The sequence below is a fragment of the Paraburkholderia sp. Tr-20389 genome (assembly GCF_017104565.1).
Taxonomy (GTDB): domain Bacteria; phylum Pseudomonadota; class Gammaproteobacteria; order Burkholderiales; family Burkholderiaceae; genus Paraburkholderia.
Window position 1 is genome coordinate 114,374 of the sequence record NZ_JAAGPD010000020.1, and the last position, 44,598, is coordinate 158,971.

The window sequence follows — 44,598 nt, forward strand, 5'->3', positions numbered from 1 at the left end:
TCGCTCGAATTGCTGGAGAGGGTCGGGCTCGCCAACAAGGCGTCGCAGTATCCCGCGCGGTGCTCAGGCGGTCAGCAGCAACGCATTGCCATCGCGCGTGCGTTGGCGCTCGAGCCGGAAATCATGCTGTTCGACGAGCCTACGTCTGCACTCGACCCGGAACTCGGGCTCGAAGTACTGACCGTGATGAAAGAACTCGCGACGTCTGGCATGACGATGATCGTCGTGACTCACGAAATGCACTTTGCAGAAAGCGTGTCCGACCGGGTCATCATCATGGCCGACGGCCGCATTCTCGAACAGGGCGACAGTGAAGAGGTGATGCGACGTCCCAAGACCGAGCGAGCCGCCAAATTCCTCAGTGCAGTGAGGGACAGGTAAATGATGATCGACCTCTCCGCAATTCTGAAAGGCGTCCCCTGGACCGTTGCGTTGACCATCGCAACTTTTACGCTCGGGTCGATTCTCGGCCTGCCGCTGTGCGCAATGCGCCTTTCGAGAAATTTCATCCTTCGTGGCGTCGCAACGGGGATCGTGGTGGTGTGCCGCTCGATCCCGCCCATCGTGTGGCTGTTCTTCGTGTTCTTCGGCATCGGCAACGACCTGCTTGCGATGAGCCCGTTCGTCGCTGCGGCTGTCGGACTTGGCATCGTGACGGCGGCCAATATGTCGGAGATCTATCGCGGCGCGCTCACGGCAATTCATCCCGGGCAATACGAGGCAGCGAAGGTGCTCAACCTGACTCGTGTCCAGCAATTCCGCGACGTCGTGTTTCCGCAGTTGGTCCGGATCGCGTTACCGACAGCTGCGACGTATCTGATCGGGCTTCTTAAGGACTCGGCGGTCGCGTCGACGATCGGTGTCACCGAACTGGCATTCCAGGCTTATCACGTTTCCCAGGCGACCTTCCGTGGGCTGAGCGTCTATGGTTCCGCGGCCTTGCTTTACATCGCGTTGAGTATTCCCGTCGCGTGGGCTTCGCGGTGGGCCGACGTTCACCTTCGTTCGCGGGTGTCACGATGAACAATCTGCTCGAACAATGGAAAGGCTGGTTACCCGATCTTCTGGACGGTTATCGGATTTCACTGGAGGTGACGGCAGTCACGCTGGCGGTCGGCATTCCGTTGGGGCTGGCACTCGCATTGATGGTGTCAGCACGATCGCGTCCGATCCGTACCTTCGCGCTGATCTTCGTTGAAATAGGGCGCGGTGCGCCTGCGCTGATCCTGCTGCAGTTCTGCTATTTCGGGCTGCCCGCGGCGGGCTTGACACTGTCTTCGTTTGCGTCCGCCTGCGTCGCGCTGGCATGCTGCACGGGTGCCTATACAAGCGAGATGATTCGCGCGGGCTTCGAGGCGGTGCCGTATGGCCAGAAAGAGGCGGCGCTCGTTATCGGCCTGAACGGCGTGGACGCGTTGCGCTTCGTCATCATTCCGCAAGGCATGCGCGTTGCCCTGCCATCGCTGCTTGGCTTCTCCATCATGATGCTTCAGGCGACCTCGCTGTGCTTCACGATTGCGCTGCCGGAACTGGTGAGCCGCGCTTCGAATATCGGCTCGTCGACATTCGAGTACATGCCCGTATTGATACTGGCCGGTTTGCTGTTTGCCGTCATTTGCGTTCCATCGACGTTCGCTGTGTCGGCGCTGGAACGCAGGTTGGGACGCCACGCGGTTCGATAGTGCGTCGATATTTCCACGCTCCAAAGCGCCACCCTGTGTATGTCACGTGAGGATAGACCATGAATGCTTTGTTGAAACGTCTTGCCGTGCTTGGCTGTTCCGTTTCCCTGCTCGGCTTTGGCGCCGCTGCACATGCTGCGGGAAGTTGCACGCCCGCGCACAAGTTCTCGACGATCAAACCGGGCACACTTTCCGTCGCAACATGGGACTTCCCGCCGTATTCCATTCCTGTGAGTGGGAGCGAAGTCAACGGGGTCGACGGTGCGATCCTCAGGCTGATTGCGGCCAAAGAGTGTCTGACGCTCTCTTTCGCGAACGTCGATGCAGCGGCGGTGATTCAATCGGTGGTGTCCGGGAAAGCCGACATCGCGATGGGTGACTGGTATCGCACCGCCGACCGGGCGAAGGTACTCGGATTGAGTGCGCCGATGTACCTAGATCAGATGGGTGTCATTTCGGGTCAGGGAAGCGACACGATCAACGGTATGCAGGGAAAGCGGGTCGGTGCCGTCGCGGGATACCTGTGGACGGGCGATTTGCAGAAGGTCTTCGGAACCAGTCTGACCATCTATCCGAATCCGGTTGCAATGGCACAAGATCTGTCAGCGGGGCGCATCGACGTCGGCACGGATAGCTATGCCGTCGCCGTCTACGATCAAAAGAAGGGCGGTTACAAGGCAATGAAAATCGATGTCGTCAAACCTGACAAGCGAGTGCCTGCGACGATTCAGCCTGGGCAGACGGCCTTCCCGTACACCAAGTCGAATCAGGCGCTTGGAGATGCGCTTTCGGCCGATATCGAGGCACTGCATCAGTCCGGCGATATTGCGCGCATCCTTAAAGAACACGGGCTGGATCCGAACGCCGAAAAGGTCGGCACACCGCGACTGGTGCAGTGAGAGTCCCGCTAAAGACGATGACCGATAGCGGGCGGTTGCTTGGCAAGCCACTGTCTTCGCGAGGGCCGATCGGTTCGATGATCGGCGCGACCGGTCTTTGGGCGATCTCGTTGATTGCGCCTCTGATACTGGCCGCATTTTCTCCGACCGAGATCACGGCGGCCCGGTACTTGTGGTACGGCATCGTCTCCGCTGCGATTCTTCTCGTGCGATATCGCCATCGTCGACTCGGTGTCCGACGTTGGATACGTGCTGCGTTCTATGGCTTGTCAGGAAACGTTGCCGTCTCTATTCTCGTCAGCTTTGCGGTCCAGAATACGGGCGCAGAGGTCGTCATACCGATCATCGGGCTATTGCCGATCAGCATCTCCGTAGCAGGCAGCAGACATCTGCCTGTTGCAACATGGCGCCGGTTGTTGATTCCGTTCGCGTTGGTCACGGTGGGGCTGATCGTCGTGCTGACGGTGCAGTCTGGCGCGCTTGGCGGGAATGCGAAGCTAACGTGGGCGGGTACGGCGGCAGCGCTATTAACGGTGGCGCTATGGACGTGGTACGCGCTATCGAATGCGCGCTTTCTGCAGAACAATCCATCCATCACGAGCACACATTGGTCGTGTGCAGTCGGCGTTGCGACCTTGTTGTTCTGTCTGGTGATGGCTGCCGTACAGCTCTACGGTGACAATGGTGTCGTGCTCGTTAAGAACATCCGGCAGGAATGGCCGATCTTCGCGCTGGTCACGATCAGCCTTGGCGCAGGAACCTCATGGCTCGCAACGGCGCTTTTTAATCGTGCGTCACACGAGTTGCCAATGGGACTGGTGGGTCAACTGGTCGTTCTTGAAACGCTCTTTGGAATTCTTTACATCTGCCTGTACAAACACACGATACCGCCGTTGACGCAGACAGTGGGCATGTTGCTCGCGATCGCCGGGATCTGGCTTTCCGCCAGAGTGCTATTGCGTGATGTCGAGCAGGCGAACTGCCATTAGCGATCTTCGAACAAAGGCTCTTGAACGCAGTGGATAAGGATTTTCCGGCAGGAACGAGACGCGTGATTTAACGCGAAATGATCGACAAAATATGTTTATCTGGACATCGACTTGACGATATCTTGCACCGCCGCGTGAGCTTTCTGAACGGCTTGGCGGGGTAAGCGCACGGGTCGGATACACCGTGCGGAAGCGGGAAGGGTAACGGGGGCAATTGATCGGCCATTGCGGACGTTGGAGTTCGGCCACTGCGAGGCTGCAGAGAGGCGCTTTGCCGCCGTTCGCGCCGTAGTAGCCTCGCATGTCAGGTGCTGATGCGAGTGAACGAGTACTTGCGGCCCTGCGCAGCCATACACACCCCAAACGTCCGGATGCCCGCTTTTAGAGGTACAGCGGTCATACTTACTGTCGGGTCGATTGATGACTCGAAGCCACTGCGGTCGTTGTCCCCCGATGTTGCTCCACACTTGACAAACGTCCCTTACGAGCGCCCCTGGGAAGAATGGAGGCGCCGGGAATCATTGCCAGTCGCAGCTGCCTGTGTCAGTCGCCGCGCCGGACTTCAATCCAAACGCAGTTTTCTTGCCGCTTTTCCTGTTGATATAAACCATCGACGGGACCATCGTTCCCTGACTCACCATCTGATATTCACCCGTGACCTGCTTTCCGTAGACCTCGATCCACGTCGTTGTAATTTCATCAGGCGCATTCTTGTCAAGTGTTTCCGATGTTGATTCGGCCAGTATCAACGGAATGGTTTGCCGGGAGTTTTGATACTTGACGAACCCCCACGACAACCTACTCGACGAATCAGAATACGTCTGCAGTTCGAAATTGGTTGATTTCGCCCCGCCTGAACCAAAGCAAAACGTGTCGTGACTGATTTCCGCATGAGCGATCAAAGGAACGAAAAGCAAAGAGGCCGTAAAAATTAGTGCCTTCATAGGTGTCATGGAATCAAGGTTTTTGCAGTGTCAAAAAGGCATCGATTGTGTGCTGGGTAGCATAGAACTTTGTCTTGATCTTCGGGTGCGGCGGATTACCCGTCATGACGACATGCGGTGGAGTGCCGGCCGTTACCGCTACCGGTTGCCCTTGCGCATCAAGAACAGGTTCCTTCGCACTATTGCGCCGCCACACGAACGTAAGTGGAGTCGTACTGCCTGAGAATACATCGTCGAGCAATGCATTTCGCAAATAGAGAACGGCCTGCAGCCTGACATCATAGCCATTCAGATTCTCAATGCTTACGTTGCCGTTGACATCCCTGCTGACTGCGGCGGCGTCATCCTGAGTGACACCCGCGTCCATGTGATGGAGCATGCCAGACCGATTCGCCACATAGAAGCAGGAACTGTCGACACAGTTTTCCTTGTTGCTATCGCCATCGTTATTGCGAGCAATCAGCGCATTCGGGTCCCAGCCAAGCTGGGAAAACGTAGCGGGAACAGTACCCGTCGGAAATTTTCGAAACTCACCGTAAGGCTTGTAGTTCTCCAAGTGCGTCAACTGAATCAGGCCGCGGCCATAGTAAGGGTTGTACGAGGCGTGCTCTCCGCCGAGTTCCTTGACGTAGTGAAGACTGTCCGTTTCTGGAACGACGTGCGCAAAAAAATGGGCTAAACGCTGTCGGCTGGCCGATACGCCGTACTTCCTGGTACCCTTGTTGAACGCCAAAACCCACTCGCCGGCACGGCTTCTCGCTGTGCTCCATCGCGTCGTCGATTGCGCGAACTGGGTTCCTTGCAGATAAAGCCATTTTGGCGGAAAGCATCTCGCCATTTCATCCGCGCTCAACCAGCCGCATCGCCTGAAATAGCGGATAAACTGCAATGGATGAAAGAACCAGAGCTTGTCTTCACTCAAGCCCGTCTTGTCCCAGAACTGGAATTTCTTCAGCAATTCCAGGAAGTCGTGATATCCGTCGGGATTCGTGCTCTTCTGCTTCCCATAAAAGCCATCCGGCTCGTTGAGCTTCGCATATCGGACGTCGTTGTGCGCGCTGTTCCATTCGGTCGGCGCTTCACAAATGAATCCGCGCAACTTCTCGCGAATGGCAGCATGTCCCCTGACGTAGCTGCTCAATGCATCTTCATCGACAGACTCGTTCGCATTGGATGCCTGCGGCGCCACGTCGTCGACGATCTTCTTTAGTTGATCGACATCGCACAGTCCGTCGTCGCTGAAGGGCGTGTTGCCTTCGCTGATCTTCTGCCAGCCGGTGAAGAATGGAAAATCGGCATCCGATAGCTTGATGATGCTATCCGCGTTGATGTCGATATATCCCTCCTGCCCTTGCGCGAAAGTCACGCGCATCCACGTCGTACGCGGGCCAGGCGCGCTGATGGGATGCGGATTGCCCGCCACGCCAGGCGCAACGCCAGCGGGTGTATCGGTTGTGCCGCTGGCCAGCACCGGCTGGTCTGCGAGAATGCGCCCGAACCGCAGCAACTCGTAGCCGTCGTTCGGGCCATCCTTATAAAGTTGTGTCGCGCGCGCAATCATGCTGTATTCGTAGCCAGACTCGCTGACCGGTTGCGGCGTCAGCAGCGTACGCACCCCGTCGCTTCCCACCTGCCATGTCGACGTATATTTCGTGCCCTTGTGAAAATACGATTCGACATGAAGCGCGCCACCCTGGTTAGTACCACCTTGAAGCGGCTGGAATAGCACACCATGCAGCTTGTTGTGACTGTCCGTGCCTGGCGGCTTCGCGAGGAAGGTCTGATCCGCTGGAATGATGTAGTAGGTATGCCCCCAGCAATCCTTGCTGGTCGGTGTTGCGGGCCCCTTGTTGTCCAACTGGGTGCTGCCGAAATATGCGTTGAAGTCGGCAGGCAGCATGAACACTTCGAAGTGGACATGCATTTGCCCGTGACAGCGCCCGGGCAGCCCCAATACGTCCTTCCGGTAGATCTTCTTTCCGCCGCCCACCTGGCCATCCTCAGGTGTGGGTGTGCGCAGGTACTCGGGCAATGTATTCAGCTGCACGCCTAGCCCCGTGTATCCATCGAGTTCGAGCAGATGCATGTAGAGCGAATAGAACGTGATCGAACGCCCGTCGCCCGTTTCGGTCGAGTGCTTGATAAGAACGAAGCCGGCATTGCTGTCAGGTGTGCCGCTCCCGCCGTCGATTGCTTTCTGACACACGCGATACGCAACGATCTCGCCGTCCGCGATCGCCCTGACGCGTTCGTTCTGCGTCGCGGGCATCAAATGGACGCCCGTGTGCCACCGCCGGTCAAAGGCAACAGGATAGATGCCGTGCGCTAACTGGAACTGGTCAACCGCATCCATCATCGGATCCAGCGCATTGGCATCGTTTGATGTCATGCCTGTTGCGGGCAAAAAAGGGGGGCTGATAATCATTGTTGCTATCGCGATATGGGATATGCGTTGCTGATCTTCACATCGCCTTGCGGAAGAACGGGGAGCGGGGTCTCGAGACTGGCCGGCCCGGCAAAGGAATGCTGCGCGCCCTTAATGTCGATTTTTCCGGGGGCGTGAATTTCGATCCCACCATCCTTAATGCGGATATAGGCACCGCCCGACGTGAGCAAAACCTCCTGCTTCGCCACCGCTTCGATACTTTCCGTGGCGGAAAGCAGCGTGATGCTTTTCTGCGCTGTCATTTCGATGTTGTCCGAATGCGCCCGAATCTCGACTTTGCCCTTGGCAGCGAAGAGCTTCATGCCTGCGTTCTGCACGAACAGGCTCAACTTTTCAGCAACGCTCACAATGAGCGACTTGCCAGATGCAATGTGCGTGCTTTGTCCGCTCACCAGGTTGGTGTGCGCGCTACTGGCGATATGCAGGGAATTCTGTGTCGACAGCGCGATGCCCGACGGGCTGCCGAACAGCATGACAGGTTGCTTGAACGCATTGGCAGCGCCGGTGCCGCCGCCCGCCGTGTTTCCGCAAGACGAAGAACCCGTTACGCTACTTTCAGTCGCATCGGTGAGCGACTTCAGTGCGTCGTGGCCCTCTTTGAGGTTTTCTCCCTGATGCGCGGTGCTCGCATCCGACATCGCGTCAAGCACGCTCTGCGCATTCACCAGTTGCGTGCGTGATGCGCCTGCATCGAGCGGCTGGCTGACGGCAGGATGGGTCGTAATATACAAACCTTGCGCCGCGCGCACCGCGCCATATGCATCCGACTTCAGATCGAAGCCGCTGCCCAGATAACTGCCTCTCTCATTGCCATTCTGTGCGATCAGGTAGCCCAGATGCAGATACGAGTTCGCGCTGCTGCTATAAAGCTGCAGACGGTTCTGCCCGGTCGCATCATCCATCACGAACTGGTTGTATCCGCTGCCGCCATACTCTTTCGACCGGTAGCCGGACAGCAAGCCATTCGAATGCCACTGCGGTTTGGTAGCGCCGTTGTAGACTCGGGCAACCACGATCGGCCGGTCACAGTCTCCATCGACATAGTCGACGAGGACTTCCTCGCCAACGCGCGGAAGATGCACCCCGCCATAACCACCGCCCGTGTCCGACTGCACGACGCGCAGCCAGCACGAAGCGCGTTCGCCGCCGCTATTGAGCCGGTCCCAGATGAAGCGGACCTTGACGCGATTCAGTTCGTCGGTATAGACCTCTTCGTTCTGCGGGCCGACGATGATGGCCGATTCGAGTTGCACATCCGGTTTCTCATGTTCGAACGGACTCCGATAGGGCACCGTCGAACGCTGAGCCTCGATATCAACCCGGTAGAAGCCTTCAGACGCATTGCCTGACGCCACGCCGGACCCTGCATCGGCCTGATGCCGTGCCCGCACAGCCGCCACCGTCTCCTGAAGACTATGAGGGAACACCGGCGCATCGCTGCTCACAGGCAGATTGTTCTCAATCGTCCATATGGCCTCAATCACGGCAAACTCCCGTTGATCGGCTGCGTCGCTATCGTGATCGGGATGGCCGGTCAACGTGAAGCGCCGTCCAGCATCGACGCCACGCGCACCGCCCGCGCCGTGGAACCGCTTTGCTCGTGACTCCCACTCCTCCATGCGGATGCGCGAGAGCGCGTCACCCCGATCCTGCGCGCCGTACGTGTAAGCACCCGTGTATTCGTAGACTTCAGCTTGTGCCGGCAACGCGCCTTGCGCGGGCATGGTCGGGATGCTGGTGCCTTTCGGGTTATACACGCCGGACGGGCTTTTATAGTCGAACGTGCGCGTGGTTAATAGCGCGCTTTGCAAGGTACGCGTGCCAGACCATAGAGTGAGCGCGTCAGCTTCGCTGCGGGTTCCCGCGCGATAGAACGGTAACGTCCCAGGTGACATCGCCGCGAGCGCCGAGAGATTGTCGGTAATCGTCAGCGTGTGCGATTTACCGTCCTCTGCCTGCTGCCAGAAACCATAAAGGCCTTCCGATTCCAGCAAGCGATGCACGAAGTTCCAGTCATACTCGTCCTGTCGGCAATACGAACGAGTCGGCAGCGGCGTGGACAATTGAAACTGGAATCGCCCTTGCGCTTGAGGATGCGAATTGAACACGTCGCTGACGATGTCCTCAACGCTGGCATCCTGCCAGATACGCTGATCGCGCCTGAACCTGAGAAAATGCATCCACGACGCAAAGCCGACCTGATAGCTGGTTAGCGTGCCATCCGAGCCAAGCCGCCGCGCGGTATGGACGAAGCCGTTATGCGGCAGATAAGACTTGTCGGATTGCTGGACCCAGAGCGTGACGGGCTGTGCGATCAGTTTCTTGAGTTCGATACTGGACGACGTCGAAACGACATCAACGGTGAATTCGAAGTGCCGTCCAAGGCGCGAACTGCCCACCGCGCGCTGCGGAATCACCACGTCGCTGCCCAGCGGAGTGTCCAGCTTCAACAGCCGGTCGCCTTGCGCAAGCCCACCCGTGACGGCCGCGATGAAATCCTGCGCCCCCATAACGCCTCTTTTTGTTCGTTACTGTTTAACCCGCGCGATTCTACAATATTGAAACGAAAAATAATCGTTGATCTTTAAAATGGCTTCGAGGGTATAGATTGAAATGTAAAATATGCCATTCGCATTTTCATTGAATGGCAATAACTACGTTGCATTTATAAAGAGTGGCAATTGTGACCGGAATTCACATGAACCGACGGCGCACTCAAAATCAACTACATAGAATGCCCCCAAGCTGAGAACACTGGAACGCGAAACATCATCTTCCGTGCAACCAGTGGTGTCCTTATTCAAGCATCAGGAACCCAATTAACATATATATCGACGCCCTGCCACTCAGACACTCAAGCGGCACGCTAATTGGGATTTTCAGAAGGCCCGCATCCGTATTTCGCATACAGACAGTTTTCCCGATTGCTGCCTACACCGTCGCCATGACCCTCCGCAACGGATGCGCCGATGCGGGGAGGTGGCAATTTCGAGCGGCGCGGGGCCTGTATTAACGGCGACGGTTATCTTGGGCTGAGCGCAGAGGCCTCTGATCTCACTGCAACGATTTGCAGCGCGAACGTCCGCTCTTCCGGGACAAGCCAACATTCGGAGCATCATCAGGCCGAGCCGGCGTATGGCTGAAACTGGCCGACTGTACTCATTCACTGCAGCCACCCTGAGCAGCTGTTGAAGATTCCAATAACTGCAGTTCTTCGGATCTTCCATTGAACTGCTGCTCTCGGCCAGAGAGACATTCGCGAATACTTGCACCCGGCCGCTCGAAAGTCTGATCGTTCTCCAGGACTGGACATTCCAGCTGATATTTCGGATGCCAATGCGTGCGCGGATTCGGCCCGCATCGGCATCCGGGCTTTCCTGTCAGATCGCGGCGATCAGCCAGTCGCGGAAAATTGAGGCTTTGCTATTGAGTGGACGATGGTTGGCATCCACGAGGTGATCTGCGCGCTCCGTTTCATATTCGAACTCTCCAAGCATTTTCAGCGTTCCAGCTTCTATCGCCTGGCGCGCCATCGAATCTCATATGGACTGCGCCCGAGTCCTTCAAGCGCGGCATTAAACGTGAGCGTCACCTGAGTAAAGGTGATTGCGTCGTGGGGAATCTGGTAGTCCAGTCGAAGAAGTGCCATTGACGCGCGTCGAGCCAAATCAATTGCAGTGCGCGCAGTTCAGAGGGCGAAGCGGGGGGCGGGACGTGCTCTGCGTAAGCTGTCAATGCTCGGCGCGCATCCTCCAGATTCTGGCGCGCCCTCTCGCGATATATGCCTGTCAACCCCTCCACGGTATGGGAATGTGAGGCATGCCAGGCTTAAGGTCAACGCCGCCCGAAATGGTTCGGAACAGCTTATCGGCCTGTAGCGCGTACTGCCATCGTCGCAAGGATTCGACCCGAGCGCCGGTGGTCTGATGAGATTCATTCAGGCGGATTGCGAAGTTTTTCGCGCCGCTCCTGTCGTTGGGCACGAGCGAGAAGGGCTGAACAGTTGTTACACTGATGCTGCTGCGAGGTGGACGCAGAAGCATTTCTGATGCTCGCCACGATCCGCCCCGTCGCTGGACTGTAAATGGTCTGTGCATCGGCCACGCCGGGCACGGCATCCACATCGCCGTTCGCCATTACTGCCGGATCTCAACGAAGGAAAAAATTGACTACCGTAATTCTGAAACCCGATGAGCCCGTGGAAGTCGCTTTGCGCCGTTTTCGTCGCGCGATCGAGCGCACCGGCTTGATACCGGAGCTTCGTGCCCGGACAGCCTATGAAAAACCCACCACTGAACGCAAACGCAAAAAGGCTGCTGCAGTGGCACGCCTGCGCAAGCAGATCAAGCGGTCGTTACCGCCGAAAAAGAGGTACTGACCGGGAGCGGGCCGGGCGGCGTTGCTGGAGCGGCCGTCCGGCGCCGAGCCCGGTTTCTCGCGTGGATCCTTGGCAAGCAGCCATTAGGCCAGCCGATACTTGGCGGCGGCGAGTGAAGATTCGCTGTTGTCGGAGCGAGAGCCGCCAAATCAATGGCAGCGCGATGGTTCCTCAAGGAGCGGCGGTGTGCGTTCGCAATGCAAGGTCTGCCGTCAACGCACCCTGTGCGCCATGCCAGGTAGGGCCACATCGCTTCGGTCGCAAAACGAACCGCTCGGTGAATCGGTTACAAGATAAGTGTTGACACAAGTGGTGCCGGACAGTTAGTGTTCGCTTCGAAGTTCAAGAAGTTCGATTGCTGTTCATCAATTGCTCGCTCCTCAGCGGTATTCGTTGTCCTCTCCCTCCTTGACGCTTCACGCGCTCTTTAACAGAGCATCTCTTCGTATTTTTCCTCAAGGATTCTTCATGGATACCGGTATCGTTAAGTGGTTCAACGACAGCAAAGGCTTTGGCTTCATCACCCCGGACAAGGGCGGCGACGATCTGTTCGCTCATTTCTCCGAAATCAGGGCCGACGGCTTCAAGACGCTGGCTGAAAATCAGAAGGTGAGCTTCGAAACGAAGCAAGGCCCGAAGGGTCTGCAAGCGGCTAACATCAAGCCGCTGTAAAGTTTGAAGGGCCCGGCCTCCGGCGACGGACACCGGGCTGCAGCGACACCCTCGCGGAGCGTTGTCTCCCAAAGTTGGCGCGATCGTTCTTAGCTGCATCTGTTTATTCAGCAGCTTGCCATCCGTCATACGCCTCGTTGCACCTCATTCTCCCCTCTGGCTTCAACGCCCTTTTATTGCTTTTGATCGCGTGAGATTCGGCTTGCAATGGCTTTGAATCGGCTCGCCCGTGGACATTTCGCACGGCACAAGCGCACTCGAACATTATTAAAACTAAAATGCAGAACAAACACATTCAGCTGTACAACGGCTATGCCGTCCAACCTTCCGCTCATCGGTTGCCCGATGGAAGTTTTTCATCCAACCTGCTGCTCGAACGCACCGATAGCGCGCGCGCCGAAAGCCGCTACCAGTTCTATTCGCTCGATTACTTCACGAGTGAAGAACAGGCGCTGCAGCACTCGACACGCTGGGCACGCAACTGGGTCGACACTCGCGGTTGAAGGCGACGCCCGGGCTCGAAACACGCGACGCGTCTGAGGCACCAGGGCGCGCGCAACAGGGCGCGTCCCAGCACGTTGCCGGCAGCCGCGCACACAACGCAACCGTGGTCGGCGTATGCAACGTTCCGTCGCGCGACCTTCCTTGAATCGGGTCAAGGGTAGACCAACAGCTTCACGCGATGAAGGTGCCTACATCAGCGAAAAAACAATCGCGCCGCGGTCCTCGAAATGTGTGGCGCGCCGGACAAAGCGATATTTCTGTCCGTCGATTTCAATCCGATTGGAACCGGAACGGGTCATTTTGAGAATGTCGCACGCAATGAGCGCCGCGATCGTGCCACTGTATTCCCAATGCCCCTGATCCTCCATGGCATTTCCGATGTAAATTGCGCAAAGGTCATCGCACCTCTGCATCATGATGACGCTGCCGGTTGTGCCGAGCGAAAGATCAAGATACCCGGCTAGCGTCGAGAGCGGCTCGGACGTCATCACAAACCTTCTCCATTTGCCATCGACACCATGCGTGTCATTGACGGTGATCGCCGGATAGCAACTGACGCGAACCGCAGTGAGTCTCGAGCCATTCGGTCGCCCACTCGGCGGCAAACCGTACGGCATCTTCGCGTGCATCAAAGCCACACAAGTCGCCACTCAGATGCACATCGTATTCATGCCCATCGGTGCCGCTGCGACTGATCCTCGCATGGGCGATATATTCGCCGTCGGCCCGACGCGGGGTAGTATCGATGTGGAAAGCTTCAGCATAGTCGTACATGTGTTTCTCCTCGCGGCATGCAACGGACATGCCCCTGCGCCCTGGGCAGCGGTTCCGCGGCTTGATTCGATGCGCCCCCGATGCGTTCACCATCAGTCCGGTCGCGCATCGTCCGATCGCAAGACGCAATCGCTCGCGTTTGAGTTTCCACTGACGCAGTTGCGCTTCCAGAAATGTGAGCGTGTTGAGGCGCGGGATTGCCGACGTACCTGTCGCCACCAACTCATCGATCGAGAGTCGGCAAGTGTTCAGTTCCACTTCACGGAGTGCTATTTCTGCCTCCACACTGCGATGCTGCATGATCAGATCGGCGAGTTGAGACATAACACCTCATTAGACAAGTAGTTCGATCTGTCGGAAGTTATGCTTCACGAGGCGGTGCATGCGTGATGTGCATTCGACCGGACGCATGCCGGGAAGCATCGGCAAATACCGTTCTGCTTCTCTTGCGGATCATGCAGATAACGCGGACAGTAACCGGGCTTGGAAAGGACGCGCGTTGCTACTCACCATCCCAGATGGTGTTGCCTTGCGCGCTTCGGTCGATTAGCAGCTTGCCGTAAGCGGTTGAGGCGCGCCTTGCGTCACCGGCACTCGGAAACGGGATATCGACCTGGAGCCGAAAAACGCGGCTTCTCCCCTCGAGGCCGTCGGCACCGCGTTCTCTGATCCGCACAGCCGCATCGAAGCCCGCATCGTAGTCGTGGGCAAAGCCTGCCCGCGTTGGCGTGTGCGGAAAAACAAGCGGACAAACCTCCAGCCCCTTATACACGTAGATACCGTCTGCCATGGACACCTCTGCTTCGCCGCGGAAACGCGGCAGGATTTCAGGAGGCTGATGGCAACCGGCCTTTGTCATCCAACCATATTGACGCACAAACCCTGGAGGCGCCCTCGGACGGCATCATCGCCGACTGACCTGGCATTCGCCGACGAGGCGAATGCCAGTCAACGAACTCATACTACGCGCAATGCGGATACGTGTCGCGAAATATTCTGGAAAGGAAACCTTCGTTCATCGGCTGCGTAAGTCTTGCTGATCGATGTCTGGCGCCGGGCGGTTTGACCGCATCTGCATTGATGTTTCATTCTTCCGGTTGGCGTTCGAGTTCGCAATGCAAATACATCGACAACCCGGACGCCGTTGCCGCTATCATCGTGCGCATTCCTGCGCAGGCAGATGGCGCCAGGCTAGTACCGCTAGAATCAACAGTGGATATTAGTTCGACATCGGTCCTTCGTGACGAGGCGTCGATTCACCAGGCGACAGATGAACACCAGTGACCAGGACCCGACGTCTGCCGAGCAATTCCGCTCGCTTATTAAATAAGGCATCCTGACGATTTGGTGCCTATAAAAACCCACTGCCTTATCGTGACAGAGCCGTCCTGCGCGCGTCATTTCCGCGACACGCCAAGGAAGAGCGTCGGCCCGAACGGATCGATCCTGAAGCCTCTGACGTCGCGAGCAAGCGGCTGATAAACGGTCGCATGCGCAATCGGCGTAAATGGCACCTGCTCCTTGAAGATCTGTTGCGCACGCTGATAGAGTGTCGCGCGCGAGTTAGTGTCGATGGTGGCGCGAGCCTGCGTGATGAGGTCATCGAATGGCTTGTAGCACCACTTCGAGAAGTTGCTGCTCTTCAACGCGTCGCAGCCAAGCAGCATGCCGAGCCAGTCGTCGGGATCGGCGAAATCACCGGTCCAACCGACCAGCAGTGTGTCAAACGCGCCCCTGCGCGCGCGTTGGAGGAATTCTCCAACCTCATAGGTGACGACGTTCACGCGTACGCCGATCTTTGCCCAGTCCTGCTGGATCAGTTGGGCCATGAGCGCCGCATTGGGGTTATAAGGTCGTTGGTTCGTCATCGCCAACAGATCGAGGGTCAAGCCATCGGGATGGCCCGCTTCGGCCAGCAGCGCCTTCGCAAGCACGGGGTCGTAGGGGGCATCCTTGATGCTTTTATCGTAAGACCATTGCGCTGGCGGCATGGGGTTCGTCGCCACCTGGGCCTCACCCTGATAGACGGCATTGAGAATCGCGCGTTTGTCGATCGCCATGTCGAGCGCGCGGCGGACCAGCAGCGAATCGAATGGTTGTTTCGCGGTGTTGTACGCGAGAAAGGCGAGGTTGAATCCGACCACGCTCGGCAACTGCAGTTTCGGATCGGCGCGGATCGCGGCGATGTCGGCGGGACGCGGATAGCTCATCACCTGACAATCGCCCGTGCGCATTTTTTGCAGACGCACCGCCGCATCGACAGTGATATCGAACACGAGTTTGTCGACCTTCACTATGCCGGGTCTCCAGTAATCCGGATTACCGTCGAGATAAATCGACGCGTCCTTCGTATATTCACTGAATATGAAGGGTCCTGTTCCCACGGGAAACCGATTGATGTCGCTCGCTCTTTGCTTGTCGAGCAGGATGTTGGCGTATTCAAGCGACAGGATCGACGCGAACGCCATCGCGACTTTATGCAGAAACGGCGCATCGATGTTCGCGAGCATGAAGCGCACGGTGTAGGGATCGATGGCCTCGATGCGCGTGATGTTCTTCGCCAACCCGAGTCCCTGAAAGTAGGGAAACGTAGTCGGATATGCCTTTCGAAACGGATGCTCGGGATTGAGCATGCGCTCGAAAGTGAACACGACGTCGTCAGCGTTGAACTCGCGCGTGGGCTTGAACACCTCGATTGCCGGGGCGTTGTCCCTGGCCATCCCGGGCATCCGCTTGAACTTGACGGTCTGGAACTTCACGCCGTGGCGCAGATGAAATGTGTACTCGCGGCCATCAGCCGAGATCTCCCAGCTTTCTGCGAGACCAGGACTAACCCCGGAGCCGTCGAGGTTCAGTTCGACGAGGCGGTCATATAGGGTGAAAGCGACGGTGGCATCATAGCTGGTTGCGTACTGCGCATCGTCGAAGCCCTGGGGATTGGCTTCCGAGCAATAGACGAGCGTGGCGTCGGGCAGTTTCGCCGGCTGTCCGTGGCCGGGCCATAACAGACACAGCCATGCGAAGGCGTGAAGTAGCATCTTCATGGGGCCGCCGCGCAAGCATGTCGCGAAAGAGCCTTTCATGTTGATCGCCTGTGACGGATGACCGTGCGGGCGCCGAGGTGACGTACATCGCCGGATGCCGGCGGAGGCGTCACGTGCATCCGTCGGCGGAAACGAGTATAGGTAACAAAAGGCGAGGTGACAAAGACCTTGCGTCGAACACACGTGCGTCAGTTCGGTGCCGGAGAATCGGGAAATTCAATATTTTGTATGCCTAAGATTGAACGTTAGTTTAGCGTGTGTACGCATCGGACTCGCGAATGTGCAAGCCTGCGAATTTTTGCGCGGTATAAGCTTACGCGGGAGCACAGCGCTGACCTCAGGGATGGCATATGCATATGCTGTTCATCGCACCGGCCCGGCTGTACCGCGACGGAATCGCGAGGCTGCTGCGCGACTTTGCGCCCGATTGGGTCGTGGTCGACGAAGCCGTGGTGCAGCGGGATGACGCCGGTTTCGATGTGTTGCGTGACTGCGCACGCTTGCCGCCGGTTGTGGTGCTGGTCGATCAGTCGTAGCTGATCCGGCTGCTCGCGAGCCGTCAGCATGCCGATCAGGCGAGGCACGCCTGAGGCGCGGCGTTGCGCAGAACATGTGAGGTCCAAACGCTGCTTGATATTCCTGGATTCAATGTATGCGGTAAATGACGCGGCCTGTAAGACAAACTATTCAATTCGCCTTCCCAAGGCATTGTCAGGCGGCCCATAAGAAGTCCGGTGAGTTCAACAATTATCATAAATCCCGGGCACTTCGTCCGTTCTATAACAACAGCGCTTCGGTGGAACGACATGGACCTGGAAATCGCCGCGCCGGCCTATGAACTTCAGAGGGTGGTTCGCACTATTCTCTTTGCCGACCTCGTCGAGTCGTGCCAGCTCGCCGAAGCCGATGAGGAAGGCACTGCGGCGCGCTGGCGCAGCCTGCGCATGACGATAGAAACGCGTATCGTGCCGGGGCATCGTGGCAGGCTTGTTCGCACGGAAGGCGACGGTCTCATGATCGTCTTCGAGGAAGCGCTGACGGCGGCGCGCTGCGCGCTCGACATCCAGCGCATCTGTCGGCTCGGTTCGGCGACGCAGGGCGGCGGCGAGCCGCTGATGCTGCGCGAGAGCCTGCACGAAACGGATCTGCTCGCCGATGAGCGCGACGTGTACGGACGCGGCGTGAATCTGGCGGCACGACTTTACAATTTGGCGGGTCCCGGCGAAATCGTGATAAGCGAGCGCATGCGAGACCGGCTTTCGGGCTCCTATGACGAGCAGATTGAAGACCTCGGCGAATGCCATCTTCGGCATCTCGCCAATCCGGTGCATGCGTACCGGCTCGGTGGTCCCGGCCCGCGTCCGCTGATCGAGCCTGGCTGTGCCTGCGCACCGCATCTGCGGCCCTCCATCGCGGTGATTCCGTTTGCGGCGCGCGTGATCCAGCCGGGGCATGAGGCGCTCGGCGAAATTCTGGCCGATGAAGTGATCGGCACGCTGTCGCGCTCCGACGAGATCAAGGTGATTTCGCGGCTCTCGACCACGGCGCTGCGCGGACGCGGCACCAGCGCGCGCGAGACCGCCGCGCTGCTTGGCACACGCTACATCCTGTCGGGCGCGTATCGCACGACCTCGGACAGGCTGCTGCTCGCGGCCGAGCTTGCGGATGCGGTCGAGGATCGCGTTCTGTGGGCGCAGACGCTTGACGACCGCATCGGCTCCATCGTGCTCGGTGAAAGCGATCTCTCTACCCGGCTACTGCAGGAGATCGGCGCGGTGATCATTTCTCATGAACTCGATCGCGCGCGCTCGCATTCCTTGCAGACGCTAGAAAGCTCGACCCTGCTACTGAGCGCGATCGCGCTCATGCATCGCGACGTCTACGACGAGTTCACACGCGCAGGCCAGATGCTCGAGGTGCTGTCCGAGCGCGCGCGCCGCCAGTCGGCGCCGCACGCGTGGCTTGCCAAGTGGCACGTGCTGGGATTCAAGAACGGATGGACGGCCGACCGGAAGGCCGCGGCGCTCGCGGGGCTCGACTGTGCGAGGCGTGCGCTCGACGCGGATTCGCAATCGTCCCTCGCGCTCGCTGTCGAAGGCTTCGTGCAGACTCATCTGCTCAAGCAGCTCGATGTCGGCGAAGACTGCTATGCACGCGCACTCGAGGTCAATCCCAACGATTCGCTCGCATGGCTGCTCAAGGGCACACTGCATGCCTTCAAGGGTGAAGGCGACGAGGCCGTGGCGGCGACCGGTCACGCGCTGTCGCTTTCGCCGCTCGATCCGATGCGCAACTTCTACGAATCGCTCAGAGCGACAGCTGCGCTTTCCGCGGGTGATTACGCGCACGCGATCCAGCTGGCGCAGCACGCGCTCAGGGGTGGCCCGAACAACACGTCCACCTTGCGCGCGATGGCGATCGCACAATCCGAGCTCGGCCTGCTCGACGACGCCCGCGCCACGGTCGCCCGCGTGCTGGCTATCGACCCGACGCTCACCGTCAGGTCTTATCTGGAGCGCCAGCCGAGCGAGGGCTTCGAGACTGGCCGGATCTGGTCGGCCGCGCTCGCGCGAGCGGGTCTGCCGCTCAAGTGAGCGACGTGCATTGCGCGGCTCTGTCGCGATAACGCGTCGCCCGCGCATCAAAAGCGTTTCAATCGACGGGAATATTTACTTATCGGATGCGTGTGTAAGTCATTTTTTCCGAAAAGAACTTTCTGTTGTCCGTTTTCATGGGGAGAAAGCAGGTCTACTAGAGCACGGCAGTACTGGCAACTCAGCAGTGATCTCGCCTTAAACCTGCGCAAGCGAATGCGCGAGTAGTCCGGACGAATCCATCGCGGAGTCTGTTATGAAACGTGCGCTACTCACGCTTGCACGCGTAGGCGGCTTGCTAGCCGGAACCGCACACGCGCAAAGCTCGTTGACGATCAACGGAACGACTTACGCCTACTGCGCAGCGGAGAATCAATACTGCTCGTTCAGCGGTAGCGCACGGGTCGTATACGGCACGACTACGCCGGCGCTTCAATACGATATCAACGGGCCATTCACGAATGGCGTGCAATGTTCGACGGGGGCCGTTTCGCAAACCGATCCTGCGTTCGGCCATGCGAAGAGCTGCTGGTACGCGAGCACCTCCGCGGCGCCTGCACCGACACCGACTCCGACTCCGACTCCGACTCCGACACCTTCGCCTTCGGGCTGGACGCAATGCGCCGTCGAAAACAGGTACTGCTCGTTCTCGGGTACCAAGACAGTCCTGTATGGCGGAAGTACGACCGCAAATAATGTCTCGAAGGTCTTTACGAATGGCACCGCTTGCACAAATGCGGCATTCGGTACAGATCCTGATTTTGGGAGTGGGAAGTTCTGTTGGATTCCTTCGGGGGCAACGCCAACGCCAACGCCAACGCCAACGCCAACGCCAACGCCAACGCCAACGCCGACACCAACGCCGACACCAACGCCGACGCCAACGCCAACACCAACACCAACGCCGACGCCAACGCCAACGCCAACGCCAACGCCGACACCAACGCCGACACCAACGCCGACGCCAACGCCAACGCCAACGCCAACACCAACACCAACGCCAACACCAACACCAACACCAACACCAACACCGACGCCAACACCAACACCAACACCAACACCGACGCCAACACCAACGCCAACACCAACAGGCTCAATCGCTTGCAGCAATCCGACTTCCGCATCGGGCGGAACCGCGAACGGCCTGATCACCGTCGATACGCCGAGCAGCGACGGCACGCGCCTTTTCAATCAAGGGACCGCGTTCAAGGTGTCGTTCGTCACGGCAGCGACATCCACCGATACGGTCGTCTGGTCGATGCAGGATCAGTTGGGCAACGTCAAAGGCAGTGGCTCGTTCACGGTTTCGAGCGGCAAACTCACGAGTACGCTTTCATGCACGGCATCCATTGGGGGCTACTTCGCGATCACGGCGACGCTTTCACACGCGGGTGGCACGCTGCCCCAAGCGGGGACGCGACCCATGGGCATCGCGACGTTCGGCGTTCTACCTAACCTGTCCAGTACGATTCCGGCCGTCAGTTTTGCGCATCAGGAACAACACCGTTTCGGCATGCAGGGCTTTAACGACAACGGCCCGATGCTGGCCGCAATCGGCATTTCGCAGACCATCGACGATCGCGAGCTGTCCGCAATGGAGCCGAACGCCGCGAATACATGGACACCGTCTTTATCCGATCTCGACTCGTTCTATACGAATGGAAAGATCATGCGTCTTATCCGGCTCGACGGCGTTCCGGCGTGGGCGAGCCCAACAGGCGGCTTCCAGGATGACACTAACGCGCCAACGAATCTGACCTACTACCAGAATTACATGGGGCGCGTTGGTAGCGATAGCGACGCAATCAGAAAGGCGTATTTCCCCAATCAGCAGAACAACTATTACCAGGTGACGTGGGAACCGCAATGGGCGGATTCCAATGCCAACTTCATCGCAATGTACTCAGCGGTGTACAAGGGCCTGCATTCGACCGATGCGAATGCCGTCGTCATGGGCACGACGAATGTCTTTCCGGCGAATTGCACGACGCAATGCACGCAAGGCTTTCTCGCGACCTATGGACCGCTTGGAATCGGCAACTACCTGGACGGCGTCACGACGCACGGCTATTACAACGCGGGCACCTACGCAGGTCATCCGCCCGAGCAATACGACACCGATCCAAATCCCGCGAACGTAGCCAATGCGCTCGATCAGCAGATGCGTTCGTTGCGCGCGCAAATGCAGACGATCAAGCCGAACATGCGGCTGTGGATGACGGAACTCGGCATCAGCTACGATGCGGGTGCTGCATACGGCGCGTCATATCCGTCCGCAAATCAGCTATACGGGCAAGCTGCCGTGGCGCTGCGCGCGCATCTGATCATTCTCGGCGAGGGTGCTCAAGTCACGTACTTCTTCTACGGCGCGGACTATCCAGTCGATATCGGTGAGGGCACATTCTTCGATATCGTCAACCCGCAAGGTCAGTATGGCGCCACGAACGTGAGCCCGAAACCCGAAGCACTTGCGTTCGCCGCGCTGACGCGCGTACTCGACGGCACGCAGACACTGGGACGCCTGAACGGACTGCCGTCGATGGTGTATGGCTATGCATTCCAGCAGTTGAACAATGGTCCTGTCATTACCGCGCTATGGACGCACAACAATGCGTACTGGCCGACCGCGTCGGGCGCTTACAGTCCAACCTATAGCACCAGCTACGCGCTGACAGTCGATTCGCCCGGCACCAGCGGCCATGTGACGGTGATCGATATGATGGGCAACCCGGTATCTGTGGCATACACGAATGGAGTTGTGAATTTGACACTCACAGAATCGCCGATTTACGTCGTGTCGACGAATGCGAATGCATTTGCCGGACAGTACACGGCGCCCGTCGGCTATACGGGGCAATAGGTGGGTCGATGCAGATGCAGCAACGCTGCATCGCGCGGATGCTCACAATAATCGTGTGATTCCCGACCCTTGCGTGCTCGCTCTCTGCCGGTTTCCACGTTCGCTGTACAAAACGGTCGATGCTATTGGTTTACCCGCCCTTATCGGACGCCCGGATTGAAATGACAACAGTGTTGGCAAGACGGTCATGCAAAGCTTGCTTCCTCGGGTTAAACAGGACCCACAGAAAGCCGGCGCCGAATGTAGCGAACGTGAGCAAGTACCCGATTGTCCTCAGCGCGGCTTGTGTGACGGTTATCGCCTGTCCAGAGTCCGCATCCACGATTCGAAGATGAACCGCCCGCTTTCCTGGAGACGTTCCCCACACTGCCCACATCATGCCAGTGGCCAGTATCGGGATGCATTGACCGACCAGGAGCCAGAGAACGATGGACGTAGTGAAGGTCTCCGGTGCAGCGAGGATGTCGTCGGTTGACGGGCCAAGAGGGATGAACAGTACGATGACCGTCCACCATATTGAGTCAATGCACAGGGCTCGGGCACGCTGCGAATAGGTCGCGTAGGGCATCGGGAGTGTTGCTTCTCAGGATGAAGGGGTACCGTCTGAAATACGACTCCGTTCCAGGCAGCGTCAGCTTCGAACGATGACGGGGGCTATGTCGCCGCGCCTTCGCATTTCGCTGTTTCGCCATTCAGAACGAGGTCGCGCAGAAACCATTGCGCGACGCGTTCGGGTTCGGTACGTGCCATACGCTCCGAATCTCACCTCGCCGCGCCAATAGACGATAACCGAACCGGACATCATCCGATACGTTCCCGAATGCCTGACGCCATCGATTTCGACCTCGAGCGGTCGACGGCTTTCAAATCCGGTAGTCACGACGTCCATCTTTCGGGGCCTTCGATCTGCGCGATGCACTCAGCACGGTAACCGCTAGAATTGCGGCTTTAGCCCGGAATACGCCAATGTCTTTTGCCTCGCTTGGCCTGATCGATCCCTTGCTGCGTAACGTGCAGGCCCTCAATTACCAGACACCTACGCCGGTGCAGACCAAGGCGATCCCCGCTGTGCTCAGTGGCAAGGACGTCATGGCCGGGGCACAGACCGGCACTGGCAAAACGGCGGGCTTTGCGCTGCCTTTGTTGCAACGGCTCGTGCAACACGGCCCGGCAGTCTCCAGCAACCGCGCGCGTGTTCTGGTGCTGGTGCCCACGCGTGAATTGGCCGAACAGGTGCTGCAAAGCTTTATCGCTTATGGCAAAGGCCTCGACTTACGATTTTTGGCCGCCTACGGCGGCGTGAGTATCAACCCGCAGATGATGAAGTTGCGCAAAGGCGTGGATGTGCTCGTTGCCACGCCGGGCCGTTTGCTGGATCTCAATCGCCAGAACGCAGTGCAGTTTGATCAGGTACAAACGCTGGTGCTGGATGAAGCGGACCGCATGCTGGATCTGGGTTTCGCGCGCGAACTCAACGCGGTCTTTGCCGCCTTGCCCGTTCAGCGCCAGACCCTGCTGTTCTCTGCCACGTTTACCGACGATATCCGCGCCATGGCGGCGAGCATTCTGCGCGGGCCGGTCAATATCAGCGTCAGCCCGCCCAATGCCACGGCCAGCAAGATCAGGCAGTGGGTGGTGCCGGTGGATAAAAAGAACAAGCCTGACCTCTTCATGCACCTCGTGGCCGAGAACAATTGGGAACACGCGCTGGTGTTCGTCAAAACCCGCAATGGCGTGGATTACCTGGCGGCCATGCTGGATGAAGCGGGCTATGCGGTCGACACTATCCACGGCGACAAGCCGCAACCCGCGCGCCTTCGGGCGCTAGAGCGCTTCAAGACACGCGAAGTACAGATGCTGGTAGCCACCGATGTGGCTGCGCGCGGACTGGATATCGACGACCTGCCGCTGGTGATCAACGTTGATCTGCCCATCGTGGCGCAAGACTATGTGCACCGTATTGGCCGTACCGGCCGCGCGGGTGCCAGCGGCGTGGCGGTGTCCCTTGTGTGTGCCGATGAAGCGCCACAACTGGCCGCGATTGAAGCGCTGATCCGGCAAACGCTGCCCCGTGAAGAAGAACCAGGTTTTGAAGCCGAACACCGCGTGCCGCAAACCAGCGCGACGGGCCAGATCATCAAGAAACCCAAAAAGCCCAAGAAGTCCAAGGTGCCGCAAGCTGCGCCTGGCGGCATGCCTGTGCTCAGCAAAAAGCCGCGCCCGCCGCAAAGCGGCGAAAACAAACACAAGCCTGGGACGCAGCGCGCTGTGGTCGCGGGTAAAGGCACAAGCTTGACCAGCGGTAGCCCGTTCAGTGTGCAAAAGCCACGCAGCAAGCCTGCCAGCAAGTCAGCTGCGGGTTCACGCAAGCCGGCTGGCAAACCAGCTGGCAGCCGCGGCAAACGCTAACCCTGATCCGTGGGAATGAGTAACGCCAGTCTTGGGACAGGCTGGCGGTTCGCGGGCCGCTAGTTGACAGTGGCGCGGCTTCGACGTGCTTCAGGTCGGCGGGCAACGGCGCACTGAATCACGGATCTGTAACAGCGTTGGGTCCGAACGGACGTTGAATCGCGCGCGGCTAGCGCCCGATCGAGGTCGTCTCTGGCCTATGTGCCCGCTTCCCACCCGTCCCTGCCACACCATCGAAGCCAGACTCGCGTCTCGTCAGGAAACTCGCCCATTCGATGATTGGCTCATCCCACGCGTAAATTCTCCCGCGTTCTGGGGGATTCGCCCGCGGGGACTTCGCGCGGCCGGCCGAGGCATGGTCGCCCGCTTGGCGAGCCCGCTCTTTGATAAGCCAGGCTTTACATCCCTCCTTTATTTTCCTGCGTTTACGGCGGCTGGCGTCGCTCCTAAGATGCAGTTACTTACTCACCTGCCAGGTCGGCGCGTCGTAATGGGCCGGTCAGGTGAGGATGGTCCTTGCATTCCACTTTGCGACGGTTTGATCGAGAAACCAGAGGATACGATGAGCAAGAAGCAGATGAAACTTGGCCTGTCAATGAGATACATGGGTTATCACCTCGGTGCGTGGCGTCACCCGGACTTGCGCGCCGACGCTGCATCACGGTTCGACTCGTATTTGAACGTCGCGAAAGTAGCAGAGGAAAACAAGTTCGATCTACTTTTCCTCGCGGACGGCATCGGGATCCGGTATGACGATGTTCCGAAAGGCTCGCTCTGTCGAGCCAGCCACAACGTGGAACTCGAACCTCTGACGCTTCTGTCAGCCCTTGCGAGTCGCACGCATCGCATCGGTCTCGTGGCGACTGCCTCGACGACCTACAACGAGCCATACCATATCGCCCGGAAGTACGGCTCACTCGACCAGATCAGTGCGGGGCGATGCGGATGGAACGTCGTCACATCCTGGTCGGAACAGGAAGCATGGAATTTCAATCGCGCCAAGCATCTCGATTACGACACGCGATATGAGCGGGCAGCGGAATTCGTCGACGTCGTGACCGGACTATGGGACAGCTGGGATGCCGACGCTTTCGTGCACGACAAGGAATCGAGCGTTTTCTACGACGAATCAAAACTCCATGTGCTTGGTCACGTCGGCAAGCATTTTTCTGTGCGCGGTCCACTCAGCGTGCGCCGCTCCGTGCAGGGTCGGCCGATCCTGGTTCAGGCGGGGACCTCTGAAGTCGGGCAGCAGATTGCCGCAAAGCATTGCGACATCGTTTTCGCTGCCCAGCAGAACATTGAATCGGCGAAGAAGTACTATGCGTCGGTCAAAAGCCGGCTCCCTTCGCATGGGCGAACCGAAGACGATCTTCTGCTGATGGTCGGATTGACGCCGATCGTCGGTCGGACGCGAGAGGAAGCGCAAGAAAAATACCGGCAGCTCGAAGAGCTCATTGATCCACTCGTCGGCCTGTCCATTTTGAAGCGTTCATTCGGCGATCTGTCGCATCTCGATCTCGATGGTCCCGTGCCGAAGCCGGATCTCGAGAACGCAGGTTTGCGCAGCAGTGCCCAGATGTACTACGAAACCGCCCAACGCGAAGGGCTCTCGATTCGCCAGCTCTACAAGCGGATTGCGATGGCGCAGGAGCATCTGACTGTCGTTGGAACGGCGAGCGACGTTGCGGATGCGATGGAGCAATGGATGGACGGAAAGGCTGCAGATGGCTTCAACATCGCGCCGACCCATTTGCCTCACGCACTGAACGATTTTGTCGAGCTCGTACTTCCGGAATTGCGCAGACGGGGAAGATTTCGTGAAGAGTACGAAGGCCAGACCCTGCGTCAGAACCTCGGCCTCAAGGAGCCGCGCAGCATGTATGCCTGATTGCATCCCAATCAGTCCATCGATATCTAAACGAAACGAGAGAGCGGCAAAATGATGCGTTCTTCTGATCAGCAGGCTTTCCGCGGTGCGACGCCCGTCGAGCAGGGCAACCCGGCCGACGACCTCCGGATGTTCCGGCGTTGCCTGAGCCAATACGGCACGGGCGTTGCCATTGTGACCACATCGGATGGCACCAGCCGATTCGCAGTCACGGTCAATTCATTTTCGTCGCTGTCGCTTGATCCACCGTTGCTGCTATGGTCAATCGACCGGAAATCGCGGAGCTTCGACGCTTTTTCTTCTTGCGAGCATTTCGCCGTCAACATACTGTCGTCGGAGCAGATCGAGCTCTCGCGGCACTTTTCAAGCAAGGTGACTGACAAGTTCGCGAACGTCGACTGGATTCCGGGGCGGTTCGGGTCCCCGTTGCTTTCCGGCTGCATCGCACGCTTCGAGTGCAGCGCCGAAGCGCGACACGATGGCGGCGATCATCTGATTCTCATCGGCCGCGTGCAGCAGCTGGAGAGGTACGACGGGATGCCGCTTATATTCAGCCAGGGCCAGTACAGCATACCGCTCGAGCATCCCGATGCGCCCGGTGAGCCGGCGGCGATGGCTGCTGAGAAGCCGAACACGCTCGCGAACAACGTGCTGCAACTGATCTTCAATGCTCATCATGCACTCTCCGAAGCGTTCGAAGAGCATCGGCGCGCCGAAGGCGTCAGCATAGCCGTGGCGAGAGTACTCGCCACCGTGTATGGGCATCCCGGCATCAAAGTGGACGGCATCGCCGCTCAAACCTATCTCGGGCAGCGCGACGTCGAGGACGCCGTTGTCGAACTTGCGCGGAAGTCATTGCTGGTTCATGCACAAGACGGTGGGATGCGGCTGACCCCTTCGGGCGTTGCACTTCGCGAGGCGATCGGCGAGCGTTGGATCGCTTTTCAGAACGCGCGACTCGAGAGCATCCCGTCCTCGGATATCTCCGTTCTCATGCGCACCCTGACGCGGTTGATCGATCCAGCCGCGCAGGAACGCGCTGCGACGGCGGCGGTGAGCGGCGGATAAGGTATCGTCTTCAGATGCGACGAACGTCGCTTTGCGGCGAGCCAGGCCTGGCATCCGTTTGCAGACGACGATGAGTTGACCCACACACATCACCGGACTAGACACAAGACAATGACCTGGGATTTCATCATCATCGGTGCTGGTTCAGCTGGATGTGTACTGGCCAACCGCTTGAGCGCCGATCCCCAGCACAAGGTGTTGCTTCTGGAAGCGGGAGGCGACGACAATCGCTTTGCCATCAAGATACCGGCGCTGGCGATGAAGGCGATGAACAATCCCGAAACGGACTGGATGTTTCCAACCGAGCCCGATCCCACACGAAACAACCGGACCGAGATCGTTCCGAGGGGCAGGGTGCTTGGCGGGTCGAGCTCCATCAACGCTACATGGTACGTCCGAGGTAATCGCGGCGACTATGATCACTGGGCGGAACTTGGAAACAAGGGATGGTCATACGACGAACTGCTTCCTTATTTCCACAAGGTCGAGTGCAATCGCGATGGAGTGAGCGACGCTTACGGTAAGTCGGGTTCCATCGTCATCGGCGAAATTCGCGGCGTGCCAAAGTTGACGCGAGTCTTCCTCGACGCGATGGAGGAGATCGGCTATCGGAAGAACGCATCGTTCAATGCCGAGCCCACCGAAGGCGTCGCGATTCTGCATTCGACGCAACATCGAGGCATCAGGTGGAGCGCGGCAAGAGGCTATCTCCATCCGGTAAAAGACAGAGCGAATCTAAAGATCGTCACGGGAGCACTCGTACGCCGGATCATCATCGAGAACGGCACGGCAGTCGGCGTTGAATTCGACATGGATGGATGCACACATGTCGAGCATTGCACCGGAGAAGTCATCCTCAGCGCGAGTGCGATCAATTCGCCAAAGATCCTCATGCATTCCGGCATCGGACCGCATGAGCAATTGGCCCTCGCGGGGATCAAGACCATCGTCGGCAATGAGGCAGTCGGACGCAATCTGCAGGAACATCCTGCGTGCCAGGTCAAGGCGTTTGTCAACGTTCGCACGGCGAATCAGGAGTTCAACGCGATGGGGATGATCAAGTACGGCTCCCGCTTCATCGTGTCGCGATCAGGTCAGGCCACGTTCTCGTATAGCGGCATAGGTCTTGTCCGTACCAGGCCCGAGCTTTTCTATCCGGATATCCAGTATCACTTCGGCGCGTTCTCTTCGAGCTACACCGACGAGGGAATACGCATGGAGAAGGAAGCCGCGGTGAACCTGCAGCCGAACGTGAACCGCTCGAGGAGCCGGGGTTATATCCGTCTCAAGTCCGCTGATCCGTTCGCACCGCCGGGCATCCAGTTCAACATGCTGAGCGACCCATACGATTGCGAGACGTTGATTGCGGGCGCCCGGATCGCGAGGTCGGCGCTTCGTTCAAAGGCGTTCGCCCCATACGTGACGGGTGAATGCAAGCCAGGCGACGATGTTCAGACAGATGACGAGTGGCTTGGCTACCTTCGGGAGAACGCTGGCGGAAGTTTCCATCCTTGCGGGACCTGCAAGATGGGTACTGACGCGGACGCAGTTGTCACGCCGGATCTCAAGGTGATCGGGATAGACCGTTTGCGCGTAGTGGATTCGTCGATCATTCCACAGATTCCAAGTGGCAACCTGAATGCAATCAGCCTGGTGATCGGGGAAAAGGGCGCCGATATGATTCTGGCAGAGCGAGCCCGCGCCAGGAACTGATCGTCGGGCCGCCCGACGACACCGTAAAAAAGATGCGACGCGTTGAATGGGAGCAGATCGCCGATCGTCGATCGACCTGCTCAACGCAAACCAGCGCCTTTGAAGTATGAAATTCGCAGCACGTTGCAAGCGGGAAAAGAAAGTAACCACACAACGGAACTCAACACAGGAAACCATTGTATGAAATCGTTACTCGCACTGTCCGCAGCTTTCTTGCTCGGTTCGATTTCCGCTCCAGCGATGTCCGCGGAATGTGGCTCCGTGACCATTACGGAGATGAACTGGTCGTCGGCGGCCGTGGTGACCGCCGTTTCGGGTTTTCTCATGGAACAGGGGTACGGATGCAAGGTGCAGAAGGTGCCGACGTCGACAGTTCCCGCATTGACCTCACTTGCCGAAACCGGTAAGCCCGACATCCTGACCGAAGTCTGGCCGGCTGTGGCCGACGTCTACTACACGCTCGAGAAGCAGGGCAAAATCGTGCCAGTCGCCAAGGTGCTCTCCGATGGCGGCCAGGACGGTTGGTGGGTGCCGAAGTACCTCGTGGACAAGCATCCTGAACTCAAAACGCTGAGTGGCATCCTCGCGCATCCGGATCTCGTCGGGGGGCAGTTCAACAACGGGCCGCCGGGATGGGGGTCGACCGTTTCCAACAATAACCTTGTGAAGGCCTTCGATCTGCAGGGGCACGGCATCAAGGTAGTCAGCTTCGGGTCCGGTGAAACGCTTGCAGCTTCGCTTGCCGCAGCTTACAAGGATCAGAAACCCTGGTTCGGTTACTACTGGGCACCGACCTCCCTGCTGGGCAAGTATCCGATGGTGAGTGTGGATATGGGCCCCATCGCTCCCGAGATCGCGAAGTGCAATGCCCGTCTGGATTGCGCTTCACCGGGCAAGACGGGATGGCCCCCGGCGCCCGTCCTCACGACGATGTCCAAGCCGTTTCATGACGCGCATCCCGACATCGTTGCCCTGATGAGCCATGTTTCGTTTACCAATGCAACCATGAACCAGCTGCTTTCGTGGCAAGAGGCGAACAAGGCTACAGCTGACGAGACTGCCGCATATTTTTTGACGCATTATAAAGACCTCTGGAAAGGCTGGCTGTCACCCGACGCGGCTGCGAAGGTCGGTGCAGTGATCAAATAGCGTGACCGTGGCCGTTCACCGGCCGCGCTGCCTGCCTTGTTCTTTGATTGCTTGCGTTGCACCTCATCGGGTTGGGGCGAAATGTGAGTGCTGAAAACACGGACGCCGGATCAAGTCTATGAACATCTACAACGCAATTTTCGGATCGCCGGCTGTCCGGCAGTGGTGCGACGCTGACGCACAGACGGGACCGGTGTCGCTTGCACAACTGATCGCGAAATCGGCGTCTGCGACGTCAAAAGACGGGAGCGGATGGAATGTGCCGTTTCCTTCCCTGGATGCGCTCAACGCAGACTGTCCGGCAATCCCACGGACCCGCGATTTCACTTCGGGAATCGAGCACGGCTTCCTGCACATCCGCAACGCGTTGAAGCTGGTTCTGGATCCGTTGACGCAACCGTTGTCATGGCTGCTGGATTTCTCGTTGCATGTGGTGGATGTGGTTCCGTGGTGGCTCATCACGGTAGCCCTTTTGCTCGTGACTTACGGACTGTCGCGTTCGAAAAGGATTACGGCGCTCGCCGCCGGGATCCTGTTTTGCCTCGGCCTGGTCGATCATCTGCATTACGCGTTGCAGACCACAGCGATCGTTTTCACCTGCACCATCATCTGTATCGTTGTGGGCATGCCGATCGGCATTGCGATGTCGAAGAGCGACAAGCTGAAGAGCAGTCTTTTGCCCGTGCTGGACATGCTCCAGACGCTGCCTTCGTTCGTCTATCTGATTCCGCTGATTTTCCTGTTCAGTGTCACGGAACCCAAGCTTTACGGGATCGCCATCATTCTCTATGCAATCGTTCCCATGATAAGGCTGACCGATCTGGGCGTCCGTCAGGTCGACGGGAGCGTTGGGGAAGCGGCATCTGCGTTTGGCATGAGCTGGTTCCAGAAGCTGCTCGGCGTAGAGCTTCCGCTGGCGCTTCCAAGCATCATGGCCGGTGTCAACCAGACAATCATGATGTCATTGTCGATGGTGGTGATTGCCTCGCTCGTATCGGCTCCTGGACTTGGCGTGCTGGTGCTTCGAGGAATCAACAATCTCGAGCTTGGCGTAGGTTTGGTAGCAGGTCTTTCGATCGTCTTTCTGGCGATACTTTTTGATCGCGTTACCAAGGCGTCGATGTCGCGCCTTAGCGCCCACACTCAGGGAGAACGCACATGAGCGGCGAGGTGAAAATATCGGTCCAGAACTGTTTCAAGGTTTTCGGACCGAACGCCAAAGCGATGATGCCCCTCGTCCGCGATGGCGTCGGCAAATCGGAACTGCTCGAAAAGCATGGTCACGTCATTGGTCTGCACGACATCAACGTCGACATGCGCGCGGGAGAGATCACCGTCATCATGGGGCTTTCAGGATCGGGAAAGTCGACGCTCATTCGTCATCTGAACGGCCTGATTGTGCCCACCGCCGGGCAGATCCTCATGGACGGTCGGGATATCACGGAGCTGTCAGGCCGTGCATTGCTGGAATTCAGGCGATCTTGCGTGTCGATGGTATTTCAGAACTTTGCCTTGATGCCGCATCTCACCGTGCTCGAGAACGTGGGGCTTGCGAAGAAGGTATGCGGCAAGTCCAGAGAAGCCACGACGGCGGATGCCCGGCGCTGGATAGACCGCCTCGGCCTGAGTGGCTTCGAGAGCCGGTATCCGCATCAGCTGTCGGGCGGGATGCAGCAGCGGGTCGGAATTGCACGGGCGTTGACCTCGGATGCGGGCGTGCTGTTGATGGACGAAGCGTTTTCCGCTCTCGATCCTTTGACGCGTGCCGACATGCAGGATCTGCTCATCGAGCTTCAACGCGAGCTCTTCAAGACGATCGTATTCATTACACACGATCTCGAGGAAGCGCTAAAGATCGCCGATCATATCGTCATTCTCAAGGACGGCAAGATCGTTCAGCAGGGGGCACCGCAAAGCATCATCCTGAATCCGCGCGACGAATATATCGAGCGCTTCGTCAACGACATCAACCGGGCGCGCGTACTCAGAGTCAGGTCAGTGATGCAGCCGGGCCTGTCCACCGTGGCACAGACGACAGACGTCATCGACGGCAATGAGACGCTCGAGTCCGCCATGGTGAAAGCGCAAGGCGACCCGGACCGGACGTTCACCGTCACCGAGGCGGGCTCGCCGATCGGTACGCTGGCCATGCGGGACCTGATCCGCGCGATCGTGCCGCGCAGTGTGCGCGGCGGGCCGCAGCGAGAGGACGAAGCTGCAGCCGGCACGCCAGCGGTCACCTTCGTGCACACGACGGCCGCCTGAATCCGGTAGGACCACGCCATGAGGTACGAGTCGTAACGCCGTACCCAAACCCGTATCGAACCGAGGAAACGCAGTGCGCTATCTTGACCATTTTTACATCGACGGGAAGTTTGTTCCTGCCACGGATCGTGCGCGCCGCGCGGTCATCAATCCTGCGACCCTCGAACCGGTTGGCGAGATCGCGATGGGAACCCAGGCGGATACCGACGCCGCTGTCAACGCGGCGAGACGCGCTTTCGAATCGTTTTCGAAATCGGATGTCCGTTTCAGGCTGGAGATGCTTCGCCGTATCGCGGCGATGTTCGAAGAGCGACGGGAGGAATTCGCGAGGCTGATGACATTGGAGATGGGCACTCCGATTTCTTTTTCCCGATCGGCCCAGGTGGGAGGATCCGAGGCTCACATCCAGAATGGAATCGAGATTCTTCAACGATTCGAGTTCGAGAAAAAGCAAGGCAAGACAACACTGGTTATGGAGCCTGCGGGCGTGTGCGGACTGATCACACCCTGGAACTTTCCAGTCTTGCAGATCATCACCAAGCTCATCCCCGCGTTGGCTGTAGGTTGCACCGTTGTTCTCAAGCCGAGTGAATATTCCCCGCTGAGCGCAATACGTCTCGCTGAGTTGCTGCACGATGCGGACGTACCCGCGGGGGTGTTCAATCTGGTCAACGGTGATGGCGCGACGGTGGGTGCCGCAATGTCGGCGCATCCGGGGTTGGACATGATCTCGTTCACGGGTTCTACCCGAGCAGGGGTGCTTGTCGCCAAGGCGGCGGCCGACACGGTGAAGCGCGTGCACCAGGAACTCGGTGGAAATTCGGCGAACATCATCTTGCCCGACGCCGATATAAGGACAGCAGTCAAGGCGGGTGTGCATGCTGCCTATCGCAATGCCGGGCAGTCATGTACGGCGCCCGGAAGAATGCTGGTTCATCGTACCCAGTACGAACAGGCAATCGAAGTGGCCCGGCACGCCGCTGGGGATTTTCGTTGCGGTGACACATTCGATGAAGCCACATTGCTCGGCCCGGTCGTGAACGAAGCACAGTACACCCGCGGCAGGGCATTGATCGCCTCCGCATTGGAAGAGGGCGCGACGTTGGTGACGGGCGGTGCGGAGCTTCCCGCCGGCATCGAGACAGGGTATTTCATCCAGCCGACGGTGTTCGCCAATGTGACTCGAAACATGCGGATCGCGAGGGAAGAAACCTTCGCTCCCATCGTGTCGTTGATTGCCTACGACGATGTCGACGAGGCTGTCGATATCGCGAACGATACCCCATACGGGCTTGCAGGGTACGTGCAGGGAAGCGATGAAGGCGCCTCAAGAGTCGCGGCCCGCTTGCGCGTGGGGCAGGTGCAGATCAATCAGCCGCAATGGGATCCGTCCGCACCGTTTGGTGGCTTCAAGCAGTCAGGCAACGGACGGGAATGCGGTGAAGCGGGTTTTGAAGCCTATCTGGAGATCAAGGCAATTCTCAAGCCCTGATTCACGAAAAGTGTTCTCCGTCGACAACAGGAACCTGCAAGCGTCTGCTCTAAACGACCCGCATTACGGGGCAAGACTGCGGTCGGCAAGACATTTCGCTTTTTTGCTTGTCCCGAACTTCAGCATGATCGCGTTCGTGAATGCGCTCGAAGTACTGCGTATGGCGAATCAGGTCAGCGGCAGTGACATTTTCGAATGGTCGGTGGCGGGTATAGACGGATTCCCCGTCCGGGCGAGTAACGGCTTGACGGTCCCCGCGTTTTCCGGCGACCGGATGGACCGGGCGGATGTTGTTTTCGTCTGTGGGGGGAACGATATCGAGCGAACGACAACGGTGGCGCATCTCAATCTGGTGAAGCAGTACGCCCGAAGCGGCAAGTTCATCGGCGGGATATGCACCGGCGCCTATGTCCTCGCAAAGGCCGGGCTGCTAAGAGGCTACACGTGCGCAATCCACTGGGAATATCTCTATGCTCAAGCAGAGAGATTTTTCGAAGTCGGATTTGAGGAGCGCGTATTCAGGATCGACCGGGACAGGCTGACCTGCGCAGGCGGGATCGCGCCGGTGGACATGATGCTGGATATCGTTAGGCGATCGATGGGATCGGAAATCGTCGCAATGATATCGAGTCAATTTTCCTTGAATGGCATCAGAAGCACCGATGCAAGGCAGAAGACGACACGTTACGGATCGTCGAGAAGCCTGGTGTCCGCCATCACCGAGCTGATGGAACGCAACATCGAAACGCCGCTGTCGCTCGACGCCTTATCCGGGCGTAGCGGTCTGTCCGAGCGGCAGCTCTCGCGTACATTCAGGAATGCGGTGGGTCAGCCCGTGATGAAATACTACCGCTCGCTCCGGCTGCATCACGCAAGGCAGCTCTTGTTGCAAAGCAGCTTCTCTCTCACGGAGGTATGCGTCGCGTGCGGATTTCAATCGCACGCTCACTTCGCGACCGCGTACAGAAAGGAATTCGGCCTGACACCCGGTCAGGAAAGGGAGCGTGGGGACCGCAGGCCCGCGGGCGGGGAATCAGGCTACAATTCAGACGGCGGATCGGCGGTTGCATCGCTGGTTGCACCATAGCGTGAGGGCCAACAGGGAGATTGTGCAGATGGGTTCATTGAAGGCAACACTTCCTCCGCCAAACATGCTGATCACGTTCGAAGCCGCCGGGCGCCATCTGAGTTTTTCGCGTGCAGCCGTCGAGCTGGACGTTTCGCGGGTCGCGGTAAGCCAGCAGGTTCAGGCTTTAGAGACCTTTCTGGGTGTTCAGCTCTTCCATCGCGTCGACCGTGCTGTCAGGCTGACAGATAACGGCGCCCGCTATCATGCCGCGATTTCATCCGCTTTGCGGCAGGTTCTTCACGCAACCACGGAAGTCAGTTCACGCCCCATCGATAACATCGTGACGATCAGTGCCACGGCGGGCTTCACGACCTACTGGCTTTTGCCGAACCTTGGTGCGTTTCGCGCGCTGCATCCGGACATCGAACTTCGGTTTATCGTCGCTGACCAGTACGCGGACGGCGACAGCAGTGTCGACATCGCCGTTACCTACGGGCTGACGCCGCCGGAAGGGGATTCGGTTCTTCTCACGTCACAGACGATCGCGCCAACGTGTTCGGCCACCTATCTCGCGAACAGGGAGGCACCGGAAAAGCCGGCTGATCTGCTCAAGCATCAGTTGATTCATCTCGAGGGGCCTTTTGACCGGTTGACGCGATGGTCGACCTGGTTTACCAACCAGGGCGTCAACATGGATGCCGCCAAGTCCACGATCACTGTGAACACCTATACGAATCTGGTCCAGGCCGTGTTCGATGGACAGGGATTCGCGCTGATCGGGCCTCCGCTCATGGAGCGGTTCCTCACCAACAAAACGCTTGTACAGCCCATCAGAATGGAGCCGGTTCGCTGCCACGGGTTTCATCTGACCGTGCTCCGACATTCACCAGTTGCGGCGGCCACTGGCGCCGTGGCCGACTGGATCAAGGGTTCGTTTCTTTGCAATCGCAGCGCCGCATAGGCCGCGCGCCTGTTATCGATCGATAGCGACCGGCAACAATCCCAATCATCCGATTGCGTTAACCTTGAGTTAACCTCGCCGGTTTTTTTTCCTGCGTTTACGACGCAATAGTCAACGCGCACCATCTGTCAGTCTCGGGCGTTGCGAGGCATGGCGCTGCGTGCTGATCTGCTCGCACATGTCCGCAAAGCTGGTCGGGCTTTCCGATGGATGGATGAGAGCGCGATACGGCAGAGACGAAAGAGCGTCGAGAACGTCGGCCGGAAGCGAGCCCCACGCAACCGCATATGCCTTTGCGCAGTCCGTTGATGGATGCGAAAGGCGCACTCGCCATGCCGGCTTTCTTCCAGACAAACGGTAACTCGTGGTGGCGTCTGTTTGCGATCGTCTACCACCGATACAGGTAACCCTATGAACAGCCGCGATAACAACGAAGCCAATGCGTCTAACTCACACCATGCAGCCGACCGGCTTTTCCGTAGCGACGGCCTGGTTGCAATACATCAGGTCAGCAAGATCGACAGTTCGATCATTGCCGCGTTCGAAGGTATCGATCGCCCGGCTTTGCGCGCATATCGCGTGGAACGACTGCGCGCTCAACTGCGTCTGCACGACTATGCCGGGATGTTGCTGGCGGATCCGATCAACATTCGGTATGCGACGGATACGAACAGCCTGGGCGTATGGGTGATGCACGCTCCGAGTCGATACGTTTTCGTCGCGACCGATGGTCCAGTCATCTTGTTCGATTTCACGACCAGCCGACACAACAGCGAAGACATCGAGTCGATCGATGAAATCCGTCCTACGATTGCATGGAATTATTTTCTTGCAGGGCCGCGCGTCCAGGAAAAAGCGGGAGATTGGGCCCGGTGCATCGCCGACGTCGTGCGTCAGCATGGATGCGGAAACAGGCGTTTGGCCGTCGACAAGTGCGATCCCTGGGGGGCCGACCTGCTGAGGGCCGAAGGGATATCGCTTCATGACGCACAACCGCTCACGGAAATGGCGCGCCTGATAAAAGGCCCGCAAGAGATCGAGCAGCACAGAGTGTCGATGGCCGTATGTGATCTTGGCGTTTCTAGAATGCGGGAGGCACTGCGGCCCGGCATCACGGAGAATCAGCTTTGGAGCGTGCTCCAGGATACGAACACGGCCCACGGAGGGGAGTGGAGTGAGGCGCGCCTTCTGAGTTCCGGACCTCGGACGAATCCGTGGTTCAGGGATGTCTCGAACCGCGTCATCAACGCTGGCGATATCGTCGGGTTCGATACCGACATGGTGGGTCCTGGCGGATACTTGTCCGATATTTCCAGAAGCTTCATCTGCCCGGGGAAAAGTCCATCGTCGGAGCAAAGGACGCTGTTTGGTCATGCGAGGGATCAGATCGCTCATAACAGCGCACTGCTCAAACCCGGCGTGACGTTTCGGGAGTTTGCCGGGAAGTGTTGGGACGTGCCGGAAAAGTACGTGCACAACCGCTACATGATGATGGTGCACGGATGTGGTCTCGTCGACGAATATCCGAGCGTCGCCTATGCCGTAGATTTCGAGGAATGGGGTTACGACGGTACGTTCGAAGAAAATATGGTGGTGTCGGTTGAGAGCTTCATCGGAGAGAAGGGTGGCCAGGAGGGCGTCAAACTGGAAGAGCAGGTCCTGATCACGGCGAACGGACCCGTACCACTGTCGAGTTGCCCGTTGCTCGGCGATCTTTTGATCTGATTGGTGGTGGAAAGCGTCGGTGCCGCGATCGAGGTCACGCGTATCGCGGCACGCGCGTTTTGCGAATACCCGTCGGCACACATACGATCCGTTCGTATGGCAGGCCATAGCTACGACTGCCTTGAGCGCACTTGCGACAGTTCAGAGCCGGTCGTTGTTATCGTCCAGTCCGCAGTGCCGACGGTTCCGACCAGTGGGCATGCAAGGAGACTGCACCGTCGCTTGATGATGACCCTAGGCTCATCGCCCCCGCCATGCCATGCTCAACCCGTTCTGGTTTGGTACGCTTCAAAGTGACGGCCTGACGCAACGGATGCCGACGAGGGTCGGCGGGATTGTTAAAGGCGTTCGGACCATTTCCGCCATCTACCTGTCAATACCTACCAAGCGCAAGCGATGATTACCGTGCAGGAGTTGCTCGATACCCGATCCCTGAAACTAACGGCCCTTGCTGGATTGTCCGGACTGACGCGGACAATCACCTGGGCCCATGCTGTTGACCTTCCCGATCCCTGGAGATGGATTGCCGCCGGCAATCTGGTCATGACAACGGGTGTAGGCGTGCCGCGCAATGCGCCGGACCAGATTGCCTGGCTGGAGAAGCTGGCGCGTAGCAATGCAAGTGCATTAGTTGTCGCACGCCAGGCCGATGCGCCGGAACTGTCACGCGAGATGCTAGATGCAGCAGACCGTCTTATGTTTCCGGTACTGGAAGGGAGCTTCGAGCTTGAATTCGTGCAGTTGTCGAAGCATGTGATCGAGAGTGTGCTGCAGGCCCAGCGCGATCGCTTCAGAGCCAGCGAACAACTGTTCGAGACTTATGCGGCCGCACTGCGCGAAGTGCCGGACATGGCGGGACGACTGACTGTTCTATCAGAACGGTTGCGACTCGGGCTGGCAATCGAAGATGCCCGCAGCGGTTCGATCATCGTATCCTCAAGTCCCTTGCCATCTTCTGTCGAGACCAGCCCGGTCTTTATAGAGCGCGTCGCTATCGGTGGCCGGGCAAAAGCGGACCTGGTCATTCATCGTCGAGACTCGGAAGCGATGCAGGATCCGCTGCTGGTGCGCTCTCTTCTCGGCCTGCTCGAGATCGAGCTGGAGCGGATGATGATCGACCGCGACAACCTGCGAGAAGAAGGCGCGGCACTCTTACGCGGGCTGTTGAAGGGCGAGGCCGAGTTTTCCTTTCGTCCCATGCTGGAGCGCCGCGGGTTGACGGGCACACTGGTCGTGCTCGCAGTCTCTCCCGGAAAGCAAGGGCCATGGAGCGTAGCAGAGATCCACCATGCGCCACCTTTGCATGCCCGCACCCCCTTGCTGCTCGAAGATGAGGTGCTGCTCGTGCTGGCTCAGGATCACGTCGACACGCTGGAATGCCTGCGGTTCGGCTTGGGCGAAGGCACCGTGGCCGGCATCAGCGGGCCCGTCACGGAGGCAGCCGGCTTTCGAGAGAGCGTGCGCCAGGCGCGTCTGGCGCTGGGACAGGCACACGAAGTCGGAAAGGATCTCGTGCGCTACGGAGAGATCGAAACCGGCTACATCACGATGCCGAGGTCACTTGCCGAGGCGAGCGCTTTGGTTGGCCGCTATCTCGGTCCTGTGATCGAGTACGACCGCGTCCACGGTACGGCACTGCTCTCGACGCTTATGACGTTTCTCGAGAACGACGGCAACTGGAAATCCACCGCCTTCGACCTGGCGATCCACCGCCAGACCCTTGTCTACCGCCTGAAACATATCGAGCAGCTGACGGGCGTCAAACCGACCACGACCGACGGGATCACGCGGTTGTGGCTCGCCTTACAGGCTGGAAAGGCTGCCAATCTGTTGTCCGATGCCCCTTTGAAATCATCGGATGGTTAGTCATACATTTGTATAAGAGCCGTCTCTCAAGACGACATTTTGCGCATAGCCTGCCCCGCGCGTTTTGCTTTTAATGGAGGTAACAAAAGACAAATTTCGTTTCCAGGAGACAACCGATGCCTATCCAGACGGAGCTCGATCCACGGCTGAAACATTCTCTGAAAACCCGGCACATCAGTATGCTGGCGCTCGGAGGTGTGATCGGAGCAGGCTTGTTCGTAGGCTCTAGCGCAGTCATCGCATCGACCGGCCCCGGCGCGTTCATCACCTACGCCATTACCGGGTTGATCGTCGCCCTGATCATGCGCATGTTGGGAGAAATGGCGGCGGCTCACCCCATGAAGGGTTCATTCGTCGACTATGCGCGCCTCGCTTACGGCGATGTCGCCGGCTATGCGATGGGATGGCTCTACTGGTATTTCTGGGTGATCGTGGTCGGCTTCGAGGCCGTCGTAGGTGGGCAAACCATCCATGCGTGGCTTCCCACTATTCCCGTCTGGATCATCTCGCTAGGGCTGATGGCGATGATGACGGCGCTCAATCTGTTGTCCGTCAAATCGTTCGGCGAAGCCGAATACTGGTTCGCGGGCGTCAAGATCGTAGCCATTGCTGCTTTCCTGATCATCGCGGGCGCCTACGTCTTCCATTTCTGGCCAGGATCGACGGCAACGTTCTCCAATCTGACCGCACACGGTGGCTTCTTTCCCAAAGGAGTGGGGACGCTGTTCACAGGCGTCGTGGTCGTGATCTTCTCCATGACAGGGGTGGAAGTCGCCACCATTGCCGCTGCCGAATCCGAGCATCCTGAGCGCAACGTTCGCCGTGCAGTCAACACGGTGATGGCCCGCATCCTGATCTTCTTCGTTCTTTCAGCGTTCTTCATTGTCGTTGCCCAGCCTTGGACGGACATCGTGCCAGGCAAATCCCCGTTCGTGGCGACGCTCGAGAAGATCGGCATCCCGGGCGCCGCAACCGTATTGACAGCCGTCATCCTCGTGGCCGTGCTGTCCGTGCTCAACGCTGGACTGTATACGTCGTCGCGTCTGCTCCTGGTCCTCAGTTCGAACGACGAGGCACCGAAGTGGATGGGGCGTGTCAATGGACGTGGCGGGGGAGTCATCGCTTCGACACTCGTCGGATATGGCTGTGTGGTGATCGCGGCGCTTTGGCCCGACACGGTCTTCCTGTTCCTGATCAATTCTTCGGGTGCGGTGTTTCTGTTCGTCTATCTGATGATCTGTCTGTCGCAACTCAAGCTGAGGAGCGAATGGGAACGTCGCGGCGTGCTGAAGCTGCGCATGTGGGGCCATCCGTGGCTGCCGCTCCTCGTGACTGTCGCCATCGTCGCCGTACTGGTAAGCATGGCGCTGGATCCGAAGACCCAGGTCAGCCTTCTGCAAAGCGTCATCGCCCTGATCGTTATCCTGGCCTCCTACCCGGTGTTCTGCGTCAAGGGCAAGCGAAAGCAGATGCGGACAGCGGCACCATCGGCGGCGAATCGAACGTGACGTCGGAATCGACGAATCAATATACGCCTCGCATCTGCACGGTAATCGTCGCAACGGGAAACGCCCCCCGAACTGCATTAACAGGAACCTTGATTGGTAGGAGAGACGGATGCCATCCGTACAAGAACTGACGCAACTTCCTAACCGCCCGCTGTGGCATGAACCCTCGCGCGCGCGGGACATGCTGGACCGGGAAGAGCAGGCCGATGTCGTGATCGTCGGCGCAGGCTACACAGGGTTATGGACTGCGTACTATCTGCTGAAGGCGCAGCCATCGCTAAAGGTCGTCCTGCTGGAGCGGGAGGCAGTCGGCTTCGGCGCTTCGGGCCGCAACGGAGGGTGGGCGTCGGCGATATTTCCGATTTCGCTCGAACGCGTGGCGCAAATGTATTCGCACGCCGCGGCATTGCATTTGCAGACTGCGATGAATGAGACCGTGAACGAAATTGGGCGCGTGCTCGATCTTGAAGGCATCGAGGCCGACTATGCAAAGCAAGGCTTTCTTTCCCTTGCGCGAAGTCAGCCCCAGTTCGATCGGATTCAGGCTTCGGTCGATGCGTCGGTTCGCTTTGGATTGCCGGATCAATGGCGCGCGCTCGATGCGAAGGAAGCTTCGACGCGGATCGGCGCCGGGCGTGTGCTGGGAGGCCTCTACACCGAGCATTGCGCCTTGATCCATCCCGGCAAGCTCGTGCGTGGACTGGCAGCCGTTGTGGAGGGAATGGGCGCCCGCATTTTCGAAAAGACGGCCGCTCTCCACATCGCGCCTGGGCAAGTGACTACAGCGCATGGTGGCGTCAAGGCAAGAACGGTGGTGCGCGCAACGGAGGCATTCTCCTGCCAGCTGCCGGAGAACAGCCGCGCTGTCATTCCACTGTACTCCCTGGTACTGGCGACAGAGCCCTTGCCCCAAGCGCTTCGCCAGCGGTTGAGGCTCGATCATCGCCTGGCATTCAATGACATGCGCCATCTGAGGGTGTATGGGCAGGTGACGGCGGAAGGCCGACTGGTGTTTGGTGGTCGCGGCGCTCCATACCGCTTCGGCTCCCGAATGTCACCGGAAGATGACCTGGTCGACAAAGTGCATGCCAACATCCACGCCGCAATGCTCGAGTTCTTTCCCGGTCTGGCCGATGCCCGCATCACGCATCGCTGGGGCGGCGCGCTCGGCGTATCGCGGGACTGGTGCCCGACCGTGAGTATGGACAAAGACGCGCGCATTGCCTGGGCGGGAAACTACGTCGGCGATGGCGTCGCAACGAGTAACCTGGCCGGCCGCATCCTGCGCAATCTGATCCTCGATCGCAATGAGGAGATCAACCAGTTGCCTGTGGTCAACCATCGCTCACCGGCGTGGGAACCGGAGCCTTTTCGCTGGATTGGCGTCAACGGCGGTCTCACAGCGGCGGGCTTCAGTGATTTTGAAGAACGTGTTACCAACCAGCCATCGCGTACAGCACGAGTCCTCGAAAAGCTGACGGGTGCCCATTGAAAAAGGAGTGATAGATGACGAAGTTCACCATCGTCAAAGCCGCCGATATTGCTTCGGCCCGACTCGCCTCGGCCGGTCAGCGCGCCGGGGCCGATAGCGGCGATCCCCAGATCGCCGTCAAGACTGTTGCGCCCGAGGCGGTTGGCAATCTGGGGATATGGGAATGTCAGCCGGGAGGCTGGCCAGTGATAAACCGTCCCGATACCGAATTCACGTACATCATTTCTGGCCGTGCGAGGCTCACCGATGATTCGACGGGTGAAGTGACCGAGATAGTCGGTGGAGATCTCGTGATCTTGCCGCCCGGCTGGACAGGGCGCTGGGATGTACTGGAACCCGTTCGCAAGATCTACGCGATTTATTGAACCTGATCCGCGAGCATCGAAGAGAGCGACGAGAGCGACGAGTTGACGATGCCGACGGGCAGTTGACGTTTTATAGAGTTGAGAAGCACAGACGGCAGGGTATTCATAAAACCGACCTATTGTTTGGAGACTAAGCATGCGTAAATTCATTATCCTTGGCGCGACAGCCTGCACAGCGGTCACGCTAACGCTGCCGGCAATGGCACAGGAAGTTGTCGTGATCGGACATTCGGCTCCGCTAACGGGGCCTCAAGCGGCAAACGGCAAGGACAATGAATATGGCGCCCGGATGGCCGTCGACGAACTGAATAAACAAGGGGTGGTGATAGCAGGCAAGAAGGTGACTTTCAAGTTGGAGTCGCAAGATGACCAGGCCGACCCCAAAACCGGCGTTCAGGTTGCGCAGAACCTCATCGACCGCAACGTCGTCGCGGTCCTCGGGCCGTACAACTCGGGCGTGGCCATCCCTGCGTCCCGTGTCTATAACAATGCGGGCGTTCCTCTCCTGCCTGTCGCATCAAACCCAGCGATTACCAAGCAGGGCTTTAAGAACATTTTCCGGATTGGTGCCAGTGATGCCCAACTTGGTGGGACGATGGGGGACTTTGCAGCCAAGGAGTTGAAAGCCAAAACGGTTGCCATCATCGACGATCGTTCTGCGTATGGGCAAGGAATTGCGGAACAGTTTGAGGAATCGGCCAAGGCAAACGGTCTGGAAATTGTCGATAAGCAATTCACCAACGGCCAGGCAACCGATTTCCTTGGCATCCTCACTGCTCTCAAAGCCAGGAACCCCGATGTAATTTTCTTCGGCGGCTACGCGTCTCAAGCTGCGCCGATGGTTAAGCAGATGCGGCAGCGCGGTCTGCGGGCCAAGTTACTTGGAGGCGATGCCATCTGTACGGCCGACATGGGAAAAGTGGCAGGCGAAGCAGCCTCGATTGTCTATTGCTCTCAAGGCGGGACCGCTCTGGACCAGACTGAGGAAGGTCGGAAATTCATTAAGAAGTACAAAGACACCTATCATGCAGACATGCAAGTTTATGCAGTCAACTACTACGACGGCGTCAAAATGTTGGCCGATGCCATGACGAAAGCAGCGACGACGAGTGACAAGAGCAAACTGATCGCACAGCTGGCGAACGAACAATACAAGGGAATAGCCGGAACGTACTCCTTTGATGCCGAAGGAAATCTGAAAGGCGCGCCAACGACTGTGTATGTCATTCGAAGCGGCTTGCCTGTTCCTTATGTCAGGTAAGCGAAGACTCCACGGACTTCGCGTCGAAATGGCCGGGTACCGGTTCAAGCGTACCCGGTCGATAGTTCTCACCCACGAAGGGCGTTTTTTGTGCAAGCGATGTGCAAGAACAATTGGTGAACTCGAGGACACGCTGCTGGACCAGAATGACCGTCATGGTGAATAGCACGAGGGTCGCCCACGATCGAGATTGAACATTCATTGCGACTGTGTCGCAGTCTCTTTGCGTTGTCGCGCGACAAGCGCTCGATCGGCACTGAAGGTATTGGCACGACGGCGGCATAGAGTCGGGCCAACTGCCATCGAAGTCCGAGCCATGATGAATTCACATTGCCTTGCCGCGCGAAGAGACAGGCCGTCGAAATTGTCGGCCCGTCAAGGCGACACGAAATGGTTGGACATGGAGCGGGCCGGTGCAAAATCGGCGGGCTCGACCCGTCAAAAACGACACGAACTGGATGTCAAACCGCGACATCGAACGTTGAACGCTACGTGGCAACGCGGCCGTCGATTATCGTGACCCGCCTCCGCCATTGCCGCCTCCACCTCCGCCGTTCCCGCCTCCGCCGTTGCCGTTG

Annotated in this window: 36 protein-coding genes and 1 pseudogene (1 of these 37 running past the window's edge); 28 read left to right on the forward strand and 9 right to left on the reverse strand. The window is 58.4% G+C overall.

Annotated features, from left to right (window positions below):
* From G3N95_RS20285 to G3N95_RS20305, 5 genes are all read left to right on the forward strand, one after another.
* On the forward strand, window positions 1–381 hold the end of the coding sequence (locus G3N95_RS20285) for an amino acid ABC transporter ATP-binding protein (RefSeq protein WP_277398023.1). Its footprint begins 432 nt before the window's first position; 381 of the gene's 813 nt are visible here — the last part of the coding sequence; its start codon lies beyond the left edge, outside the window; it ends in the stop codon at window positions 379–381.
* Window positions 382–1,023, forward strand: a complete 642-nt coding sequence (locus G3N95_RS20290; protein WP_241018746.1) for an amino acid ABC transporter permease — start codon at window positions 382–384, stop codon at window positions 1,021–1,023.
* Window positions 1,020–1,682 carry an amino acid ABC transporter permease gene (locus G3N95_RS20295; protein ID WP_205971859.1) on the forward strand — a complete coding sequence of 221 codons (663 nt, stop codon included), beginning with the start codon at window positions 1,020–1,022 and terminating at the stop codon, window positions 1,680–1,682. The genes G3N95_RS20290 and G3N95_RS20295 overlap by 4 nt, the downstream gene beginning before the upstream one ends.
* Before the next feature lie 59 nt (window positions 1,683–1,741).
* Window positions 1,742–2,581, forward strand: a complete 840-nt coding sequence (locus G3N95_RS20300; protein WP_205971860.1) for a transporter substrate-binding domain-containing protein — start codon at window positions 1,742–1,744, stop codon at window positions 2,579–2,581.
* 77 nt (window positions 2,582–2,658) lie between these two features.
* Window positions 2,659–3,570 carry a DMT family transporter gene (locus G3N95_RS20305; RefSeq protein WP_205971861.1) on the forward strand — a complete coding sequence of 304 codons (912 nt, stop codon included), beginning with the start codon at window positions 2,659–2,661 and terminating at the stop codon, window positions 3,568–3,570.
* A gap of 518 nt (window positions 3,571–4,088) precedes the next feature.
* Here the strand turns inward: G3N95_RS20305 and G3N95_RS20310 are convergent.
* The 4 genes and pseudogenes from G3N95_RS20310 to G3N95_RS20325 form a co-directional block, all read right to left on the reverse strand.
* A complete protein-coding gene (locus tag G3N95_RS20310) occupies window positions 4,089–4,514 on the reverse strand; it encodes a hypothetical protein (protein WP_205971862.1) in 426 nt (141 codons plus the stop codon).
* Between the two features lie 13 nt (window positions 4,515–4,527).
* The gene (locus G3N95_RS20315) at window positions 4,528–6,939 is read right to left on the reverse strand and encodes a M23 family metallopeptidase (protein WP_205971863.1); all 2,412 of its coding nucleotides are present in this window, start codon (window positions 6,937–6,939) and stop codon (window positions 4,528–4,530) included.
* 59 nt (window positions 6,940–6,998) lie between these two features.
* A pseudogene (locus G3N95_RS20320) lies at window positions 6,999–9,470 on the reverse strand (type VI secretion system Vgr family protein); the annotation flags it as partial.
* Between the two features lie 870 nt (window positions 9,471–10,340).
* Window positions 10,341–10,493, reverse strand: a complete 153-nt coding sequence (locus tag G3N95_RS20325; RefSeq protein WP_205971865.1) for a hypothetical protein — start codon at window positions 10,491–10,493, stop codon at window positions 10,341–10,343.
* A gap of 632 nt (window positions 10,494–11,125) precedes the next feature.
* On the opposite strand from G3N95_RS20325, the gene rpsU reads away from it, so the two are divergent.
* The 3 genes from rpsU to G3N95_RS20340 all read left to right on the forward strand — a co-directional run bounded on the left by rpsU (window position 11,126) and on the right by G3N95_RS20340 (window position 12,513).
* Window positions 11,126–11,338 carry a 30S ribosomal protein S21 gene (rpsU, locus tag G3N95_RS20330; protein WP_082426970.1) on the forward strand — a complete coding sequence of 71 codons (213 nt, stop codon included), beginning with the start codon at window positions 11,126–11,128 and terminating at the stop codon, window positions 11,336–11,338.
* A gap of 468 nt (window positions 11,339–11,806) precedes the next feature.
* On the forward strand, window positions 11,807–12,010 hold the full coding sequence (locus G3N95_RS20335) for a cold-shock protein (RefSeq protein WP_011549079.1): 204 nt from the start codon (window positions 11,807–11,809) through the stop codon (window positions 12,008–12,010).
* A gap of 278 nt (window positions 12,011–12,288) precedes the next feature.
* The gene (locus G3N95_RS20340; RefSeq protein WP_205971866.1) at window positions 12,289–12,513 is read left to right on the forward strand and encodes a hypothetical protein; all 225 of its coding nucleotides are present in this window, start codon (window positions 12,289–12,291) and stop codon (window positions 12,511–12,513) included.
* 189 nt (window positions 12,514–12,702) lie between these two features.
* Here the strand turns inward: G3N95_RS20340 and G3N95_RS20345 are convergent, their stop codons facing one another.
* From G3N95_RS20345 to G3N95_RS20355, 3 genes are all read right to left on the reverse strand, one after another.
* A complete protein-coding gene (locus G3N95_RS20345) occupies window positions 12,703–13,002 on the reverse strand; it encodes a hypothetical protein (protein WP_205971888.1) in 300 nt (99 codons plus the stop codon).
* Window positions 13,003–13,039: 37 nt separating this feature from the next.
* Complete coding sequence (locus G3N95_RS20350) at window positions 13,040–13,288, reverse strand: hypothetical protein (RefSeq protein WP_205971889.1); 249 nt, start codon at window positions 13,286–13,288, stop codon at window positions 13,040–13,042.
* Window positions 13,289–13,790: 502 nt separating this feature from the next.
* Entirely contained in the window at window positions 13,791–14,078 is a 288-nt protein-coding gene (locus G3N95_RS20355; protein ID WP_205971867.1) for a hypothetical protein, read from the reverse strand.
* A 191-nt stretch (window positions 14,079–14,269) separates the two neighbouring features.
* On the opposite strand from G3N95_RS20355, the gene G3N95_RS20360 reads away from it, so the two are divergent.
* Window positions 14,270–14,572 (forward strand): hypothetical protein, encoded by a 303-nt coding sequence (locus G3N95_RS20360; protein ID WP_205971868.1) that lies wholly within the window; start codon window positions 14,270–14,272, stop codon window positions 14,570–14,572.
* A gap of 113 nt (window positions 14,573–14,685) precedes the next feature.
* Here G3N95_RS20360 and G3N95_RS20365 read toward each other — a convergent pair whose 3' ends face one another.
* Entirely contained in the window at window positions 14,686–16,326 is a 1,641-nt protein-coding gene (locus G3N95_RS20365) for an ABC transporter substrate-binding protein (RefSeq protein ID WP_241018765.1), read from the reverse strand.
* Window positions 16,327–16,688: 362 nt separating this feature from the next.
* Here G3N95_RS20365 and G3N95_RS20370 point away from each other — a divergent pair, with 362 nt between their 5' ends.
* The 3 genes from G3N95_RS20370 (at window position 16,689) to G3N95_RS20380 (ending at window position 21,786) form a co-directional block, all read left to right on the forward strand.
* Window positions 16,689–16,868 (forward strand): hypothetical protein, encoded by a 180-nt coding sequence (locus G3N95_RS20370; RefSeq protein WP_205971870.1) that lies wholly within the window; start codon window positions 16,689–16,691, stop codon window positions 16,866–16,868.
* A 270-nt stretch (window positions 16,869–17,138) separates the two neighbouring features.
* Window positions 17,139–18,926, forward strand: coding sequence for a tetratricopeptide repeat protein (locus G3N95_RS20375; RefSeq protein ID WP_205971871.1), 1,788 nt, complete (start codon window positions 17,139–17,141; stop codon window positions 18,924–18,926).
* A gap of 667 nt (window positions 18,927–19,593) precedes the next feature.
* Window positions 19,594–21,786: a hypothetical protein gene (locus G3N95_RS20380; protein WP_241018767.1), complete on the forward strand. Its 2,193-nt coding sequence runs from the start codon at window positions 19,594–19,596 to the stop codon at window positions 21,784–21,786.
* Between the two features lie 130 nt (window positions 21,787–21,916).
* Here the strand turns inward: G3N95_RS20380 and G3N95_RS20385 are convergent, their stop codons facing one another.
* Window positions 21,917–22,354 carry an RDD family protein gene (locus G3N95_RS20385; protein WP_205971872.1) on the reverse strand — a complete coding sequence of 146 codons (438 nt, stop codon included), beginning with the start codon at window positions 22,352–22,354 and terminating at the stop codon, window positions 21,917–21,919.
* Between the two features lie 398 nt (window positions 22,355–22,752).
* Here G3N95_RS20385 and G3N95_RS20390 point away from each other — a divergent pair, with 398 nt between their 5' ends.
* The 16 genes from G3N95_RS20390 (at window position 22,753) to G3N95_RS20465 (ending at window position 44,020) form a co-directional block, all read left to right on the forward strand.
* Window positions 22,753–24,195, forward strand: a complete 1,443-nt coding sequence (locus G3N95_RS20390) for a DEAD/DEAH box helicase (protein WP_205971873.1) — start codon at window positions 22,753–22,755, stop codon at window positions 24,193–24,195.
* A 562-nt stretch (window positions 24,196–24,757) separates the two neighbouring features.
* On the forward strand, window positions 24,758–26,086 hold the full coding sequence (locus G3N95_RS20395; RefSeq protein ID WP_205971874.1) for an LLM class flavin-dependent oxidoreductase: 1,329 nt from the start codon (window positions 24,758–24,760) through the stop codon (window positions 26,084–26,086).
* A gap of 51 nt (window positions 26,087–26,137) precedes the next feature.
* Window positions 26,138–27,154, forward strand: coding sequence for a flavin reductase (locus G3N95_RS20400; protein ID WP_241018747.1), 1,017 nt, complete (start codon window positions 26,138–26,140; stop codon window positions 27,152–27,154).
* Between the two features lie 111 nt (window positions 27,155–27,265).
* Window positions 27,266–28,867 (forward strand): GMC family oxidoreductase N-terminal domain-containing protein, encoded by a 1,602-nt coding sequence (locus tag G3N95_RS20405; RefSeq protein ID WP_205971875.1) that lies wholly within the window; start codon window positions 27,266–27,268, stop codon window positions 28,865–28,867.
* 180 nt (window positions 28,868–29,047) lie between these two features.
* Window positions 29,048–30,016 (forward strand): glycine betaine ABC transporter substrate-binding protein, encoded by a 969-nt coding sequence (locus G3N95_RS20410; RefSeq protein WP_241018749.1) that lies wholly within the window; start codon window positions 29,048–29,050, stop codon window positions 30,014–30,016.
* A gap of 118 nt (window positions 30,017–30,134) precedes the next feature.
* Window positions 30,135–31,178, forward strand: a complete 1,044-nt coding sequence (locus G3N95_RS20415) for an ABC transporter permease subunit (RefSeq protein ID WP_205971876.1) — start codon at window positions 30,135–30,137, stop codon at window positions 31,176–31,178.
* Window positions 31,175–32,281 (forward strand): ATP-binding cassette domain-containing protein, encoded by a 1,107-nt coding sequence (locus G3N95_RS20420; RefSeq protein WP_241018752.1) that lies wholly within the window; start codon window positions 31,175–31,177, stop codon window positions 32,279–32,281. Before G3N95_RS20415 ends, G3N95_RS20420 begins: the two co-directional genes overlap by 4 nt.
* Before the next feature lie 73 nt (window positions 32,282–32,354).
* The gene (locus tag G3N95_RS20425; protein ID WP_205971877.1) at window positions 32,355–33,773 is read left to right on the forward strand and encodes an aldehyde dehydrogenase family protein; all 1,419 of its coding nucleotides are present in this window, start codon (window positions 32,355–32,357) and stop codon (window positions 33,771–33,773) included.
* Between the two features lie 10 nt (window positions 33,774–33,783).
* Window positions 33,784–34,860, forward strand: a complete 1,077-nt coding sequence (locus G3N95_RS20430) for a GlxA family transcriptional regulator (protein WP_346778387.1) — start codon at window positions 33,784–33,786, stop codon at window positions 34,858–34,860.
* A 28-nt stretch (window positions 34,861–34,888) separates the two neighbouring features.
* Window positions 34,889–35,803, forward strand: a complete 915-nt coding sequence (locus G3N95_RS20435) for a LysR substrate-binding domain-containing protein (protein ID WP_241018754.1) — start codon at window positions 34,889–34,891, stop codon at window positions 35,801–35,803.
* 411 nt (window positions 35,804–36,214) lie between these two features.
* Window positions 36,215–37,528, forward strand: a complete 1,314-nt coding sequence (locus G3N95_RS20440) for a Xaa-Pro peptidase family protein (RefSeq protein ID WP_241018756.1) — start codon at window positions 36,215–36,217, stop codon at window positions 37,526–37,528.
* Between the two features lie 396 nt (window positions 37,529–37,924).
* Window positions 37,925–39,394, forward strand: a complete 1,470-nt coding sequence (locus G3N95_RS20445; RefSeq protein WP_205971881.1) for a PucR family transcriptional regulator — start codon at window positions 37,925–37,927, stop codon at window positions 39,392–39,394.
* 116 nt (window positions 39,395–39,510) lie between these two features.
* The gene (locus G3N95_RS20450; protein WP_205971882.1) at window positions 39,511–40,902 is read left to right on the forward strand and encodes an amino acid permease; all 1,392 of its coding nucleotides are present in this window, start codon (window positions 39,511–39,513) and stop codon (window positions 40,900–40,902) included.
* Window positions 40,903–41,083: 181 nt separating this feature from the next.
* Window positions 41,084–42,394, forward strand: coding sequence for an FAD-dependent oxidoreductase (locus G3N95_RS20455; protein ID WP_205971883.1), 1,311 nt, complete (start codon window positions 41,084–41,086; stop codon window positions 42,392–42,394).
* A 14-nt stretch (window positions 42,395–42,408) separates the two neighbouring features.
* On the forward strand, window positions 42,409–42,759 hold the full coding sequence (locus tag G3N95_RS20460; RefSeq protein ID WP_090836865.1) for a cupin domain-containing protein: 351 nt from the start codon (window positions 42,409–42,411) through the stop codon (window positions 42,757–42,759).
* A 136-nt stretch (window positions 42,760–42,895) separates the two neighbouring features.
* On the forward strand, window positions 42,896–44,020 hold the full coding sequence (locus G3N95_RS20465; RefSeq protein ID WP_205971884.1) for a branched-chain amino acid ABC transporter substrate-binding protein: 1,125 nt from the start codon (window positions 42,896–42,898) through the stop codon (window positions 44,018–44,020).
* Window positions 44,021–44,598: the final 578 nt, after the last annotated feature.

Excerpts from the sequence above, each read along its gene's own strand:
- G3N95_RS20350 (WP_205971889.1), bottom strand. The coding sequence starts at position 13,288 with ATGTACGACTATGCTGAAGCTTTCCACATCGATACTACCCCGCGTCGG.
- G3N95_RS20345 (WP_205971888.1), bottom strand. The coding sequence starts at position 13,002 with ATGACGTCCGAGCCGCTCTCGACGCTAGCCGGGTATCTTGATCTTTCG.
- G3N95_RS20400 (WP_241018747.1), top strand. The coding sequence starts at position 26,138 with ATGATGCGTTCTTCTGATCAGCAGGCTTTCCGCGGTGCGACGCCCGTC.
- G3N95_RS20405 (WP_205971875.1), top strand. The coding sequence starts at position 27,266 with ATGACCTGGGATTTCATCATCATCGGTGCTGGTTCAGCTGGATGTGTA.
- G3N95_RS20340 (WP_205971866.1), top strand. The coding sequence starts at position 12,289 with ATGCAGAACAAACACATTCAGCTGTACAACGGCTATGCCGTCCAACCT.
- G3N95_RS20395 (WP_205971874.1), top strand. The coding sequence starts at position 24,758 with ATGAGCAAGAAGCAGATGAAACTTGGCCTGTCAATGAGATACATGGGT.
- G3N95_RS20325 (WP_205971865.1), bottom strand. The coding sequence starts at position 10,493 with ATGGCGCGCCAGGCGATAGAAGCTGGAACGCTGAAAATGCTTGGAGAG.
- G3N95_RS20300 (WP_205971860.1), top strand. The coding sequence starts at position 1,742 with ATGAATGCTTTGTTGAAACGTCTTGCCGTGCTTGGCTGTTCCGTTTCC.
- G3N95_RS20455 (WP_205971883.1), top strand. The coding sequence starts at position 41,084 with ATGCTGGACCGGGAAGAGCAGGCCGATGTCGTGATCGTCGGCGCAGGC.
- G3N95_RS20420 (WP_241018752.1), top strand. The coding sequence starts at position 31,175 with ATGAGCGGCGAGGTGAAAATATCGGTCCAGAACTGTTTCAAGGTTTTC.
- G3N95_RS20460 (WP_090836865.1), top strand. The coding sequence starts at position 42,409 with ATGACGAAGTTCACCATCGTCAAAGCCGCCGATATTGCTTCGGCCCGA.
- G3N95_RS20440 (WP_241018756.1), top strand. The coding sequence starts at position 36,215 with ATGAACAGCCGCGATAACAACGAAGCCAATGCGTCTAACTCACACCAT.
- G3N95_RS20385 (WP_205971872.1), bottom strand. The coding sequence starts at position 22,354 with ATGCCCTACGCGACCTATTCGCAGCGTGCCCGAGCCCTGTGCATTGAC.
- G3N95_RS20295 (WP_205971859.1), top strand. The coding sequence starts at position 1,020 with ATGAACAATCTGCTCGAACAATGGAAAGGCTGGTTACCCGATCTTCTG.
- G3N95_RS20445 (WP_205971881.1), top strand. The coding sequence starts at position 37,925 with ATGATTACCGTGCAGGAGTTGCTCGATACCCGATCCCTGAAACTAACG.
- G3N95_RS20315 (WP_205971863.1), bottom strand. The coding sequence starts at position 6,939 with ATGATTATCAGCCCCCCTTTTTTGCCCGCAACAGGCATGACATCAAAC.
- G3N95_RS20450 (WP_205971882.1), top strand. The coding sequence starts at position 39,511 with ATGCCTATCCAGACGGAGCTCGATCCACGGCTGAAACATTCTCTGAAA.
- G3N95_RS20290 (WP_241018746.1), top strand. The coding sequence starts at position 382 with ATGATGATCGACCTCTCCGCAATTCTGAAAGGCGTCCCCTGGACCGTT.
- G3N95_RS20415 (WP_205971876.1), top strand. The coding sequence starts at position 30,135 with ATGAACATCTACAACGCAATTTTCGGATCGCCGGCTGTCCGGCAGTGG.
- G3N95_RS20465 (WP_205971884.1), top strand. The coding sequence starts at position 42,896 with ATGCGTAAATTCATTATCCTTGGCGCGACAGCCTGCACAGCGGTCACG.
- G3N95_RS20375 (WP_205971871.1), top strand. The coding sequence starts at position 17,139 with ATGGACCTGGAAATCGCCGCGCCGGCCTATGAACTTCAGAGGGTGGTT.
- G3N95_RS20365 (WP_241018765.1), bottom strand. The coding sequence starts at position 16,326 with ATGCTACTTCACGCCTTCGCATGGCTGTGTCTGTTATGGCCCGGCCAC.
- G3N95_RS20435 (WP_241018754.1), top strand. The coding sequence starts at position 34,889 with ATGGGTTCATTGAAGGCAACACTTCCTCCGCCAAACATGCTGATCACG.
- G3N95_RS20370 (WP_205971870.1), top strand. The coding sequence starts at position 16,689 with ATGCTGTTCATCGCACCGGCCCGGCTGTACCGCGACGGAATCGCGAGG.
- G3N95_RS20355 (WP_205971867.1), bottom strand. The coding sequence starts at position 14,078 with ATGGCAGACGGTATCTACGTGTATAAGGGGCTGGAGGTTTGTCCGCTT.
- G3N95_RS20310 (WP_205971862.1), bottom strand. The coding sequence starts at position 4,514 with ATGAAGGCACTAATTTTTACGGCCTCTTTGCTTTTCGTTCCTTTGATC.
- G3N95_RS20410 (WP_241018749.1), top strand. The coding sequence starts at position 29,048 with ATGAAATCGTTACTCGCACTGTCCGCAGCTTTCTTGCTCGGTTCGATT.
- G3N95_RS20335 (WP_011549079.1), top strand. The coding sequence starts at position 11,807 with ATGGATACCGGTATCGTTAAGTGGTTCAACGACAGCAAAGGCTTTGGC.
- G3N95_RS20305 (WP_205971861.1), top strand. The coding sequence starts at position 2,659 with ATGATCGGCGCGACCGGTCTTTGGGCGATCTCGTTGATTGCGCCTCTG.
- G3N95_RS20390 (WP_205971873.1), top strand. The coding sequence starts at position 22,753 with ATGTCTTTTGCCTCGCTTGGCCTGATCGATCCCTTGCTGCGTAACGTG.